Genomic DNA, 52,205 nt, shown 5'->3' with positions numbered 1-52,205 from the left:
GGCCAGCGCCGCCACCATCAGCATGCCGTCGGCCTTGTGCAGCGCGTTGCGCAGCCGCACCGTCAGCGCGCCGGACATCTCGCGGTACTGCTTGATCAGCGCCTGCTCGTGCTCCTGCTTCACCAGCCAGGGCAGATTCTTGGCCTCCGGATCCACGTCGATGGTCAGGCCGGCCTTCTCCGCACCTTTGAGGCGCTGGCGCCAGTCGCGGGCGAAGCCGGCGCGCAGCTCCTCGTCCGGCTTGGTGAGGTCGAGCCACACCGTGCGGTAGCCGGGGCCGGTGCGGCGGAAGCCGCAGCGCTCCAGCAGCGCCGCCGTGTCGGGCGAGGCGGCGAGTTCGGGCAGGAAGGACAGGCGGTTGAGCGCGTTGTCCGGACAGGCCTTGCGCAGCGTGCGCAGCACCGGCTCCAGCACCTCCGGCCCCGGCTCGCCGTCGAACCACAGCGGGCCGCGGTGCAGCTGGCGCTGGGCGAAGACCTTCAGGCTGCGGCGCTCCAACACCTGAACCATGCCGATAACGCGGCCGGCGTGTTCGATCAGGCCCAGGCGCGGGACGTAGCGGTGCGTCTTGGCCATGGCCTGGGCGTAGCCGAAGGATTGCGGCAGGGTGGCGCGCGGCAGGCGGGCGAAGGCCGCCGACCATTCGCCGATGGTGCCCTCGTTCCAGGCGATGCGGACAGGTTCGGCCACGGCGCGGTCAGGCCGGCGGCAGGGCCGCCGTCGCCTCTTCGACCTGGGCGAAGGTAGGTCGGTATTCGGGTTCCAGCACGTTGCGCGCGTATTCCACCGAGATGGCGGGGGCGTAGCCGGACAGGTGGGCCAGCAGGCCGGTCTTCATGCACTGATAGTACTTGGTTTCGGCGTGGTAGATGCTCTTCAGGCCGCTGGCGATCGGCCCCACGAAGCCGTAGGCCACGAGCACGCCGGTGAAGGTGCCCACCAGCGCGCCGCCGATCAGCTTGCCCAACACCTCCGGCGGTTCGGTGATGGCGCCCATGGTGTGGATCACGCCCAGCACCGCCGCCACGATGCCCAGCGCCGGCACGCCGTCGGCCACCGCCTGGATGGCGTCGGACACGCGCTGGTGCTCGTGGTGCATCGTCTCGATGTCCTCCTCCATCAGGTCGACCAGCTCGTGCGGGTTGTCCGCACCCAGCGACATCAGGCGGAGATAGGTGCAGAGGAAGGATATCGCGTGGTGGTCGCCGTAGAACTTGGGGAACTGCTGGAAGAGGGGCGAATCCTCGGGCTTCTCGATGTGCTGCTCCAGCGCCAGGAGGCCCTTGGTCTTCGCGATCTTGAAGACCTGGTACATCATGGTGAGCAGTTCGAGGAAGTCCTCCTTCTTGTACTTCGGACCTTTGAAGAGGTGGCCGATCTCCTTGCCGGTGTGGGAGACGACCGACTTCGGGTTGGCGATGAAGTAGGCGCCGGCTGCGGACCCCAGGATGATCATGTACTCGAAGGGCATCCACAGAACGCCCATGTGCCCGCCGCCCAGGACGTAGCCTCCGAAGACGCTGAAGATCACGACGGCGAAGCCGATGATGACGAACATGCTTCAGGTCCCCCAGCGCGTTCCCGACCGGCGGCGGCCCTGCGCCGCACACCCGCTGCCGCCCCGCGGATGATTCCACGGGCGGCGCCCCACAATGAGCGAATCAAGCGTTGATGCTTTGTAAATTCCGCAGGACATGGCGCCGATCGGTTGCAGATCGGTCACGAAGTCTACCGGCACGGCCGGAGTCTGTCACGAAAGGAGTAGGTTCCACCCTCGCCGAACAAAAAGGGCCGCCCCGTGGGGCGGCCCTTTCCGATTGCCGTACGTGCCGGCGGCGTCAGTCGGCGGCCCAGACTTCCGGGGCGGCTTCCAGACGGCGGGCGAGGTCCTGGCGCTCCTGCTCCAGCTCCTGCGGGAGGTGGGTGCCGAAGCGGTCGAACAGCTCCTGCTGGTCGCGGACCTCGGCGATGGCCTCCTCGCGGTCGATCGTCATGATCTTGAGGAACTTGTCGCGCGGGAAGTCCAGGCCGGCCCAGTTCAGGTCCTGGTAGTGCGGCATGAAGCCGAACGGGCTCTCGGCCGCCACCGGAGCGCGGTTGCGCACGCGGTCGACGATCCACTTCAGCACGCGCATGTTGTCGCCGAAGCCCGGCCACGCGAACTTGCCGTTCTCGTCCTTACGGAACCAGTTGACGCGGTAGATCTTCGGCAGGGCCTTCACCTTGCCCTCGAAGCTCAGCCAATGGTTCCAGTAGTCGCCCATGTTGTAGCCGCAGAACGGCAGCATGGCGAACGGGTCGCGACGGATGGCGGCCTGACCGACGGCGGCGGCGGTCGCCTCCGAGCCCATGGTCGCCGCCCAGTAGACGCCCTGCTTCCAGGTCTTGGCCTCGAACACCAGCGGGAAGGTCTTGGACAGGCGGCCGCCGAAGATGAAGGCCGAGATCGGCACGCCGGCCGGATCCTCCCACGCCGGGTCGATCGACGGGCACTGCGCCGCCGGCGCGGTGAAACGCGAGTTCGGATGCGCGGCCGGACGGCCGGACGCCGGGGTCCAGTCCTTGCCCTGCCAGTCGATCAGGTGCGCCGGGGCCTCCTCCGTCAGGCCTTCCCACCACACGTCGCCGTCGTCAGTAAGGGCCACGTTGGTGAAGATGACGTTGTGGTCCAGCGTCTTCAGCGCGTTCGGGTTCGACTTGATGCTGGTGCCCGGCGCCACGCCGAAGAAGCCGGCCTCCGGGTTGATGGCGCGCAGCGTGCCGTCCGGCTGCGGCTTGATCCAGGCGATGTCGTCACCGATGGTGCGGACTTTCCAGCCCTCGAACTCCTTCGGCGGGACCAGCATGGCGAAGTTGGTCTTGCCGCAGGCCGACGGGAAGGCGGCGCCGACGTAGGTGCGCTCGCCCTCCGGGCTCTCGACGCCGAGGATCAGCATGTGCTCGGCCAGCCAGCCCTGCTCGCGGCCCATGGCCGACGCGATGCGCAGCGCGAAGCACTTCTTGCCGAGCAGCGCGTTGCCGCCGTAGCCCGAGCCGTAGGAGACGATGGCGTGCTCCTCCGGGAAGTGGACGATGTACTTGTGCTCGGCGTTGCAGGGCCACGGCACGTCCTTCTGGCCCTCGGCCAGCGGCGCGCCGACGGAGTGCAGGCACGGCACGAAGTCGCTGTCGCCCAGCTCGTCCAGCACGGCCTGCCCCATGCGGGTCATGATGCGCATGTTGACGGCGACGTACGGGCTGTCGGAGATCTGCACGCCGATGTGCGAGATGGGCGAGCCCAGCGGGCCCATGCTGAACGGCACCACGTACATGGTGCGGCCGCGCATGCAGCCGTCGAACAGGGCGTCCAGCTTGGCCTTCATCTCCTCCGGGGCGACCCAGTTGTTGGTCGGGCCGGCCTCCTCCTTGGTGCGCGAGCAGATGAAGGTACGGTCCTCGACACGGGCGACGTCGCCCGGATCGGAGCGGCAGAGGAAGGAGTTCGCGCGCTTCTCGGGGTTCAGGCGGATGAAGGTGCCCGCCTCGACCATCTCGTTGCAGAGCCGGTCGTATTCCTCCTGCGAGCCGTCGCACCAGTGCACCCGCTCGGGCTTGCACTTCAGCACGATCTCCTCGACCCAGGCCAGGAGCTTCTTGTTCCGCGTGCGCGTCGTGACAGTGTTCATTGCCTTCAGCCTCTTCTCCGGCGCCCGCCCCACCCCCGGGGCGATACAGCCGGCACGTTCGTCATCCGATGACAGGCGGCCGGACGGGAGCCGCCTCATTCACACATCCGATTCCAGGGGCGCAACCCCCGCGAACCGAAGATCAGACCACCGGTCCACCCGCCGCGTCGCGGTGATGAAAGGTGTACGAGTCGTACGGCCGGGTCGCCCCAGCGGGGTCAGCCTTCCGACGCGTCAGTGCACGGCACGGGGGGCCGTAGCGGCTGACTTTCGGTCCGGTGTGGTCCACTTCAGTGCTCTCCTGGTTGCGCTTTGATTGTGCCGGCCTTGGGGCCGGCGGTTGGTTGCCTGGAGGTAGTCAGTCTATGCCGGAGGCGGGGCCGTGGCCCCGGTCTGCGCCAGACGCCGCGCCAGCGCGGCCCGTACGCCCTCCGCGTCATCGACGCGATGATCGAAATCAATACGGGCGACCGCGCCCCCGGACCGAAGGTCGCACCCCTCCGGATCCAGGCCGGTGATCGCCCAGCGCTTGCCCTCTGTCGCAGGGGCGAAAGCCCGCAGGGCCTCGCCGTGGTCGCGGTTCAGCGCCTCGACCAGATCGGGCTCGCCCCCGGCCAGGGCCGGCGGGGCACCGTTCAGGAGAAGGTCGGCGCCGTCCACCCAGACGCTGCGGGCGAAGCCGGTGGCGAGGCCGGTCACCACATGCGCGCGCTCCACCGCAATGGTGTAGACGGCGAAGTCGGCGAAGCCCTGGTACACCGCCGAGGCCGGGTGCCGGGCCAGGAAGCGGGCGCGGTGGCGCGGCTCCTCGCTCCGCACGGCGCGGCCCAGCAGCGAGACGCGCGGGCCGGACAGCGGGTTGTCGGAAGAGCACGGGGCGGAGAACAGCAGGCCGACGCGGTCCTGGGCCGCGATGTTGCGGGTGTGGTCGGCCAGCGTGGAGATGAAGAGGATCGGCGTGCCGTCGAGGTCGGCCGCGGTCAGCACCAGCGAGGGGTACGGCCAGCCGTCGGTGTCGTGCTGCGCACTCGCCAGGATGGCGCGGTCGGCCGCGCGCAGGATGCGGCGGCCCAGGTCGCCCGGCGCGATGTCGCCCGGTGCGGTGCCGTCCGCCTGGTCACCCGCCGGGCCGGTTCGTCCGGCGGAAGAACGATCCGCCGGAGCCCGGTTCGCGGGCCCGCTGGAAAGTGCGTTTGAACTCATGTTTTAAGAATGCGTCCGCCCATGCGGCGGAGATTTCCCCCGTCGCCGTTTTGGTGACATATTGGCGTGGAGAATGCCGCGAAGAAAGGGAAAACTGGCGGCGATCACGCTTGCACCGCCATTGGGGTAGAGAACGGCCTCCCGAAGCCGTGATTTTCGGGAATTTCGAGCGAGGAATACGACCGACATGGCTCACACGATCGCGCTCGTCGACGACGATCGGAACATCCTGACCTCGGTGTCCATGGCGCTGGAAGCCGAGGGGTTCGAGGTGCGCACCTACACGGACGGGTCGGAGGCGCTGCGCGCCCTCGGCCAGCGGCCGGTGGACCTCGCCGTGCTGGACATCAAGATGCCGCGCATGGACGGCATGGAACTGCTCCAGCGGCTGCGCCAGACCACGCAGATGCCGGTCATCTTCCTGACCAGCAAGGACGACGAGGTGGACGAGCTGATGGGCCTGCGCATGGGCGCGGACGACTACATCAAGAAGCCGTTCTCCCAACGCCTGCTGATCGAGCGCATCCGGGCCTTGCTGCGCCGCGAGTCGCTGGGGCGCGACAAGACCGCGGGCGAACCCGCCCAGGTGCTGACGCGCGGCGCCATGGTGCTGGACGGAGCGCGGCATTCCTGCACCTGGAAGGGCCAGCCCATCGACCTGACGGTGACCGAGTTCCTGCTGGTCAAGGCGCTGGCGCAGCGGCCCGGCCACGTGAAGAGCCGCGACCAACTGATGGACGCCGCCTATGGCGAGCACGTCTACGTCGACGACCGAACCATCGACAGCCACATCAAGCGCCTGCGCAAGAAGTTCAAGGCCGTCGATCCCGACTTCGCACAGATCGAAACACTCTATGGCGTCGGTTACCGATACAAAGACCAGTAAGGCTGGGACCAGTAAGGCTGGGACCAGTAAGGCTGGGACCAGCAAGACCGGGACCGGCAAGGCCGTGTCCGGCAACAAGGTGGCGGCGCACCGGCCGCTGCGGCGGCGCGCGGTGTCGCCGCTGACCTTGCGCATCCTGGCGGTCAACGTGCTGGCGCTGGCGTTGCTGGTGGGTGGGCTGTTGTACCTGGGCCGCTACCAGGACCGGCTGATCCTCGCCGAGATGGAGGCGCTGGAGAAGGAAGCGCGCATCTTCGCCTCCGCGCTGGGCGAGGGCGCGGTGCAGCTGGCCGACCCCGTGGACGCCGACGGCGAGGCCGATGGCGGCGGCGACACCTACGTTTTGTCGGCCGAACTGGCGCGGCAGATGGTGCGCCGTCTGGTGGAGGCGACGGACACGCGCACCCGCCTCTATGCCGCCGACGGCGCGCCTGTGTCGGACAGCCGCGTGCTCACCGGCTCGGCCGGCACCATCCAGATCGTCGAGCTGCCCACCCCCGACGAGCGCGGCGCCCCGATGCGCGCGGCCGTGCGCCTGTACAACTGGCTGACCGACACCCTGCCCGGCCGCGACGACCTGCCCCTCTACCGCGAGCAGCCGCCCGGCCGCGCCGCCCCCTACCCCGACGTGGAACGCGCCCTGTCCGGCGAGCCCGCCGGCACCGTCTGGCGCTCCGCCGAGACGGCGGAGGGGCGGCCGGGGCTGGTGCTGACCGTGGCGGTGCCGGTGCAGCGCTACAAGCAGGTGATGGGTGCCGTCATGCTGTCGCGCAGCGGGGCGGAGATCGACGCCGCCATCCGCTCCGTCCGCTTCGACATCCTGCGCGTCTTCGCGCTGGCGCTGGCGGTGACGGTGCTGCTCTCCTTCTATCTGGCGGGCACCATCGCGCGGCCGGTGCGCATGCTGGCCCGCGCGGCCGAGCGGGTGCGCACCGGCCACGGCCGGCACATGGAGATCCCAGACTTCACCGGCCGCGGCGACGAGATCGGCGACCTGTCCGGCGCGCTGCGCGCCATGACCGGGGCGCTGTGGACGCGCATGGACGCCATCGAGCGCTTCGCCGCCGACGTGGCGCACGAGATCAAGAACCCCCTGACCTCGCTGCGCAGCGCCGTGGAGACGGTGAGCCGGGTCAACGATCCCGACCGCCGCGACCGGCTGATGGCGATCATCGCCGACGACGTGCAGCGCCTGGACCGGCTGATCAGCGACATCTCCAACGCGTCCCGCCTGGACGCCGAGCTGAGCCGCGCCGAGCTGGAGCCGGTGGACGTCGGCGCCGTGCTGGCCATGCTGGCCGACATCCACGCCGCCACGCTGGACGACGAGGACGACGCGCAGGCGCCCAGGCTGGCCGTGGAGATGCCGGTGGGCCAGGACCTGACCGTGCCGGGGCTGGAAGGGCGGCTGACGCAGGTGTTCCAGAACCTGGTCGCCAACGCCCTGTCCTTCTCGCCGCCCGGCGGCACGGTGCGGCTGACGGCCCGGCGCGAGGGGCGCGCCGTGGTGGTGACGGTGGCCGACGACGGCCCCGGCATCCCCGAAGGCAAGGAGGAGGCGATCTTCGACCGCTTCTACACGGAGCGGCCGGCGGGCGAGAAGTTCGGCACCCACTCCGGCCTGGGGCTGAGCATCTCCAAGCAGATCGTCGAGGCGCACGGCGGCTCCATCACCGCCGCCAACCGCCCCGGCCCGGACGGCCAGCCGGCCGGCGCCCTGTTCACCGTGCGCCTGCCCCGCGCTGATTGACCACAGGGCGGATCATCTGCATCACAGTTGCATCCCGCCGGTTACATATAGACTATCCGGCGAAACGGCCGTTCGCGGCCGGTTGCAGCAACCGCCATGGTTCGAGACGCGCGGCGTTCCCGTGCCGACAGCCCCCTGGCCTGCAGGAGTGGAAAAGGAGCCATGGTCGCCGCCAGCAACGCCGCCGCCCACGCCGCTGTGGGCAATGCCAAGGTCGTGGACTTCACCCGCTACCGGCTGGCGCGGCTGATCCAGGATGCCGGCCGCCAGCAGGGCGAACTGGCCCGCATGATGCGCGCCGCCACCGCCGAGCGCGCCCAGTTGGCCGAGGCGCTGCAGGGCGCCCAGCGCCACCTTGCCCGCATCGCCGATTCCTACAAGGTGCTGCTGTGCCGTTTGCAGCAGGAAAAGGACTTCCGCGACGCCTGTCAGGCGGCGGCCGAACTGGACGACCTGGACGAGATGATCCGCCGCCGCGACGCGCTGGCCAAACAGCTGGAAAACATCCGGCGCGAGGGGCGGCCGCTTCTGATGGTCGAGGACGAGGCACAGGGGTGATGGCGCGGCCTTTGTCATGCCATTACGGCAGGACAGACCCGCCTTCCCATTGACAGAACTGTTTGCACGCCTCACCTTCGGCGCATCATGGTGACAATTCATGGCACCTGCGTGTTGGTGGCGGGCATCGGAGTCCTGCTGCGCGGACCGTCCGGCGGCGGCAAGTCCGACGTGGCCCTGCGGCTGATCGACGGCGGCGCGCGGCTTGTGGCGGACGACCAGGTGGAACTGCGCATGGACCAGGGCCGGCTGACGGCGACCGCGCCGGCCGCGCTCGCCGGCCTCATCGAGGTGCGCGGCGTGGGCATCCTGCCCGTGCCGGCGGCCGAATCCGCGCCCATCGGGCTGGTCGTCGATCTGGTGCCGCGCGACGGCGTGGAGCGCCTGCCCGAACCGGACACGGCCGTCCTGCTCGATACCGCCGTGCCGCGCGTGGCGCTGGCCGCCTTCGACGCCTCCACACCGGCCAAGCTGCGCCTCGCCGCCGCGGCCGCCGGGGCCGGCACCCTGGCCGCCGTGCCCGCGCGCATGGATCGCGTGACGGCGCCATGACCACGACGCCGCCCCCCGCCGCGCAGGCGCCCGCCCCCGCGCAGGAGCGCCGCCGCATCCTGATCGTCACCGGCATGTCCGGCGCCGGCATGTCCATCACGCTGAAGGCGCTGGAGGACCTGGGCTACGAATCGGTGGACAACCTGCGCCTGTCGCTGGTCGACGCGCTGGTCCAGCAGGGCGAGCCCGGGCACCGGCCGCTGGCCATCGTCATCGACAGCCGCACCCGCGATTTCAGCGCTGACGCCTTCCTGGACCACCTGCAGGCGCTGAAGGCGCGGCCGGACCTGGACGTGCGCCTGCTGTTCCTGGACTGCGGCGACGAGGTGCTGCAGCGCCGCTTCACCGAGACGCGGCGCCGCCACCCGCTGGCCACCGACCGCCCGGTGCCGGACGGCATCCAGCGCGAGCGCGTGCTGCTGGCGCCGTTGCGCGAGCGCGCCGACGTCACCATCGACACCACGCAGCTGTCCATCCACGACCTGCGGCGGCTGGCCGCCGGCCACTTCGCGCTGGAGGCGCAGCCGGCGCTGCAGGTCTTCGTCACCTCCTTCTCGTTCCGGGCGGGCGTGCCGCGCGAGGCGGACCTGGTGTTCGACGTGCGCTTCCTGACCAACCCGCACTGGGACCCGACGCTGCGCCCGCTGACCGGGCTGGACGCGCCGGTGGCCGAACGTGTCGCGGGCGACCCCGACTACGAACAATTTTTCCGGCATCTGACGGACTTGTTGCGTCCGCTGCTGCCGCGCTACAACCAAGAGGGCAAGAGCTACCTGACCATCGCGGTCGGCTGCACCGGCGGACGGCACCGTTCGGTGTTCGTCGCGGAGCGGCTGGCCGGGTGGCTGAGGGGCTTGGGGCTCAAGGTCGGCCTCAACCACCGCGACCTTGAACGGCAAGGCCCGCGGCCGGGCTGACGCAGGGGACCAGCATGAAGGACGTCCGATGATCGGTATGGTTCTGGTGACCCACGGGCGCTTGGCGGAGGAGTTCATCGCCGCCCTGGAGCACGTCGTGGGAGAGCAGCAGCAGGTGCGGGCCGTGTGCATCGGCCCCGACGACGACATGGAGCAGCGCCGGCAGGACATCCTCAACTCGGTCGCCGAGGTGGACGACGGGGCCGGCGTGGTGGTGCTGACCGACATGTTCGGCGGCACGCCGTCCAACCTCGCCATCTCCATCATGGACAAGGCCAAGGTGGAGGTGATCGCCGGCGTCAACCTGCCCATGCTGATCAAGCTGGCCAGCGTGCGCGGGCAGGAAACGCTGGGCCACGCCGTGGTCGCCGCGCGCGAGGCCGGGCAGAAGTACATCAACGTCGCCTCCTCGCTGCTGTCGGACGGTTAAGCCACCCATGAGCGACAACGCCCCCGAGGTCTGCCAGACGGTGACCATCTGCAACCAGCGCGGCCTGCACGCCCGCGCCGCCGCCAAGTTCGTCAAGCTGGTCGCCAAGTTCGACTGCGAGGTCGAGGTGCGCCGCGGCGAGAACGTGGTGTCGGGCGAATCGATCATGGGCCTGATGATGCTGGCCGCCGGCCCCGGCACCACGGTGGAGCTGTGCGGCTATGGCCGCGAGGCCGAGGCCGCCATCGGCGCGCTGGCCGACCTGATCAACCGCAAGTTCGATGAAGACGAGTGATGCCGCCGGCGGCGGCGGCGCGTCAGCGGGCATGCGCGCGCTGCGCGGCCTGGGCGTGTCGCCCGGCATCGCCGTCGGCCCCGCCCACATCGTGGAGAGCGGCGCCGTCCGCGTGCCGGAATACCCCATCGCGCCGGACGCGGTGGAGGCCGAGGTCGCCCGCTTCGCCGAAGCCGCCTCCAAGGCCCGCCGGCAGATCCGGAAGCTGAAGAGCAAGGCGCTGGTCCTGCCCGAGTCGGCCTCGGAGGAGATCGGCATCCTGCTGGACGCGCATCTGGCCATGCTGACCAACTCGCGCCTGACGCGGGGGGTGGAGCGCCGCGTGCGCGAGGAGCGCCTCAACGCCGAGGCCGCCGTGCAGGCGGAGATCAACACCATCGCCCAGACCTTCGCCGCCATGGACGACACCTATCTGGCGGCGCGCGTCGGCGACGTGCGCGAGGTGGGGCGGCGCCTGATCCGCAACCTGATGCGGCACGAGTACCAGGCCTTCGCCGTCCTGCCCCTCGGCACGGTCATTTTGGCGGAGGAGCTGACGCCGGCCGACACCGCGCTGCTGGACCCGCGCCGGGTGGCCGGCTTCGCCACCGTGCTGGGCGGGGCGGAGGGGCACACGGCGATCATGGCGCGCTCGCTCGGCCTGCCGGCGGTGCTGGGCGTGGCGGGGCTGCTGTCGGGGGTGAAGAACGGCACGCGGGTCATCGTCGACGGCGTGCAGGGCCGCGTCGTCATCGACCCCGACGCCGCGACGCTGGCCGAGTACGAGGCGATGCGCAGTGCCCGCGAACGCGAGCGCGAGAAGCTGAAGGGCCTGAAGCGCCTGCCGGCGGTGACGCGCGACGGCACGCCGGTGACGCTGCACGCCAACCTGGAACTGCCGCGCGACCTGGACAACGCGCTGGAGAACGGGGCGCAGGGCATCGGCCTGCTGCGCACCGAGTTCCTGTTCATGAACCGCGACGACCTGCCCGACGAGGACGAGCAGTACGACGTGCTGCGCGCCATCGTCGAGGGCATGGGCGGGCGCACGGTGACCGCGCGCACCATGGACGTGGGCGGCGAGAAGCTGGCCGGCTGGATGGCGGGCCGCTACGGCGAGCCGGCCAACCCGGCGCTGGGCCTGCGCGCCGTGCGCCTGGGCCTGCGCGAGCCGAAGCTCCTGGAGGCGCAACTCGCCGCCATGCTGCGCGCCGGGGCGCACGGGCCGCTGCGCATCCTGCTGCCGATGATCTGTTCGGTGGCCGAGGTGCAGAAGGTACGCGAGACGCTGGGCACCGTGGCGCGGCGCCTGCGCCGCCGGGGCGTGCCCATCGCCGACCCGCTGCCGCCGGTGGGCGTGATGGTGGAGGTTCCCGGCGCCGCCCTGTCGGCCGACGCGCTGGCCTACGCCGCCGATTTCTTCGCCATCGGCACCAACGACCTGACGCAGTACACGCTGGCCATCGACCGCGGCGACGAGCAGGTGGCCAGCCTGTACGACCCGCTGCACCCCGCCGTGCTGCGCCTGATCCAGTTCACGGTGGAGGCGGCGCTGCGCGCCCGCATCCCGGTGTCGGTGTGCGGCGAGATCGCCGGCGACCCGCGCTACAGCGCGCTGCTGCTGGGCCTGGGCGTGCGCGAGCTGTCCATGGCGCCGATGAGCATCCCGGTGGTCAAGCGCCGCATCCGCGGCCTGGACCTGATCGAGGCGGGGCGCCGGGCGCGGGTCATCATGGACCAGTCCGACAGCGGCCGGATCGCCGCCCTGCTGGACGACTTCAACGCCACCGCCTGAGCGGCGAATGTTACTCAATGCAACCGGATGCAACGCATTCGGGGCAGGTGTTGCATTCCCGACCCCCGTGCCGTTCCCGTTCATCCGCACCCGCCGCGCTCCGATCCGCATTTCAGGATTTTTATCCTAACGCGGAACGGCCGGGCGGGCAAGGTGGCGGCGGGGGGGGGCGGCGGGTGTGGCCGTGTCAGCGGTTGCTTCAGCGGCCGTGTCAGTGGCCTGGGGGGCGGCGGCGGACGGCGGCGTGCAGGCGGGGCGTGACGTCGTAGACCACCAGCGTCAGCAGCGCCACCAGCGCGCCGACCACGACGGCCTCGGCCAGCGCCACGGCGACCAGCAGCGGCTCGAACCCCGTCGAGGCCTGCACGCCCGACAGGGCGGAAAGAATAAAATTCGAGATGAAAACGGCGCTCAGCAGAATGATGGCCGTAATGCCCGGCATGACCGTCCCCCATCGTCTGGCCGTCCGCCGCGCTCCCCAGCACCTGTTCTGCGGATCGGCGTGTGATGGACGAATTCACTACCACCTTTTGGGGGTCATGCACACCCGTGGTGCGGCGCATCATTGTCGCAGAACGGGGTGTTTTCAGATGTACTTCGGGGATATTTAGGTGGGATTTTCGACAAGGGCCGTGCGGGTTTCGGCTGACGAAGGCGTTCGGATCAAAAACACGAAGATCAGAAGATTGAAAGATCAGAAGGAAGCGCCGGCCCTCCCCTCCCCTGCGAAGCGCGGGCTCCCGACTTGCGGGCACCCGTGGTGGCTGAGCGCCAGCGAAGCCGGGTGGAGGGCACCGCGACGCGACCACGTTGCACACCCGCACCGCTTGTCCGAGCATGGACGCCTATGCGACTCTGCGCGCGTCGTCAGGCCGGGGACACGCGCCGCATGTGGGAAATCATTGCCGAAGCCCTGAAAGCGGCCTTCGCTTTCGTCTCCGATGCAGGAAACCAGAAAACGCTGGGCTGGATCGGCGGTGCGATCGTCGCCACTGCCGGCTTCTTCGGCTGGAAGGCGCGTTCGACGAAGAAGGCCGAACCGGACGCGAAGGCCACCCTGCCCGCACCCAACGTGAGCGCATCCAACGGCTCGGTCGCCTTGGGCCATGGAGCCTCGGACAGCCAGTTCACCGTCAACTCCACCGTGACCAACGGTACAACACCCGAGGCGATCGCCGAGATATTCAAAGGCATCCAAAGCCTGCAAGGCGGCGTGCCGGCGCAGACCTTCGAGGACGGACGCAAGGCCGGCTTCACTGAAGCCGCGTTGCAATCCTTCTTCGCCATTGTGCGCGAGGAGAAGGTGCCGCAGGAGCAATTGCCGGCCAAGCTGACCGAGATTGCCACCCGCTACGTCGAACTGTGCGACCGGATGGCCGTTCTGCGCACCGAAAGCCCGGAAAACCGCGAGCGCGTCGCAGCCGCACGGGCGGCTATTGAGCGCGCCGATTATGGCAGTGCAGAAACCTTGCTCCAAGAGGTTGAACAGGCGGAATCAGACGCGGTCGTCCGCGCCGCCCGGTTGGCCGAGGAAGCGCAAGAGTCCGCCGACGCTCACCGCCGCGCCCACGCCGTGACCCGCGCCGAACGAGGCCGTCTCAGCCTATTGCGCTTGGACTATCTAGGCGCCGCCGACCACTTCCAAACCGCCTGCGCGCTGCTGCCGAAAGGCGACAAGCGGACGCGTGGATGTATGCTGTTGGAAGCGTCCAGAGCGTATTGGACGTATGGCGATCAAAAGGGCGATAACACTGCTTTGCAGGCCGCTATCAACGTTGTCCGCGATGCACTTTCATACCTGTTGCGCGAGCAATACCCGGAAGACTGGGCGACCGCTCAAGTCAGCTTCGGCAACGCACTTATGGCCTTGGGCGAGCGTGAGAGCGATACGGCACGTCTGGAGGAAGCGGTTAAAGCGTATCACGCCGCCCTGGTCGAACGCACCCGTGAGACCGCCCCGCTCGCCTGGGCTATGACCCAGAACAACCTCGGCAATGCTCTTTGGGCGCTGGGCAAACGAGAAAACGGCACGACACGCTTGGAAGAAGCGATCCAGGCCTATCGCGCTGCTCTACTCGAACACACTCGCGAGCGGGTTCCACTAGCGTGGGCCACTACCCAGAACAACCTCGGCAATGCGCTTTGGGCGCTGGGCAAACGAGAAAACGGCACGACGCGCTTGGAAGAGGCGATCCAGGCCTATCGCGCTGCTCTGCTCGAACACACCCGCAAACGGGCTCCACTAGCATGGGCCACTACCCAGAACAATCTCGGCAACGCATTGAAAGGAAAGGGCGAGCGCGAGAACAGCACAATACGCCTAGAGGAGGCAATTGAAGCCTACCGCGCCGCTCTTCTTGAGCGTACCCGCGAGCGCGTGCCGCTCGACTGGGCCACCACCCAGAACAACCTAGGCAATGCGCTTCAAAGATTAGGTGAGAGCAAGAACGGCACAACCTGCCTGGAGGAGGCAATTGAAGCTTACCGCGCCGCTCTTCTTGAGCGTACCCGCGAGCGCGTGCCGCTCGCTTGGGCCATGACCCAGAATAACCTTGGCACAGCGCTTGAAGAATTAGGTGAGCGCACAGAAAATAATACACACCTAGAAGAAGCAATGGCAGTATATGACAAAGCACTTGCAGTCTTCTCGGCAGCAGGGGCCTCACATTACATTGATGCTGCCACCTGTAATCGAGATCGCGTGCGCGCCACTTTGGAAAATCTACGCCAAGCCGCCCAATGAAGCAGGCGCCTTCCGCTGCGTTCCTCCTTCTGATCTTCCATCTTCTGATCTTCGAGCCTGTTTTAAAAGGGCTTGGCTGACAGGCGAGGCTTGCGCTTGCTTGTGAGCCGCTGGGCCATCGGGCGGATCATGGCGAGTTGGGCCATGGCGCGCGAGACCTCCGGCGGATCCTCATGGTCGCGGGCCGATCGGCGCCACCGCCCCTGCCCGCGGGATGGACCGACGCCTCCACACGCTGTGACCTTTCGGCGCACGGCTTTACGTCTATTGTATTAGATATATATCTTCCGCATTGCATACGGGGATGTGCGAAGGGGGGATGGGGTATGGCGTGGCTTTCCAACATCAGGATCACGACCAGGATCTGGTTGCTGATCGGTCTGGGAGCGCTGGGGATCGCAAGCATCGTGGCCGCCTATCTGGTGGGCGAGGCCGGCATGGCCGAGAAGGAGAAGACCTATGCCGCTTCCCGCCAGATCGAGAGTGACGCGGGGAATGCCGACAAGGGACTGCTGCGGATGCGGGCGGCGTCGCTGCAGTTCCTCGACAGCAGGGACATCACGCTGGTCCCGCAGTACGAGGCGTTCTGGAACGACACGCTCAAGGCGGTGACCGGCATCGAGGCGGTTCCCGGCTTCCCCGAGATCGCCGGCAAGGCCAGGGAAGCGCGTCAGGCCATCGATCAGCTGCGCAACGGCTTCGCCGATGCCGTGGAGAAGGTCAAGGTGCTGGGGCTGACCGAGAACGACGGCCTGCAGGGCACCCTGCGCACCGCGGTGCGCAGCGTCGAGGCGCGCGTCACCCAGGCCGGCGACCTGTCGCTGCTCAACGCCATGCTGTTCCTGCGGCGGCTGGAGAAGGACTACATGCTGCGCGACGACGCGCGCTATGTCGCCGACCACGCCGAGGCGGTGAAAACGGCCCGCGCGCGCCTGAAGGAGTCGGCGTTGACGCCGGACGTCCAGGCCGAGCTGTCGAACCTGATCGACGCCTACGCCGCCGGCTTCCAGGCCTACGTCGCCGGCCAAAAGGCGCTGAAGGCAACGCTGGAAGAGATCGGCCGCATCCGGCCCGTCGTCGACGCCGCCGTCGCCGCGCTGGGCGATGCCGCCCGCGCCCGTCAGGCCGCCGCGCGGGAGGAGCTGAACGCCGTTCGGGCCACGACGCGCACGGTCATCCTGGGAGCGGCCGGGGGGCTGCTGGCGCTGTTCCTGGCGGGAGCGGTCGTGCTGTCGCGCAGCATCACCGGGCCGGTGTCCCGCCTGAACACCGCCATGTCGCAACTGGCGGCCGGCAACCTGGACGTCGGCGTCCCCTCCACCGACAGCCGCGACGAGATCGGCGCCATGGCACGCGCCATGCTGGTGTTCCAGGAAGGCGCCGTCGAGCGCAAGCGGCTGGAAGCCGCCCAGGCGGAGGAGCGCGCCGCCAAGGAGCGCCGCGCCCTGGCGGTGGAGCGGCTGGTGGAGGAGTTCGAACGGGCGGCATCGGGCCGGCTGCGCACCGTCGCCGCCGCCGCGACCGAGCTGGAAAGCACGGCCCGCAGCATGAGCGACGTCGCCGGAAACGCGATGGAGCAGGCATCCAGCTCCGCCGACGCCTCGCAGCAGACCTCGGCCAACGTGCAGACGGTGGCGGCCGCCACCGAGGAGATGACCAGCTCCATCGCCGAGATCGCCCGGCAGGTCGACGAGAGCGCCGAGGTGACCCGCAGCGCCGTCGACGAGGCGCAGAACACCAACGCCATCGTCACCAGCCTGAACGAATCGGCCCAGCGCATCGGCGACGTGGTGAAGCTGATCCAGGACATCGCCAGCCAGACCAACCTGCTGGCGCTGAACGCCACCATCGAGGCGGCCCGCGCCGGCGAGGCCGGCAAGGGCTTCGCCGTCGTGGCGCAGGAGGTGAAGAACCTCGCCAACCAGACCGCCAAGGCCACCGAGGACATCACCGCCCAGATCAGCGGCATGCAGGCCGAAACCGCCGGCGTGGTGGGCGCCATCCGCGGCATCACCGACACCATCGGCCGGGTGAACCACATCGCCTCGGCCATCGCCGCGGCGGTGGAGGAGCAGAACGCCACCACCGGCGAGATCTCGCGCAACGTGCAGCAGGCGGCGTCCGCCACCCAGTCGGTGTCGTCGAGCATCCAGACCGTCACCCAGGCGGCCGAGCAGACGGGGGCCGCCAGCAGCCAGGTGCTGAGCGCCGCGCAGGAGCTGTCGGTGCAGGCGGAGGGACTGCAGAGCGAGGTGCAGCGCTTCCTCAGCGGCATCCGCGCGGCGTAAACCCCTCCTTTTTGAGTTCGCCGCATGAAGGCGCCCGATGGCCTCCATTGGGCGCCTTCGTCGTTCGGGGCGCCGGGTTCGCCCGCCGCCAACCCCACACACATAAAGATATCTTTATGCTTGCATGTCGGTCGCCCCGCTGGTACACCCGGCCGCATCGGGGCGCCGGCCTATGGCAGACGTGCGCCCGCACCGACCCTATTCCCGCGAGGAGCCTTCCATGCCCGCCAGCTTCACCGACTACAAGGTCAAGGACATCAGCCTCGCGCAGTGGGGCCGCAAGGAGATCACCATCGCCGAGACCGAGATGCCCGGCCTGATGGCCTTGCGTCAGGAATACGGCGACTCCAAGCCGCTGAAGGGTGCGCGCATCGTCGGCTGCCTGCACATGACCATCCAGACCGCCGTGCTGATCGAGACGCTGACCGCGCTGGGCGCCACCGTGCGCTGGTCGTCGTGCAACATCTTCTCGACGCAGGACCACGCGGCCAGCGCCATCGCCGCCGCCGGCATCCCCGTGTTCGCCTGGAAGGGCGAGACGGAGGAGGAGTTCTGGTGGTGCATCGAGCAGACGCTGCGCGGCCCGGACGGCTGGACCCCGAACATGATCCTGGACGACGGCGGCGACGTCACCCAGATCATGCACGACAAGTATCCGGAGATGCTGAACGACGTGCGCGGCCTGTCGGAGGAGACGACCACCGGCGTGCACCGCCTGTATGAGATGATGAAGGCCGGCACGCTGAAGGTGCCCGCCATCAACGTCAACGACAGCGTCACCAAGTCGAAGTTCGACAACCTGTACGGCTGCCGCGAGTCGCTGGTCGACGGCATCAAGCGCGCCACCGACGTGATGGTGGCCGGCAAGGTCGCCGTGGTCGCCGGCTATGGCGACGTGGGCAAGGGCTCGGCCGCCTCGCTGCGCAGCCAGGGTGCGCGCGTGATGGTGACGGAGATCGACCCGATCAACGCCCTCCAGGCCGCCATGGAAGGCTATCAGGTCACCACCATGGACGAGGCCGCCCCGCTGGGCGACATCTTCGTCACCGCCACCGGCAACGTCGACGTCATCACGCTGGACCACATGCGGGCCATGAAGGACCGCGCCATCGTGTGCAACATCGGCCACTTCGACAGCGAGATCCAGATCGACAGCCTGAAGAACCTGGTGTGGGACGAGGTGAAGCCGCAGGTGGACGAGGTCGTCTTCCCGGACGGCAAGCGCCTGATCGTGCTGGCTAAGGGCCGCCTGGTGAACCTGGGCTGCGCCACCGGCCACCCGAGCTTCGTGATGTCCGCCAGCTTCACCAACCAGGTGCTGGCGCAGATCGAGCTGTGGAACAACGCCGAGAAGTACGAGCGCAAGGTCTACGTCCTGCCCAAGCACCTGGACGAGAAGGTCGCCCGCCTGCACCTGGACAAGATCGGCGCCAAGCTGACCCAGCTGTCCGACAAGCAGGCTGCCTACATCGGCGTCGACGTCAACGGCCCGTACAAGCCGGAGCACTACCGCTACTAAGCGGCGCCCTGGTGGTGTGAAGAAAGGCCCCTTTCCGCGAGGAGAGGGGCCTTTTTGTTTGATGGTTTGGAGACACGGATGAACACGGATTGCGCACGGATGAACACGGATGTTCATTTCATTCGTGTTCATCCGTGGCCCGCCGCGCGGGCATCCGTGTTCCTCCGTGTCTCCCAATTCCCTCTCCGTTGACCGGCGCAGATTGCGGGAGCAGCATTCCGCCATGCAGTTGCCGGCCATCCGTGACTTCGCCACCGAGGGGATCGACGCCCGGCGCTATGCGGCGCTGGGGGCGGACTGGGCGCTGGCCGTGGCGGACGTGGTGGGGAGCACGCGGCTGGCCGCCGAGGGACGGCACCGGGAGGTGAACTTCATCGCCGGGGCCGTGGTGGCGGTGCTGTCCAGTGTGCTGGGGACGGCGCAGGCGCCGGCCGCCTGCCAGTTCGGCGGCGACGGGGCGCTGGCCGCCGTGCCGCCGGGAAAGCGGGAGGACGCGGCGCGGGCGCTGGCGGCGCTGGCGCACTGGGCGTCGGTCGAACTGGACGTGCCGCTGCGCGTCGGCATGGTGCCGGTGAAGGCGCTGCTGGACCGGGGGCTGGAGGTGCGCGCCGCCGTGCACGACTTCGGCGGCGGCAACGTCTTCGGGCAGTTCCTGGGGGCCGGCGTCACCGCCGCCGACGCCTGGGTGAAGGCGGACGCGCGCTGGCGGATCGAACCGGCCGAGGGGCCGCTGCCGGGGCTGGAGGGGCTGTCGTGCCGCTGGCAGCCGGTGCCGGCCGGGCGCGGCACGGTGCTGTGCGTCATCGCCGACCCGGTGCCGGCGGGGGCGGCCGGCGACGCCGTGCTGGCCCGGCTGCACGCCGCCATCGAGCGCGTGGTGCCGACGGAGGCCGCGGCCCCGCTGGGCGGTGGCGAGCGGCTGGCGCCGCGCTGGCCGCCGTCGCTGCGCGCGTTGTGGCTGGAGACGCGCACCGAGTCGAAGCGCCGGCGGCTGGGCCGGGTGGCGCGGGCGCTGGCCGGGGCGGCAATCATCCGGGTGGTGCACGCGCTGGGCCGGCCGCTGGGCGCGCTGGACGTGGCGCGCTACCGCGCCGCACTGGCCGAGCGGTCCGACTACCGCAAGGAGGCCGGGGGGCCGCGCCTCGTGCTCGACGTGACGGAGGCCGAGGCGCGGGCGATCGAGGCGGTGCTGGCGCGCTTCGCCGAGGCGGGGGAGATCCGCTATGGCACCGCGCGGGCGGCGGCCACAACCATCACCTGCCTCGTCGGCGACTTCGCCGCCGACCGCCACGTGCACTTCGTGGACGGCGCCGACCTGGGCTTCTGGCGCGCCTCGGTCATGCTGAAGGGGATGAAGGGCTAACCGGCGGCGACCAGTTCGATGGAAAGACGCGCCATGGCGGGCGGCACCCGGCGCAGCGCCCGGTGGCGCAGGCGGTCGGCCATCGTGTTCACCTGCGAGGCCCGGCGCAGCAGCCGCAACGCGGCGCGGTCGTCGGCCAGCCGCTCCGCCGCGCGCACCATGCGCTCGGCGATGCCGTCGAGGCATTCCGGAACCAGACCGCGCGTGATCATCGCCACCCTCCTCCGTCGTCCGGTACGGGGTGGAATGTATGGTGTCGATCTTACCGTTTTGCGCGCAGGCTGGTCACAGTTTGATGACCGGTCGTAGGTGAGCGAAGCAACGAAAAAGGGGACCCGCCGGTGGCGGATCCCCTTGTCTCGGTCTTGACTGAGTCTCGGTCCTGGCTGAGCGGTGTCGCTCAGAACTCCTTCCAGTCGTCCTCGTCGGCCTGGGCGCGCTGGAGCGTGCCGGCGGCGGTACGGGGGGCCGGGGCGGCGGCGGGCGCCGCCTTGCGGGCGGCGGGCTTGGGGGCCGCGACCGCGGCGTGGGCGGCCGGGCGGCGCACGGCCGGGGCGGCAGCGGCGCGCACCGGGGTGCGGGCCGGGGCGTAGTGGGCCTGGGCGACCGTGCCCTGGTTCAGCTGGAAGAAGCCGATCAGGCCCTTCAGGTCGGCGGCCTGGCCGGCCATCGCCTGGGCGGCGGCGGTGGTTTCCTCCACCAGCGCCGCGTTCTTCTGCGTCATCTCGTCCATCTGCGCGACGGTGGCGTTGATCTCGTCCAGCGCCGAGGCCTGCTCGCTCGATGCCGCCGCCATCTCGGCGATCAGGCCGGCCACCTCGCGCACGCCGGAGACGATGCCCTCCAGCGCGGCGCCGGCCTTGCCGACCAGCTCCACGCCTTCCTTCACCTGCCCGTCGCTGTCCAGGATCAGGCTCTTGATCTCCTTGGAGGCCTGGGCGGAGCGCTGGGCGAGCTGGCGCACCTCCTGGGCCACCACGGCGAAGCCGCGGCCGGCATCGCCGGCACGGGCGGCCTCGACGGCGGCGTTGAGGGCCAGCAGGTTGGTCTGGAAGGCGATCTCGTCGATGACGCCGATGATGTCGGTGATCTTGCGGCTGGCGTCCTCGATCCGCTTCATCGCGTCGATGGCGGAACCGGCGACGCCGCCGCCCTGCTCGGCCGCCCGGCGGGCGTCGTCGGCCATGCGGTTGGCGCGCTGGGCGCTGTCGGCGTTGGAGCGGACGGTGGCGCCCAGTTCTTCCATGCTGGCCGCCGTCTCCTCCAGGCTGCTGGCCTGCTGTTCCGTGCGGTCGGCGAGGTCGGAGGAGCCGGTGGAGACTTCGCCGGCGGCGGACGCGATGGTGTCGGCGGCCTCGGCGATCTGGCCGACGATCTCGGCCAGCTTGGCCGAGGTGGCGTTGACGTCGCTCTTCAGCCGCTCGAAGGCGCCCTGGTAGTCCTTGTCGATGCGGGTGTTCAGGTCGCCCTTGGCGAGGGCGCCGAGCACGCCGCCCAGGTCGGCGATGACCCCGGCCACGGTGTCGGTCAGGCGGTTGATGCCCTCCGACATGGTCTTGTAGAAGCCGTCCTTGCCGGACAGGTCGATGCGGCGGCTGAGGTCGCCCTTCGACACGCTGTCGATCAGCGCGGCGATCTCCTGGCCGATGGCGGCCTCGCGGGCGCGCTGCGCCTCGTCCTCGCGGCGCTCGGCCTCCAGGCGCTCGCGCTCGGCCTCGTCCATGCGCTGCTTGGCAATGGCGTTGTCCTTGAAGACCTGCACGGCCTTGGCCATGGCGCCGATCTCGTCCTGGTTGGACAGCGCCGGGATGGCGACGGTCAGGTCGCCGGCCGCCAGCTTGGTCATGGTGGCGGTCATGTCGTTGACCGGGCGGGTGATGCTGCGCGCCACGATCCACGCCAGCAGCAGACCGATCAGCACGGCGGCGACGCCGACGATGATGTTGGTGGTGGCGGTGCGGCTGAGCGCCGAGGTGATCTCCTCCGACGAGGACTCCATGGAGTCCAGCGCCGACTTGCGGGTCGCCTCGGCCAGCCGCGCGAACTCGGCGGCGTCCTGGCCCATGGTGGCGACCAGCTTCACGTTGTCCATGACCGCGGTGACGGTGTCGTCGAAGGCCGGCAGGTACTTGCGCACGGACTCCAGCGCGGTCTCGGCGGCGCGCTTCGTCGCGGCGTCGGGCATCTGCGCCTGCAGTGCCTGGACCGAGGCGATCAGCTGCTGGGCGCGGTCGCGGAACAGGTCGGCGTACTTGAGGTCGGTGTCCATCAGGAAGCGGGCGGCGAACAGGCGCGCGGTCAGCACGCCCTCCACGGCCTGGGTGGCGGAGAGCGCGTTGCGGTCGTCGCCGCGCTCCTTCAGCGCCTGGACGAGGTCGGACAGGCCCTTGCGCGCCGCCTCGCCCTGCGGGGTCAGCACGTCGGCCACCATGTGGTCGCGCGTGTCGCGCGCCTTGACCATCTTCTCGAAGTTGCGGGCGTAGCCGTCGAGGAAGCTGCCCATCCGCTCCAGGTTGGCGCGCCGCGTGGGATCGCCGGTGCCCTGCGCCGCCACCTTCAGCGCCGGTCCCAGCGTCGCCAGCAGCTCCTGCACCCGCTTCTGCGCCGCGTCGTCGCCGGAGTTGGAGAAGGCGAGCGCGTTGCGCCGCATGTCGGCGACGGTGCCGGCGATGTCGGACACCTGCTGCGTGTTGCGCGCGATGCCGGCGTAGTCGCCGAACCCGTGCTCGGCCGTGCCCATGGCGCGCACACCCAGGACGGCAAGCACGACGAGGAGCAGGAGCACCGAAAGGAAGCCGGCGGCGATGCGCGTGGCAACCTTGAAGCGTCCGGCGAAGCTGGCGGTCTGCATGGTCTTTGATCCCAACTGGGTGTGGCGGCAGGGCGACGGGAACGGCGGCGCCGCGGTCATGGCGTACGGGACGGTATAGATAAAATGTTTCGCAACCCTTTACAAAGGCCCTATCCCGCAATCTAGGTCGTTATAAAGGCTGAATATTTTTCGGCCTGAGGATCGGCCCGGCACCTCAACGGATCGGGGCCGTGACCACGTCGGCGGCGGTGCTGGCGGCCTTGGCGGTGACGCTGACGGCGGTGCTGGCGACGCTGGCCGCCCCGCTGACGACGCCGCAGCCGGACAGGGCCAGCGCGAGGAGGAGAAGGGGCAGGACGCGGCGCATCGCGGGACTCCAGGGTGTTACGGGGCGTGTCACGCCCCTGAGGATGGCGCCAGTCTGCGCCGTTCCGCCTCACCGTTTCGTTAACCGTGCGGGCTTTCCGAAGCGGCCGGCACCCCCTAGGTTAGGCGGACAGCCCAATCCGCAGAAAAGCCGACCGCCCCCATGCGCTCCCTTGGTTTTCCGTCCGCCGACCCCGCCGCTTCCGACAAGGCCCGCCCATCCGCCGGGGCCACGCTGCGCATGCTGGTCCCCTACCTGTGGCCGCGGGGCGAGACGGAGATGCGGGTGCGCGTGGTCGTCGCCATGCTGCTGCTGGTGGGCGCCAAGGCCGCCAACGTCTATGTGCCGATCTTCTACAAGCAGGCGGTGGACGCGCTGACGCCAGCGGCCGGTGGTGCGGCAGCGGGCGGCGCGGCGGCCGGCGGCGTATCCCCGATGTTGAGCATCCCGATCGGGCTGATCCTCGCCTACGGCATGGCGCGCGTGCTGTCGCTGGCCTTCGCCGAGGCGCGCGACGCGGTGTTCGCCAAGGTGGCGCAGCGCGCCATCCGCACCGTGGCGCTGAACATCTTCCGCCACCTGCACGCGCTGTCCCTGCGGTTTCACCTGGAGCGGCAGACGGGCGGGCTGACGCGGTCGCTGGAGCGCGGCACGCGGGCCATCGACTCGCTGCTGCGCTTCGCGCTGTTCAGCATCGCGCCGACGCTGGTGGAGATCGCGCTGGTCGTCGTCATCCTGTGGAGCATGTTCGACGGCTGGTTCGCGCTGGCCACCGCCGTCACGGTGGTGGGCTACATCGCCTACACCTTCCTGGTGTCGGAATGGCGGACCAAGTACCGCCGCCAGATGAACGAGGAGGACAGCCGCGCCAACACCAAGGCCATCGACAGCCTGCTGAACTACGAGACCGTCAAGTACTTCGGCAACGAGGAGCACGAGGCGCGCCGCTACGACAAGGCGCTGCAGTCCTATGAGAGTGCGGCGGTGAAGAGCCAGCAGAGCCTGTCGATGCTGAACGTCGGGCAGTCGGCCATCATCTCGGTCGGGCTGGCGGTGGTGATGGCGATGGCGGCGCGCGGCATCGTCAACGGCAGCATGACCATCGGCGATTTCGTGCTGGTCAACACCTATCTGCTGCAGCTCTACCAGCCGCTGAACTTCTTCGGCTTCGTGTACCGCGAGATGAAGCAGGCGATCATCGACATGGAGCGGATGTTCGAGCTGCTGGCCGTCGGCCGCGAGATCGCCGATTCGCCGGACGCGAGGCCGCTGGCCGTGACCGGCGGCGCCGTGGCGTTCGAGGACGTGGCCTTCGGATACGACCCGCGCCGGACGATCCTGAAGGGGGTGAGCTTCGAGGTGCCGGCGGGCAAGACGGTGGCCATCGTCGGCCCGTCGGGGGCCGGCAAGTCGACGATCAGCCGGCTGCTGTTCCGATTCTACGACGTGTCGGGCGGGCGGGTAACCATCGACGGGCAGGACATCCGCGGCGTGACGCAATCCAGCCTGCGGGCGGCCATCGGCATCGTCCCGCAGGACACGGTGCTGTTCAACGACACGGTGTTCTACAACATCGCCTATGGCCGCCCCGGCGCCAGCCCGGCGGAGGTGGAGCAGGCGGCGCGGCTGGCGCACATCCACGACTTCGTCATGGCGCTGCCCGACGGCTACCAGACCATGGTGGGCGAGCGCGGGCTGAAGCTGTCCGGCGGCGAGAAGCAGCGCGTGGCCATCGCCCGCACCATCCTGAAGAACCCCGCCATCCTGATGTTCGACGAGGCGACCAGTGCGCTCGACACCCACACGGAGCGGGAGATCCAGGCCAACCTGCGCGAGGTCAGCCGCGGGCGCACCACGCTGGTGATCGCGCACCGTCTGTCCACCGTGGTGGAGGCCGACGAGATCCTGGTGCTGGAGCAGGGCCGCATCATCGAACGCGGCCGGCATGCCGAGCTGCTGGCGCGCGGCGGCGCCTACGCAGCACTCTGGGCGCGCCAGCAGGACACCAGCCAGGGGCCGGAGCCGGTGCCGGGCGTGCTGGCGCCGACGTGAGGAAGACGCCTGTCCCCTCCCGGCTTCGCTGACGCTCAGCCACCCTCCCCCTCTTCGAGGTGGAGGGTTGTGTGCCGAAGCGGCGGCAGTCCCCTCCACCGCAAAGCGGGGGAGGGTTAGGGAGGGGGCAAGACCCTGCATTTTCAGGAGTTTGCATGGGGCCCACCCGCCACGCCCTGCGCGCCGCGACGCAGGCGATCCACGACCGGCTGGACCGGGCGCCGGTGCTGCGCCCGCTGGCCGGGCCTGGGCTGACCGTGGAGGACTACCGCGCGGCCCTTATTGCGCTGCACGGCGCTCACGCGCCGGTGGAGGAACGGCTGGGCGGCGGCGCGGGGCGGCTGGACCTGCTGCGCGCCGACCTGGACGACCTGGGCGTGGACGCCGCCGCGCTGCCGGTCATGGACGGGCTGCCGGACCTGGGCGGGACGGCGGAGCGGCTGGCGGCGCGCTATGTGCTGGACGGGTCGGCGCACGGCGGGCGGGCGATGCTGCCCAACGTCAGCCGCGCGCTGGGCTTCGACGCGGCGCGCGGGGCGCGCTTCCTGGCCTCGGCCGGGATCGACGCGGCGGCGGGCTGGCGCGACCTGCTGGCCCGGCTGGAGGCGGAGGTCGCCACCCCGGCGGCGCGCGAGCGGGCCTGCGCCACGGCGGTGGGGCTGTTCGCCGCGATCGAGATCTGGTTGGCGAGGATTGGCTGGGACGTTGCCGCCGGGCGTGAGGGCGGCTAGTTTCCCGGTCATGACCACCACGCCAAACGATCCGGCCGCCCTGGCCGAGGCCGTGCGCCGCGGCGAGCGCCGGGCGCTCGCGCGCGCCATCACGCTCATCGAATCGACCCGCGCCGACCACCGCGCCCAGGCGGAGGCGCTGCTGGCCGCCCTGCTGCCGCACACCGGCAACTCGGTGCGCGTCGGCATCACCGGCGTGCCGGGGGTGGGCAAGTCCACCTTCATCGAGGCGTTCGGGCTGCACGTCATCGGCCGGGGCCACAAGGTGGCGGTGCTGGCCATCGACCCCACGTCCCAGCGCACCGGCGGCTCCATCCTGGGCGACAAGACGCGCATGGTGGATCTGTCGCGCGAGGAGGAGGCGTTCATCCGCCCCTCCCCCGCCGGGGCCACGCTGGGCGGCGTGGCGCGCCGCACGCGCGAGGCGATGCTGGTGTGCGAGGCGGCCGGCTTCGACGTCATCGTCGTGGAGACGGTGGGCGTGGGCCAGTCGGAGACGGCGGTGGCCGACATGGTGGACCTGTTCCTGCTGCTGCTGCTGCCGGCCGGCGGCGACGAGCTGCAGGGCATCAAGAAGGGCATCATGGAGTTGGCCGACGTCATCGTCGTGAACAAGGCGGACGGCGACCTCGCCAACACCGCGCGGCACACGGTGGCCGACTACCGCCACGCGGTGACGCTGCTGCGCCATGGTGCCGACTGGCGGGTGCCGGTGCTGAGCTGCTCCGCCTTCGAGAAGCGCGGCATCGACGCGGTGTGGGACACCATCGGCGCGCACCGCACCGCCATGGAGAAGAACGGCACCCGCAGCGCCCGGCGCGCCGAGCAGGCGCGCGCCTGGCTGTGGAGCGAGATCCGCGAGACGCTGATCGACGCCTTCCGCGCCAACCCGCAGGTGCGCGCCGAACTGCCCGACCTGGAGGCCCGCGTCACCAGCGGCGGCCTGATCCCCACGGCGGCCGCGCGCACGCTGCTGGGGCATTTCCTGGGGCGCGAGGTGGCGGCGAGGGATTGAGGGACGGGGCGCACCGCGCCCTATACCGCGCTCTATACCGCACTGCGGCGAATTTGTTGCACCGCAGCATTCCTTTGTGTAAATTATAGGCGGCGAAACCGGGTTTCGCCGGGGTGGCCGTGTGCCTTCGGGCCCGCCGCCGGTCCTGCGCAGCGCCTCCGGGCCTTGCGCCCGCCGCCGCAGGGCGCCTCCGTTCAAACTCGCGTTTCGGGGAGAAACCGCAATGAGTGACAGCTTCCAGGGCTTCTATGAGACGGCCGCCGCCCGGTCCGCCCGCGTCGGCAACGTCGTGCAGGAAGGCTACCGCCGCTGGGTCGACGGCCTGACCACCGGCTTCAACCAGACCGCCAAGGCCGCCGAGGACCTGCGCAAGGTGCGCAGCCCGGCCGACCTGGTGGCGCTGCAGCGCCAGCTGTTCGACACCACCGCCGCCCGCGTGGCCGAGGACGTGAAGGCGTTCATCGAGCTGTCGCAGAAGCTGGTCGCCGAAGTGACCGCCCCGGTCGCCGCCGCGCCGAAGGCCGCCCCGAAGGCGGAGGCGCCGAAGGCCGCCGCCCCCAAGGCCCCGGCCCCCAAGACCGAGGTGAAGGCCGAGCCGGCCCCGGCCGTGAAGGCGGAAGCGCCGAAGGCGGCGCCCGTCGCGACTCCGGCGCCGAAGAAGGCCGCTGCCCCGAAGCCGGCCGCCAAGGCTACCGCTCCGAAGGCCACCGCCCCCAAGGCGGAGGCGAAGCCGGCCGTGAAGGTTGAGGCGCCGAAGGCGGCCCCGAAGGCCGCCCCGAAGACTGAGGTGAAGGTCGAGGCGCCGAAGGCGGAAGCGCCCAAGGTCGAAGCCCCCAAGGTCGAAGCCAAGGTCGAGGCCCCGAAGGCCCCCGCCGCCCCGGCGCCGAAGGCCGAGGCTCCCAAGGTCGAGGTGAAGGCCGAGGCCCCGAAGGCTCCGGCCGCCATTGCTCCGGCGGCTCCGGCCCCGGTCGCCGCTGCTCCGGCAGCCACTCCGGCGCCCGCCGCCAAGCCCGCGACCGCCGGGTAAGCATCGGCCGATGATCAGGCGCGCGTCCGGATTCTCCTTCCTTGACGGGCGCGCGCTTGTTCGACTATAACGCGGCCTCCTTTCGGGCGGACTGCTGCCCGAGACCGGCATTCATTTGTTAAAAAGGAACAGACCGATGGCTCGTCGGTGCTCCGTGACCGGCAAGGGCACGCAGTTTGGCAACAACGTCTCGCACGCCAACAACAAGACCCGCCGCCGCTTCCAGCCCAACCTGCAGGAAACCTCCCTGCTGAGCGATGCGCTCGGCCAGATGGTGCGCCTGCGCCTCTCGACCAACGCGATCCGCTCGATCGAGCACAAGGGCGGCCTCGACGCCTTCCTGCTCGACGCCAAGGACGCGGTGCTGAGCCTGGACGCGCGCCGCCTGAAGCGCCGCATCGCCAAGGCCCAGGACAAGCAGGCCGCGGCGTAAGCTGCTTGCCGGTCTCCGAAGGAAATGAGCCTGCCGCGCAGCCGCGCGGCGGGCCTTTTCTATTTGGGGCGTCTACTCCAGCTCCGCCGGATCCTCCGCGTCCACCACGCGCCGGGCGATCTCGTAGGCGAAGCCGGCGCGGCCGAGCGCGGCGAGGTCCTTGTCGCGGAACGCGGCGCGCGACTCGGGCGCGCGGTACGGCCCCAGGCGGCGGCGCCTCGCCAGCGCCAGCGCGGCGGCAAGGTCGAGGTCGCCGCCCTCCACATCCTCGCGCACGCGGTCCAGGGCACCGTCCACGGCGTCGCGCGCGACGCCCTTGGCGGCCAGCTTCTCGCGGATGGCGCGGGTGGAGGCGCCGCGGCGGTGCAGGCTCTCCGCCTTCATGCGGGCGTAGCCGGCATCATCCAGCAGGCCGCTGCGCTGGTAGCGGGCCAGCAGGTCGTCCACCCACCGCGCCGCCTCCTCGCGGTCGGTGCCGTGCTCCTGCACCGAGCGGTCGACGCGGCGCATCAGCACGCGCCGCAGGTTGGCGGACGAACTGGCGAAGCGCTCCAGGTAGTGGAGTGCCGCGTTCTCCAGGTACTGCGGCGTGACGCGCTTGGGCGGACGGCGGGCCGTCATGGCAGGCTTTCCCTTGGCAACGGTTGCCCCAACGGGCGGTGAGGCCTAATGTCGCCCATCCCCCGCAGATCCTCGAAACGATGACCCATCCCCTTCCTCCCATGCCGCGCGCCGTCGGATCCGTCAACTGGATCGGGCTGTGGACGCTCTACGCCCGCGAGGTGCGGCGCTTCGTCAAGGTGCACCAGCAGACCGTGTGGGCGCCGGTGGTCACCACGCTGCTGTTCTACGCCGTCTTCGCGCTGGCGCTGGGGGGTGCCGTGCGCATGGTGGGCGACGTGCCGTACATGGAGTTCCTGGCGCCCGGCCTGATCATGATGGCGATGACGCAGAACGCCTTCGCCAACACCTCGTCCTCGGTGGTGATCGCCAAGGTGCAGGGCAACATCGTCGACATCCTGATGCCGCCCATGGCGCCGGTCGAGCTGGCGCTGGGCTTCGTCGGCGGCGGGGTGACGCGGGGCCTGTGCGTGGGCTTCGTGACCGGGCTGGCGATCTGGGCCTTCACGCCGCTGCACATGCCGCACCCGGGCTTCGTCATCTTCCACGCGCTGATGGCGTCGATGCTGCTGTCGCTGCTGGGTTTGGCGGGCGGCATCTGGTCGGAGAAGTTCGACCACATCGCCGCGGTGACCAACTTCGTGGTGACGCCGCTGGCCTTCCTGTCCGGCACCTTCTATTCGGTGGCCAGCCTGCCGCCGGTGTTCTGGTGGATCGCCCACTTCGACCCGTTCTTCTACATGATCGACGGCTTCCGCTATGGCTTCACCGGCCAGTCCGACGGCACGCTGGCGCTGGGCGTCGTGGTGATGCTGGCGACCAACGGGTTCCTGTGGTGGCTGGTCCTGCGCATGCTGCGCACGGGGTACAAGCTGAAGGCGTAAAGCCGCCTGTAACGCTGGCATGCGCCCCCGGCCTCGCCCAAGCCGTTGACATCGGCCGCCTATCTCTTGATATTGGCCGCTTTCCGTCGGGCCAGGGGGTCCGCCGGACCCACTCCTATTGGAGGGAGCGTCCCGTGATTCCGGTCGTCATGCCCGTGTACAACCGCGCCGACGTCGTGTTCGAGCGTGGTGAAGGCCCGTATCTGTTCGATACGGCCGGGCGACGATACCTGGACTTCGCCGCCGGCGTGGCGGTGGTGGCGCTGGGCCATTCCCACCCGCACCTCGTGAACGCGCTGGTCGAGCAGGGCCGGAAGCTCTGGCACACCTCCAACCTGTACCGGGTCGCGGGGCAGGAGTCGCTGGCGCAGCGCCTCGTCGACGCCACCTTCGCCGACACGGTGTTCTTCACCAACTCCGGCGTCGAGGCGTGGGAGTGCTCGGTCAAGGTCTGCCGCAAGTACCAGTACGAGACCGGCAACCCGCAGCGCTGGCGCATCATCACCTTCCAGCAGAACTTCCACGGCCGCACCACCTCGGCCATCGCCGCCTCGAAGGCGGAGAAGATGGTGAAGGGCTTCGGGCCGGTGACCGACGGCTTCGACATGGTCGCCTTCGGCAACCTGAACGAGGTGCGGGCCGCCATCACCGACGAGACGGCCGCCATCTGCGTGGAGCCGATCCAGGGCGAGGGCGGCATCCGCGTGGGCGACACCGACTTCCTGAAGGGCCTGCGCGCGGTGTGCGACGAGTTCGGCCTGCTGCTCTTCATGGACGAGATCCAGACCGGCATGGGCCGCACCGGCAAGCTGTTCGCCCACGAATGGGCCGGCGTGACGCCGGACGTCATGGCGGTGGCCAAGGGCATCGGCGGCGGCTTCCCGCTGGGTGCGTGCCTTGCCACCGAAAAGGCGGCCGTCGGCATGACGCCGGGCACGCACGGCAGCACCTATGGCGGCAACCCGCTGGCCACCGCCATCGGCAACGCCGTGCTGGACGTCATGCTGGCGCCGGGCTTCCTGCAGGGTGTCGAGAAGGTCGGCCGCACGCTGCACCGCCGCTTGGCCGGGCTGGTGGACGCCCACCCGCAGGTCTACGGCGGCGTGCGCGGGCACGGGCTGATGCTGGGCCTGGAGTGCGTGCCGGCCAACACGGCCGTGGTCGACCGGCTGCGCGCCAACGGCATGCTGGCGGTCGCCGCGGGCGACAACGTGGTGCGGCTGCTGCCGCCCCTGATCATCGATGAGGCGCAGGTGGACGAGGCCGTCGCGATCCTGGGCAAGACGGCACAGGAGCTGGTGGGATGACGACGCCTCGGCACTTCCTCGACCTCGACCGGCTGGACAGGGCCACGCTGCGCGGCATCCTGGACCGCGCGGTGGCGATCAAGCGCGACATCCCCGGCCACCGCGCGCTGGCGGCCGGGCGCACGCTGGCCATGATCTTCGAGAAGCCGTCGACCCGCACCCGCGTGTCGTTCGAGGTGGGCATGACCCAGCTGGGCGGCCACGCGCTGGTGCTGAAGCACGACGACATGCAGCTGGGCCGCGGCGAGACCATCGCCGACACGGCGCGCGTGCTGTCGCGCTACGTCGACGCCATCATGGTGCGCACCGGTCCGGAGGAGCGGCTGCTGGAACTCGCCCGGCATGCGGCTGTTCCGGTGATCAACGGTCTCACCAACGAATCGCACCCCTGCCAGATCATGGCCGACATCCTGACCTTCGAGGAGCACCGCGGGCCGATCGCCGGCCGCGTCGTGGCCTGGAGCGGCGACGGCAACAACGTCGCCGCCAGCTGGGTGCACGCCGCCGTGCGCTTCGACTTCGAGCTGCGCGTGGCCTGCCCGGACAGCCTGAGCCTGCCGCCCGCCCTGCTGGAGTGGGCGGCGCGCGAGGGGCACGGCAACGTGGTGGTGGTGAAGACGGCCGACGAGGCGGCGCGCAACGCCGACTGCGTCGTCACCGACGCCTGGGTGTCGATGAACAACACCGACGAGGAGAAGGCCTTCCGCCACGCCGCCCTGGCGCCGTTCCAGGTGGACGAGCGGCTGATGGGTCTGGCCAAGGCCGACGCGCTGTTCATGCACTGCCTGCCCGCCCACCGCGGCGAGGAGATGACGGACGGCGTCATCGACGGCCCGCAGTCGGTCGTCTGGGACGAGGCGGAGAACCGCATGCACGCGCAGAAGGCCGTTCTGGCATGGTGCCTGGAGGCATGAGCGACACCCCCACTCCCGCCCCGGTGAGCGGCGCCCCCTCGGGTTCGGACGATCTGGTCCAGCCGTTCCAGATCGAGGCGTCGCGGCTGCGCGGGCGCATGGTGCGCCTGGGGCCGGCGCTGGACGAGATCCTGACGCGCCACGCCTACCCCGAGCCGGTGGCGAAGTTCCTGGCCGAGACCATGGCGCTGGCCGTGCTGCTGGCCAGCATGCTGAAGTACGAGGGCATCTTCACGCTGCAGACCAAGGGCGACGGGCCGATCCGCCTGATGGTAGCGGACGTCACCTCGGTCGGCGACGTGCGCGCCTATGCCCAGTTCGACGAGGCGGCGCTGACCGCCGCCGGCGACGACGTGACGATCGCCCCGGCCCCCGCCCTGCTGGGCCGCGGGCACATCGCCTTCACCGTCGACCAGGGGCCGAACACCGACCGCTACCAGGGCATTGTCGAGCTGTACGGCAAGACGCTGGCCGACTGCGTGCAGCACTACTTCCGCCAATCGGAGCAGATCGACACCGGCCTGCGCGTGACCGTCGGCCGCGATGCCGGCGGGCATTGGCGGGCCGGCGGGCTGATGGTGCAGCGCATGCCGCCGGAACAGGGCACGGCCGCGCTGCTGTCCAGCGACACGGAAGACGACTGGCGCCGGGCCATGGTGCTGATGGCCAGCACCACCGACGACGAGCTGCTGAGCCCGGACCTGAAGGCCAACGACCTGCTGTTCCGCCTGTTCCACGAGGACGGCGTGCGGGTGTGGGCGCCGCACCACCTGCGCTTCGGCTGCCGCTGCTCGCGCCAGCGCGTGCACGACATGCTGGGCAACCTGCCGCGCGAGGAGATCCAGCACCTGAAGGTCGAGGAGACCGGCAAGGTCGAGGTGGTCTGCCAGTTCTGCTCCACCGCCTACCACTTCGACGACGACGACCTGGACAAGGTCTACGGGTCCGGCGACGCGTAAGGAACGCCCGCCCGCCGCCCGCTGTTTGCTGCCTGTATCGAACGGGCGGAAGGAGCGGGCCATGCGGCAGGCACGGGACAGCGGGATTTCCACGAACGGGCTGATGGCGTTCGCCGGCGGCGTGCTGGTGGCGCTGGTCGCCAGCCGGCTCATGCCGCCGCTGGTGGCGCAGGCGGCCGGCACGCTCCGCGCGCAGGCCGGGCGCGACCCGTTCGACGCGCTGGCGCACGACCATCGCGTCATCCTGTCCCTGCTGGACCAGATGGAGGACAGCCCGGACAACGCCACGATGCGGCGCACGCAGCTGCTGCTGCGCCTGAAGCGACGTCTGGCCGCGCACGCCCTGGCCGAGGAGGACGTGGTCTACCCCCTGCTGCACGACCGCGCGCACGAGGAGGAGGACACCCGCCGCCTCTACGCCGAGCACGCCGACATGAAGATGCACCTCTTCGCGCTGGAGCAGATGCCGAAGGACGACCCGCGCTGGCGCGCCCGCGTCGGCGAGCTGCGCGCGCTGATCGCCGGGCACGTGCACCAGGAGGAGGACGTCGACTTCCCCCGCCTGCGCGAACGGCTGGACGACCGCGCCACGGTGCGCCTGTCGGGCAGCGTGCAGCGGGAAAAGGCGCTGGTGCTGTAGGCGCCCGGCCGTGCCGTGACCATCTACCGTGAACGGCACCGGCTGCCCATCTGTTCTCCCTGGGACAGGGTCCGAGGGAGTTCAGCCATGCGCGCCATCCTGCTGCTGTTCGTCGTCACGCTCGCCACCGCCGGCTGTGTGCCGGACCGCTACTACGATCCATACGATCGCTCGTCCGGATCGTATGGTCGCTCTTACGAGCCCTATGATCGGAATCGCGGTCCGTACGGCCGGGCTCCCGAACCCTACGGCGGGAGGCGAGGCGCCCAGCCCCCGCCACAGGTCCCGGACGCCCCCGGCGGGAAATGACTCCGCGACGGCGGAGTCCGTGAGGAGCGGCGCGCTCGGCTGTTGTCCCTTCGGGTAACCACCCAAGGGGAGGTTCAGCATGCGCAAGATCGCTCTTTCCGTGCTGTCGGCCGCGGCGTTGGTGTCCATGGCCGGCTGCGCGCAGATGAACGAATGGTTCGGCGGATCGTCGGATCAGGCCTCGCGGCCGCTCGACGAACGCAACCTGTCGACGCTGGCCCGGCTGGAGCCGCGCGAGCTGATGGGCAAGGACGTCGTCGCGTTCGACGGGCAGAAGGTCGGCACCGTCGACGACGTGCTGATGAACCGCAACAACCGGCCGGAGATGCTGGTGGTCGGCACCGGCGGCTTCCTGGGCATCGGCGAGAAGAACGTGGCGGTCGACGTCGACCGCGTCCGCTTCTCGCGCGATCGCGACGCCATCGTGGCGACCAACTGGACGAAGGACCAGTTCGCCGCCCTGCCGGAATACCGCTATGACGGCAGCATGGTGTCGCTGAGCCGCTCGCGGTCGGGCCAGTAAGGATGGCGCCAGCAAGGATGGCGGTGGCTTCTTGGTATGGCGCGGGGGCGGCGGTATAGTGCCGCCGCCCTTGACCCCGGCCGACCGGAGCGACCATGCCGACCCGCCGTTCCTTCCTGCTGACCGCCGCCGCCGCCGCGGCGCTCACGCTCGCCGCCTGCCAGAGCACGCCGCCGCGCGTGTCCACCCAGCCGATCGGCTTCACGCAGTTCGGCCCCATCGTGCTGAACGCCGCCGCCATCGACGTGGTGGACAGCCATCGGCCGGGCGGCGGCAAGCACGTGGAGCAAAGCTCCCCCACGCCGCCGGCCGAGGCGGTGCGCCGCTGGGCGGCCGAGCGGCTGCAGGCCGGCGGCCGCCAGGGCGCCGTGCGCGTCACCATCAGGGACGCCAGCATCATCGAGACGCAGTTGCCGAAGACCGGCGGCGTGCAGGGCTATTTCACCAACGACCAGGCGCAGCGTTACGACGGCCGCATCGACGTGGAGATCACCGGCGAGGCGCCGATCGCCGGCGGCGGCAGTTTCCGCGGCGTGACGAAGGCGACGGTCACCGGATCGGCGACGGTGGCGGAGAACGTCTCGCTGGCCGACCGCGAGGCCACCTTGCAGGACCTGACCCGCCGCATGGCCGACCAGCTCAACGCCCGCCTCGACGCCGGCATCCGCAAGGATCTGGCGCCGATGGTCGTGCGGTAAGGTCTTCAACCCTCGTACGCCCGCCGCAGGCCGGCGATGTCGATGCGGGTCATGCCGTGTATGGCCACCATGACCCGCCTCACCCGCGCGGGATCGGGGTCGGCCAGCATCTCCATCACCACGCCGGGGACGACCTGCCAGGACACGCCGTAGCGGTCCTTCAGCCAACCGCACTGCCCCGGCGTGCCGCCGTCGCAGAGCGTGTCCCACAGCGCGTCCAGTTCGGCCTGGTCGGCGACGTCGACCGCGAAGGATATGGCCTCGTTGAAGGTGAAGTGCGGGCCGCCGTTCAGGGCGGCGAAGGGCCGGCCGTCGAGTTCGAAGGCGATGGTCATCACGCTTCCCTCCGGTCCCGGCCCGGCGTCGCCGTAGCGCAGGATGTCGCCGATCCGGGAGTTGGGGAAGATGGAGACGTAGAAGCGCGCCGCCTCCTCGGCCTGAGTGTCGAACCAGAGGAACGGGGTGATCTTCGGCATGGCGTCGTCCTTCGCGGGGAACAGGGGATACCGTCCCAAGGACGATGACGGCCCCGCCCCGCCGACATCGCCGCGAAAGAACTTTTCCCGGCCGATGGTTCCTCCGCGCGAAAGGGGTAGTCAGTAATATTATTTCCAGCCTTGTGAAATTTCCGGCAAAACCGGTGAGGTCCGAACCTTGGACATGACCGTACCGGGGTTGCTCATGATCGATGACGCCCGCACCCTGCCCGACGGGGCCGAACTCACCACCGACCTCTGCGTCGTCGGCGGCGGCGCCGCCGGAATCACCCTGGCCCGCGCCCTGGCCGGAACCGCGCACCGGGTGCTGGTGCTGGAGAGCGGCGGCCTGAAGCCCGACGGCGCCACCCAGGCGCTGTACGCCGGGGAAAGCGTCGGCCAACCCTATGAACAGCTGGCGACGGCGCGCAGCCGCTACTTCGGCGGCAGCAGCAACTGCTGGGGCGGGCTGTGCCGGCCGTTCGAGGACATCGACCTCGCCGCCCGCCCGTGGGTTCCGCACAGCGGCTGGCCCTTCGGCCGCGAGGAGCTTGCCCCCTACTACGAGCGCGCCCACGCGATCCTCGACCTCGGCCCCTGCGACTACGACACCGGGCGCTGGCAGGAGCGGCTGGGGGACGGGATACGCTTCCTTCCCGTCGACGGCGCCGCGGCGGAGAACCGCGTGGCGAAGCTGAGCGCCCGGCCGAAGCTGGGCGAGGCGCACCGCGCGGCGCTGGCCGCGGCCGGCAACGTCGTCGTCCTGCTGAACGCCAACGTGACCGAACTGGAAACCAACGGCACCGCGAGCGCGGTGGAGCGCGTGCATTGCGCCGTGCTGGACGGGCAGCGCTTCACCGTAAAGGCGCGCATGGTCGTGCTGTGCGCCGGCGGCATCGAGAATCCGCGCCTGCTGCTGCTCTCCAACCGGGTGCAGGCGGCGGGGCTGGGCAACGGCCACGATCTGGTCGGGCGGTTCTTCACCGACCATCCGCGCGTCAAGTCGTCCGTCGTGCGGCTGGCCGACCAGGGGCGGCACCGCGGCCTGTACGACATGACGCTGCTGCTGTCGCGCCGGCGGCTGAACGCCCCGCACCTGCCGGTCTGCGCCTCGGTGGCGCCGACGGCCGAGGTGCAGCGGGACATGGGGCTGCTCAACTCGCGCACCTACCTCGTCGCCCGCTACCACGGCGAGGCGACCGACGCCTTCCGGGCGCTGACCGAGCTGCGGCTCCTGCTGGCGAACCGGCGCAAGTACGGCATCAGCGGGCCGCCGGCCGGCCCCGTGCTGCGGGCGGCGCTGCCGCGCATCGTCCTGCAGGCGCCGCGGCTGGCCGGGGCGATGCTGGACAACGTCCTCAACCCGTCGTGGGTGCGGCGCAGCTTCACCCTGGAAACGGTGCTGGAGCCGGTGCCGAACCCCGACAGCCGGGTGACGCTGACGACGCGGCGCGACGCGCTGGGCCTGAACCTGCCGCGGGTGGACTGGCGCCTGACGGCGCAGGACCGCGACAATTTCATGAGGACGCACGCTCTGATCCGGGGCACCCTGGCCAGCAAGGGCGTGATCCGGGAGCCGCGCCCGGGCGAGGGGCAGGACGAGGCGGGGGCGAACGTGGCCGACCTGTGGCCGGGCGCCGTCGGCTGGTGCTGGCACCACATGGGCACGACGCGCATGCACGACGACCCGCGCCAGGGCGTCGTGGACCGCAACGGCAAGGTGCACGGCGTGGCCAACCTGTACGTGGCCGGCAGTTCGGTCTTCCCCACCATGGGCAGCGACCACCCGACGATCAACATCGTCGCCCTGACGCTCCGCCTGTCCGAACACCTGACCGCCCTGCTCGGCAGCCTGCCGGCGCTGGTGGCGTGATACGGACGGCTACGCCCGTTCGGCCCCTCAGCCGGCCATCGACACGACGACGCTGCCGCGCTTGCGGCCGGTCCCGGCGCGGGCGTGCGCCTCGGGCAGCCGATCGAAGGGATGGATCCCGTCGATCACCGGCTTCAGCACCCCGGCCTCCGCCAGCCGGGCCAGTTCCGCGACATCCTCCCGCCGCTCCGCGGCCGGGCCGCCGACCGACCGCTTCGTGCCGACGGGGCGGGCGAACAGGGCCGGCAGATCCGCCGACACCGCGAGGTAACGCCCGCCCTCGTTCAGCCGGGGATGGCAGGCGGCGAAGGTGCTGGCGCCGACCGTGTCGGCGATGACGTCGTAGGTTTCGTCCTCGCGCGTGAAGTCCCGGCGGGCGTAGTCGATCACCGCGACGGCGCCGAGCGCGCGGGCAAGGTCGGCGTTGCCGGCGCTGGTGACGGCGGTCACCGTGGCGCCCATGTGGGTCGCCAGTTGCACCATGGCGCTGCCGACGGCACCCGAGGCGCCGATGACAAGCACCCTCTCCCCGGCCTTGAGGGCGGCCTTGCGCAGGAAGTGCAGCGCCGTCATGCCGCCGAAGCACAAGGACGCCGCCTCCTCGAAGCCGAGGTTGGCCGGCTTCGGCGCGACCGGCCCGTCCGTCGCCATGACCCGGTATTCCGCGTGGCAGCGCATACCGCCGCCGGGAAAGCCGATCACCGCGTCGCCGGGCTTCCAGGCGGTGACGCCCCGGCCCACGGCCTCGACGGTGCCGGCCAGATCGGTGCCCAGGATCGGCTGCCGGGGGCGGGTGAAGCCGAAGACGGCCCGCGCGATCAGCCCGAAGCCGCGCGGCATGGACAGGGCGCGGACCCGCACGTCGCCGGACGCGACGGTGGTGGCGCGGATGCGGATGAGAATCTCGCCGGCCTTCGGCACCGGCGTCGGCCGGTCTTCGAGGGCGAGCACGTCGGGGCCGCCGTAGGCGCGGCAGATCCAGGCTTTCATGGTCGGGTGTCCTGGCGCGGGGGATGGACCGGCCCGCGCCGGTCCAACGACCATGAATCACAGAATCCCGCGTCGGGATAGGGGCTTTGCGCCCCCGGCCGGAAGGCGGGGGCCCGCAGGCCCCCGCATCGTCCGTCACGCTCAATGCACCGTGCCGCCTTCCGCCGGGCGGGCGGTGCGGACATGGGCGGCGACCGGCTGGCCGTTGATGGTCAGGCTGCCGGCTTCGGCCGACACCGCCACCTCCTGCCCGTCGGCGACCTTGCCTTCCAGGATCATCGTCGCCAGCGGGTTCTGCAGCTCGCGCTGGATCACCCGCTTCAGGGGACGGGCACCGTACACCGGGTCGTAGCCGGCCTCCGCCAGCCAGTCGGTGGCGGCCGGGTCGACCGACAGCGCGATGTCGCGGTCGGCCAGCATCTTGGTGAGCCGGCCCAGCTGGATCTTGACGATACCGCCCATGTGGCCGCGCGACAGGCGGTGGAACAGCAGGATCTCGTCCAGGCGGTTCAGGAACTCCGGGCGGAAGTTGGCGCGGACCACTTCCATCACCTCGGTGCGGACGGCATCGATGTCCTGCCCCTCGGGCATCGCGGCGATGACGTCGGAGCCGAGGTTCGAGGTCATGATGATCAGCGTGTTGCGGAAGTCCACCGTGCGGCCCTGGCCGTCGGTCAGGCGGCCGTCGTCCAGCACCTGGAGCAGCACGTTGAAGACGTCCGGGTGCGCCTTCTCCACCTCGTCGAACAGGACGACTTGGTAAGGACGGCGCCGCACCGCCTCGGTCAGCGCGCCGCCCTCCTCGTAGCCGACGTAGCCCGGAGGGGCGCCGATCATGCGGGCGACGGAGTGCTTCTCCATGTACTCCGACATGTCGAGGCGGACCATGGCGGTCTCGTCGTCGAACAGGAATTCGGCCAGCGCCTTGGTCAGCTCCGTCTTGCCGACGCCGGTAGGGCCGAGGAAGAGGAAGGAGCCGATGGGGCGGTTGGGGTCCTGCAACCCGGCGCGGGCGCGGCGGATGGCGTTGGAGACGGCGACGATCGCCTCCTCCTGCCCGACCACGCGGGTGCGCAGCCGCTCCTCCATGTGCAGCAGCTTCTCGCGCTCGCCGGCCAGCATCTTGTCGACCGGGATGCCGGTCCAGCGGGACACGACGGCGGCGATGTCGCCGTCGCGCACCTCCTCGTTCAGCATGCGGCTAGCCGACGCCTGCTCGGCCTCCTTCAGCTTCTTCTCCAGCTCCGGGATGACGCCGTAGGTCAGCTCGCCGGCGCGGTTCCAGTTCTGGGCGCGCTGCGCCTGCTCCAGTTCGGTGCGGGCGTGGTCCAGGTCTTCCTTGATTTTCTGGGCGCTGGACAGCTTGTCCTTCTCGGCCTGCCAGCGGGCGGTGAGTTCGGCCGATTCCTGCTCCAGCTCCGCCAGCTCGCCTTCCAGGTCGGCGAGGCGGCTGCGCGAGCCCTCGTCGGTTTCGCGCTTCAGCGCCTCGCGCTCGATCTTCAGCTGGATGATGCGGCGGTCGAGTTCGTCGATCTCCTCCGGCTTCGAATCCACCGCCATGCGCAGGCGGCTGGCCGCCTCGTCGATCAGGTCGATGGCCTTGTCGGGCAGGAAGCGGTCGGTGATGTAGCGGTTGGACAGCGTGGCCGCGGCGACGATGGCGCCGTCGGTGATGCGCACGCCGTGGTGCACCTCGTACCGCTCCTTCAGGCCGCGCAGGATGGAGATGGTGTCCTCCACCGTCGGCTCCGACACGAAGACGGGCTGGAAGCGGCGGGCGAGCGCCGCGTCCTTCTCCACGTGCTTGCGGTACTCGTCCAGCGTGGTGGCGCCGACGCAGTGCAGCTCGCCGCGCGCCAGGGCGGGCTTCAGCATGTTGGAGGCGTCCATGGCGCCTTCCGCCTTGCCGGCCCCGACCAGCGTGTGCATCTCGTCGATGAAGACGACGATCTCGCCGGCCGCCGCCTGGATTTCCTGCAACACGGCCTTCAGGCGCTCCTCGAACTCGCCGCGGAACTTGGCGCCGGCCACCATGGCGGCGAGGTCGAGCGCCAGCAGCTTCTTGTTCTTCAGCCCCTCCGGCACGTCGCCCTTGACGATGCGCTGGGCCAGCCCTTCCACGATGGCGGTCTTGCCCACGCCGGGCTCGCCGATCAGCACGGGGTTGTTCTTGGTGCGCCGGGCGAGGACCTGGATGGTGCGGCGGATCTCCTCGTCACGGCCGATGACGGGGTCAAGCTTGCCGTCGCGCGCGGCGGCCGTCAGGTCGCGGGCGTACTTCTTGAGCGCGTCGTAGCCCTGCTCGGCCGAAGCCGAGTCGGCAGTGCGGCCCTTGCGGATCTCGTTGATGGCGGTGTTGAGCGCCTGCGGGTTGACGTTGGCGGATTTCAGCGCGCGGGCGGACGGCGTGCCCTCGGCCATGGCGAGCGCCAGGAGGAGGCGTTCGGCGGTGACGTAGCTGTCGCCGGCCTTCTCGGAGATCTTCTCGGCCTGTTCGAAGACGCGCGCCAGTTCGGGCGACAGGTACACCTGGCCGGCGCCGGCCCCTTCGACCTTCGGCAGCTTGTCCAGTTCGGCCTCGACGGAGGCGAGTGCGGCGGCCGGGTCGCCGCCGGCGGCGCGGATCAGGTTGGCGGCGAGGCCTTCCTTGTCGTCCAGCAGCGTCTTCAGAAGGTGTTCGGGGGTGAGGCGCTGATGCCCGCGGCGCAGCGCCGCCGTCTGCGCCGCCTGCACGAAGCCACGGCTGCGCTCGGTGTACTTCTCGAAGTCCATAGGTGTCTCCCACGTGCGGCCGACCGCCCGCCAGGCAGCCCGATCGGCCATTGACCCACTGTCGTGTGCGATCCAGGAGGATGCTGTGGTAGATGTGGTGAAGCTTGCGCCGCGTGCAAGACCACCCCGTTTACAGGGTTATTGGGGTGGGCGGATGATGCGTGGGCCGAGCGGAAGCAGGGGTGTGCGATGGCGCGGACGCGGATGACGGCGCTGTTGGAACGGCGCGCCGAGGAACGGCGCCGGCTTGCCGTGGCGCGTGCCCGCGCGGCACTGGACTGGCTGGCGCGGCAGGGGGTGGAGGCGGCGGTGGTCGGTTCCCTCGCCCGAGGCACGTTCCGCGGCCACTCCGACGTGGACATCCTCGTCATGGCCTGCCCGCAGCACCTGAAGTATGCGATCGAGGGCGGCGTCGAAGACCGGATGGAAGGACTGCCGTTCGATGTGCTGTACCTCGACGAACTGCGCGAGCCGGATCGCGCCAAGGTTTTAGCTGATGCCACCAGCGCCGCTGACCTTATATGATCCTTGCGAAACTTGCCCCCACCCGGCATCGCTTGCGCTCGCCACCCTCCCCCGCAAGCAGGGGAGGGTTTTGACGGCGCGCCAAGCTCCCTCCCCTGCTTGCGGGGGAGGGCCGGGGTGGGGGCAAGGCCGGGCAAGCGCTACCCCCTTCGGACCGTCCCGTCCCGTTGTCCCTCGACCGATTGCGCCGCTTCCGGCATGGTGCCGGCGGGCCTATGGTTCGGGAACAGCCCCCGTCCCGGACACAGCCCCACCCGCATGACCGACATCACGCTGCCCACGGGCACCATGCCGCACCCGCTGAACCCGCTCCGGCTCGCCTGGCACGCCCGCAACGCGTGGCACCGGATTTCGCGGCCGCTGACCATCGGGGTGCGGGCGATCATCCTGGACGGGGATCGGGTGCTGCTGATCCGGCACAGCTACGTGCCCGGCTGGCACCTGCCGGGCGGCGGCGTCGACAAGCGCGAGACGCTGGTCGAGGCGGTGCGGCGCGAGGTGCGCGAGGAGGTCGGGCTGGCGCTGGAGACGGCGCGGCCGTTCGGCGTGTTCGCCCGCTTCCGCCATGGCGCCAGCGACCACGTGGCCGTCTTCGTGGCCGAGCGCTGGAGCGGCGAGCCGCGCATCGACCGGTTCGAGATCACCCAGGCCGCCTTCTTCCCGCTGGACCGCCTGCCCGAGGACACCACCCCGGCGACGCGGCGCCGGCTGGCCGAGTTCCTGGGGAACAAGCCCCTGGATGAGCACTGGTGACGGGCGCTGGTGACGGCATCGGCGAAATATGCGCCGTTGATGGTTGACAGATTTGCTGCGGCACGTCTCAGATACGCCGTATGCCGATCACGCTTGCCAAGATATTCCGCTATCCCGTCAAGGGGTTGACCGCCCAGGAGCTGCCCGCCGCCGAACTGACGGCCGGACAGGCGCTGCCCGGCGACCGCCGCTACGCCCTGCTGCACGGCGCCGCGACGCTGGAGGCCGGGCATCACGAGGAAGGCTGGCGGCCGAAGAGCGACTTCCTCCAACTCGCCCGCCACGAGAAGCTGGCGGCGCTGGAGACGGAGTTCGACGAGGACACCCAGACGCTGGTCATCTACCGCGGCGGCCGGCCGGTGTCGCGCGGGCGGCTGGACCAGCCCATGGGCCGCATGCTGGTGGAGCAGTTCTTCGCCGCCTACATGGCGGGATCCGCCCCCGGCGCGCCGAAGCTGGCGGAGGCCAAGGGCTTCGCCTACACCGACACGGACACGCCGTTCGTTTCGCTGCTGAACCTGGCCAGCGTGCACGACATCGAACGCGTGGCCAAGCAGCCGGTGGACCCCACGCGCTTCCGCGGCAACCTGTGGCTGGACGGGCTCGATCCCTGGGAGGAGCGGAACTGGGGCGGGCGGACGCTGACAGTCGGGGGAACTGGGGGCGGCGCCACGCTGGAGGTGGTGCGGCCGATCGGCCGATGCGCGGCCACCGAGGTGAACCCCGGCACCGGGGCGCGCGACCTCAACGTCCTGCGCACGCTGCGGGACGGGTTCGGACACACGCACTGCGGCGTCTATGCCCGCGTGGTGGGCGGCGGCCGGATCGCCGCGGGCGATCCGGTCACGCTCACCGAATAAGTCTTTAACTGAATCAGGCGTTGAGCGGGGCGCGCTCGTCGGCGCCGCTGCCCTCGTCCTCGCCCTGGTCCGACTCCTCGCCCTGTTCCTGGTAGGCGTGCGGCTGCGGCCCCTGGCCGTTGCCGCCGCCGCGGTTGTCGCCGCGCTGGCGGTTCTCCGCTTCCTGGATCTGGGTGATGATGCGGAAATAGTGCTCGGCGTGCTGCAGGTAGTTTTCCGCCATGATGCGGTCGCCCGACGACGAGGCGTCGCGCGCCAGCGTCAGGTACTTCTCATGGACCTGCCACGCGTTGCCGCGGATGCGGACGTCCGGGCCGTTGCTGTCGAAGGTCTGGTGACGGAGCGGAACGTTCTGGCGCCGACCGCCGCCTCCACCACCGCCGCCACCGCCACCACCACCGCCCCCGCCGCCACCGTTTCCACCGCGGCCGCGCGAACGCCTGTTGTTGGGTCCTTGTCTCATTCGGCTCTTATGGCCCCGTGTTCGAGAAAGCGAGTCCCCCGTCAACGCTCCGGCGGCCCTTCCGGCCACCGGGCCCGCCGCGGTCGGTCAGGCCACGGATCGGTCTCGGGGAATCAATGCGACGCATGGGCCCCATCGGCATCCCGCCGCGCGGTCCTTGACACCCGCCGGCCCACGGCGCGTCGCTGTCCCGCACCCTAATCGGGAAGCGGGCGCAATCCAACCTTTTTTTGTGGGCACCACCGGATTTCACCGGCGGTTTTACCGATCGTTACGCGCCCGGACGCACCGTTCCACGCCGCCCAGGTCGCGGAACACGCCGGTGACGGCGATGTGCGCCGCCGCCAGCAGCGCGGCCACGTCGCCCGCCTGTCCCGCCCCCACCTCCAGCACGGCGCTGCCGCCGGGGGTGAGCAGACCGGGCAGCTGCGCGGCGATGGCGCGGTAGGCGTCCAGCCCGTCCGCACCGCCGTCCAGCGCCCGCAGCGGGTCGTGCACGCGCACTTCCGGTTCCAGGGCGGCGATGTCGGCGCTGGGGATGTAGGGCGGGTTGGAGACGACGAGGTCGAACCGTTCGGCCAGCCCCGCCGCCCAGTCGCCGGTCTGGAAGCGGGCGCGGTCGGCCAGCCCGTTGCGCGCGGCGTTTTCGGCGGCGGCGGTTACGGCCTGCGGGCTGACGTCGACGCCGAGGCCGGTGGCGTTCGGCAACTCGGCCAGCAGCGCCAGCAGGATGCACCCGGTGCCGGTGCCGAGGTCGAGCAGACGAAGCGGGGCGGCGCGGTCGGGGACGGCGTCCAGCGCCGCCTCGACCACCGTTTCGGTGTCGGGGCGGGGGTCGAGCGTGTCCGCGTTGAGGCCGAGGTCGAGCGTCCAGAACCCCCGGCTGCCGATGATGCGCGACACGGGTTCGCGTGCGGCGCGGCGTTCGACCAGCGCGGCGAAGCGGGCGGCCTGGTCGGGGGGGACGGGGTCGTGGGCGCAGGTAAGGATCTGGTCGCGGGTAAGGCCCAGCGCATGTTCGAGGAGCAGGCGCGCGTCAAGTTCCGGGGTGTCGACACCGGCGGCGCGCAGGCGCGCCTCGGCGGCGCGGCGGAGGGATTGGAGGGTGTCCGTCATGGCTTGCCCCCTCCCTCCCCATGTTGTGCGGGAGAGGGGGCCTGACAGATGCGACGCTTCGTCCCCTCCACCGCAACGCGGGGGAGGGTTAGGGAGGGGGCAGGAGGTCTGCGATGCCGCGAATTTTGGACAAGACCAGGGATCAAGCCCGCGACATGCGCCGGATTCCGACGGATGCGGAGCGCCGGCTGTGGTCGATCGTTCGGCGCCGGCAGCTTGGTGGATGGTACTTTCGCAGGCAGCATCCCATTCCTCCTTACATCGCCGACTTCGCCTGCATCGAGGCGATGCTCGTCGTGGAAGCGGACGGCGGGCAACACAACGAATCCCCGCACGACGCGGTGCGCGATCGTCATCTGCAAAGCCTCGGCTGGCGGGTGCTGCGCTTCTGGAACAACGACATCCTGGCGAATCCCGAAGGTGTGGCGAGCGTTATTCTGGATGCGTTGGGGGGCATGCCTGCGGTTGAGCGCGAGCGCTGATCACTGATGCCCCCTCCCTAACCCTCCCCCGCTTCGCGGTGGAGGGGACTGCCGCCGCTATACCCTCCACCTCGAAGAGGGGGAGGGTGGCCGAGCGAAGCGGAGGCCGGGAGGGGGCCCGCATCACTGCAGCTCGCTCAACCGCGCCGCCTCGTCCTCGGCGATCAGGGCGTCGATGACCTCGTCCAGGGCCTCGCCCATCATCACCTTGTCGATCTTGTAGAGCGTCAGGTTGATGCGGTGGTCGGTCACGCGGCCCTGGGGGAAGTTGTAGGTGCGGATGCGCTCCGACCGGTCGCCGGAGCCGACCTGGTTCTTGCGGTCGGCGGCACGGGCGGCGTCCTTGGCGGCGCGCTCCATCTCGTACAGGCGCGCGCGCAGCACCTTCAGCGCCTTGGCCTTGTTCTTGTGCTGGCTCTTCTCGTCCTGCTGGCTGACCACGAGGCCGGTCGGCAGGTGGGTGATGCGCACCGCGCTGTCGGTCGTGTTCACGCTCTGCCCGCCGGGGCCGGAGGAGCGGAAGACGTCGATGCGCAGGTCCTTCTCGTCGATGTGCACGTCCACCTCCTCGGCCTCCGGCAGAACGGCCACGGTGGCGGCGGAGGTGTGGATGCGCCCCTGGGTCTCCGTCTGCGGCACGCGCTGCACGCGGTGCACGCCGGATTCGAACTTCAGGCGGGCGAAGACGTTGCGGCCGGTGATGTTGGCGATCGCCTCCTTGCAGCCGCCCAGCGCCGACTCGCTGACCTCCATGGTCTCGAAGCGCCAGCCGTGCAGGGCGGAATAGCGGCGGTACATCTCGAACAGCTCGGCGGCGAACAGCGCCGCCTCGTCGCCGCCGGTGCCGGCGCGCACCTCCAGGATGGCGTTCTTCTCGTCCGCCTCGTCCTTGGGCAGCAGGGAGAGCTGCACCTTGCGCTCCAGTTCCGGGACGCGGCGGGTCAGCTCATGGAACTCTTCCTCCGCCAGCGCCTTCATGTCGGCGTCGCCGTCGGGGTCGGCGATCATGGATGCCAGATCCGCCGCCTCCGCCTTCGCCTTCTTCAGCTCGGAGATCGCGGCGGCGATCGGCTCCAGGTCGGAATATTCCTTGGACAGCTTGGCGAAGGAGCCGGAATCGGCCGTCCCGGCCGCCAGCGCGTCGCGCAGCTCGTCATGGCGGGCCAGAACCTTGTCGAACTTCTCGTCCAGCGTCACGTTCGCTCTTCCTCGCTTTTGGTCTCCGCCGCCTCGTTCAGGCGGAAGAGGCGGTACAGCAGCCGTTCGGCCGCCGCGTGCTCGGGCAGCGTGCCGCCGTCGGCCTCCGCCGCCATGGCGCGCAGCACCTCCGACGGACGGTGCAGCAGCCGGTTGATCAGCAGCCGCGTCGCCGCCCCGGCGTCCAGCGCGCCGTGCTCGGCCAGCAGGCGCCGGCGTTCCTGCTCGAAATGGGCGCGCAGCGCCGCCACGGCGGGCACCGCGGCGCGCTCGGCCCGTTCGCGGACGAAGCCGGCCACCGCCGCGTCGACGATCGCCCAGGCCGCCTGCAACGCGCCCTGCCGGCCGACACGGCCCTGCAGCGCCACGCGCTCCAGATCGGCCAGATCGTAGACGTAGACATCGTCGAGCTTGCCGACGGCCGGGTCCACGTCGGCGGGGATCGCCGCGTCCACCACGAACACTGGGCGGTAACGCCGACGCTTCAGCGCCGCCGCGACCGGCCCGGCGGAGAGGATATAGCGCCCCTGCCCCGCCGCGGTCACCACGATATCGGCGGTGTCGAGCGCGGAATCGAGGTTGGCCCAGGGGGTGAAGTGCCCCTGCATGCGCCGTGCGGCGGATTCCGCCCGGCGGTCCACGGGGGCGGCGACGGTCAGCCGGCCCAGGCCCGCCTCGCGCAGCCCGTCCAGCACCAGCGCCCCCATGTCGCCCAGGCCCAGCAGCAGGGCGCAGCAGCGCTTCAGGTCGCCGTGCACGTCGCGGGCGACCTGGACCGCGGCGGCGGCCAGCGAGGTGGCGCCCTCGGCGATCGGCGTCTCGCTGCGCACCCGCTTGGCGGCGGCGTAGGCGGCCTGGAAGAGCGCCTCCAGCTCCGGCCCGGTCAGGGCGGCGGTGGCGGCGGCGCGGTGCGCGGCCTTGAGCTGGCCCAGGATGTGCGGCTCGCCGACGATCTGGCTGTCGAGGGAGCAGGCGACGGCGAACAGGTGGCGCACCGCCGCCTCGCCGGTCAGGGTGAAGAGCTGGTCGCCGAACTCCTCGGCGCGGATGCCCGCGCGCTCGGCCAGCAGGCGGGCAACGTCGAGGGCGGCCTCCAGCGGCCGGGGGTGGGCCGCCGCCACCTCGATCCGGTCGCAGGTGGACAGCCACACCGCCTGTTCGAAGCCCAGCAGCTTCAGGCGCTCCAGCACCCCCGGCACCTCGGCCTCCTCGGTCTGCAGCCGGTCGCGCAGGCTGCCCGAGCAGGTCCGGTGGCTGGCGCCGATGACGAGGTAGGAGGTGGTCACGCTGAGAGCCTTCCCGGCCTTCACTCACCGCGGCGTGTCGGGGCGGAGAGCGGGATTTTTAGACACGGATGAACACGGATTATGCACGGATGGACACGAATGGAAAATCAAATCCCTACTATCTGTGTCCATCTGTGTTCATCTGTGGCAAACCACGCGCCCGCACCGGACGCGCGCATGTCCTGAACGGAATTTCGCCACAGATGCACACGGATAAACACAGATGAAAGAGGATGGGGCTTCATCCGTGTTCATCCGGTCCCATCCGTGTTCATCCGTGTTCATCCGTGTCTCGAATCTATTCGGCAGCCTCCGCGGCCTTGGCGGCTTCGATCTCGGCGGCCTTCTTTTCGACGAGGCCGACGAGGTGGGCGACGATGTCCTGGTCCTTCAGGCGGTGGTCGGTCACGCCCGAGAGATAGACCTGATGCGTGTTGTTGCCGCCGCCGGTCAGGCCGATGTCGGTCTCACGCGCCTCGCCGGGGCCGTTCACCACGCAGCCGATCACCGACAGCGTCAGCGGCGTGGTGATGTGCGCCAGCTTCTGCTCCAGCACCTCCACCGTCTTGATGACGTCGAAGTTCTGGCGGGCGCAGCTGGGGCAGGAGATCACCGTGACGCCGCGCCGGCGCAGGCCCAGCGACTTCAGGATGTCGTAGCCGACCAGCACTTCCTCCGTCGGGTCGGCCGACAGGGAGACGCGCAGCGTGTCGCCGATGCCCGACCACAGCAGCATGCCCAGGCCGATGGAGGACTTCACCGTGCCGGCGCGCAGGCCGCCCGCCTCGGTGATGCCGATGTGCAGGGGATAGTCGCAGGCCTCCGCCAGACCCTGGTAGGCGGCCACGGCCAGGAAGGCGTCGGACGCCTTCACGGAGATCTTGAACTCGAAGAAGTCGTTGTCTTCCAGGATCTTGGCGTGGTTCAGCGCGCTCTCGACCATAGCCTCCGGGCAGGGCTCGCCGTACTTCTCCAAGAGGTCGTGCTCCAGCGAGCCGGCGTTGACGCCGATGCGCATGGAGCAGCCGTGGTCCTTGGCGGCCTTCACCACCTCGCGCACCCGCTCGGCCGAGCCGATGTTGCCGGGATTGATGCGCAGGCAGGCGGCCCCGCTCTGCGCCGCCTCGATGGCGCGCTTGTAGTGGAAATGGATGTCGGCGACGATCGGCACGTCGACCTGCCGCACGATCTCCTTCAGCGCCAGCGCCGAGTCTTGGTCGGGACAGGAGACGCGCACGATGTCGGCGCCGACGCGCTCGGCCGCCTTGATCTGCTCGACCGTGGCCTTCACGTCCGCGGTCGGCGTGTTGGTCATCGTCTGCACGGAGATCGGCGCGTCGCCGCCGACCAGCACGTTGCCGACGCGGATCTGACGGGACTTGCGACGCAGAATCTGGCGGTAGGCGCGCACGCTGCTCATGGACATGGCCTCGGCAATGGACGGCGCCGTTATAGCGCAACGGCGCCCAGGCCAGAAGTGCGCACGGGCGCCGCCGATTCAAGGCAGATGTGCGGGGCAGATGTGCGGGCGCGCCCTCAGCGCCCGGCGGCGGCGCGGGGGGCGGAGCCGTCCAGCGGCACGTCGCGCAGCACTTGGCCGATGGAGCCGAGCGGCTTGCCCTCGACGCCGTCGACGATCATCACCAGGCCGCCGGCGTTGCCGGTGCGCAGGCGCAGGCCGGGCTTGTCCGGGGCGCGGAAGACGTCGCCGGCCTTCAGAACGCGCTCCAGCACCTTCTCGCCGTTCGGTTCGCGGACCTGCACCCAGCTGTCCTGCACGGCGCGGATCTGCACGCGGGCGGCCGCGTTCTGGCTGCCGTAGACCTTGCCCTCGGTCACCGGCTTGTCGGTGGTCGCCGCGGCGGGCTGCGGGGCCGTCGCCTGCTGCAGGACCACGGAATCGGGCTTCAGGAGCGTCGGCTCCTGCGTCGACATGTCGGCCTCTTCGTCCTCGGCCTGAGGTGCCGTCACCATCTGCTGGGGTACCGCGGGCTGCGGCGGCGCCGGCTGCGGGGCCGGGGCGGCGGCGGACTGGGTGGCGGATTGGGCCAGGAGCTGGGCGGGCGGACGCGGCGGGATCGGCGCGGTGGGGATCGGCGCGGTGGGGGCCGGGGCCGCGACGGCGGGCGGGGCGGCCGGCGGAGTGGCGGGCGGAGTGGGCGCGGCGGTGCTGGAGGCGCCACCGGCGGCCGGAACCGGGGCGGGAGCCTGCGCGATCACCGTCGGGGCGACGGCGGCCGGGGCCGGAGTCAGGACCGGGGCGGCCGTGGTGGCGGCCGTGGTGGCGGTCGTGGGGGCGGCGTCCGGCACGGCGGCCACGCCGTCGGCGGGCGGGGCCGGCGGGGTGGCGGGGGTGTTCCACGGCAGGTTGTCGAGCAACGACACGAAGCGGTCGGGCAGCGCCGGCACCAGATCGACCACCGAACGGTCGGTCGCCGAGAGATAGTACCAGCCGCCGTACACCAGACCGCCCAGCAGCACCGTGGCGAACAGCAGTCCGCCGCCGGGCACGCGCCCCTCGGACACGGGCGTGGGGAAGTAAAGCTCCTGCTTGCCGACGCGGCCGGCGACCTCGTCCTTGTAGCGGCGCAGGATGTCGTCCTGGTCCAGGCCCAGGAACTCGGCGTAGGAGCGTAGGAAACCGGTGGCGTAGGCGGTGCCCGGCAACTCGGCGTAGCGGCCCTGCTCGATCGCCTCCAGGTAAGGATAGCGGATGCGCAGCGTCGCGGCGACGTCGCGCAGCTCGACCCCCAGGCGCAGGCGCGCGTCGCGCAGCACCGTGGCGACGGATTCCGGCGCGGGCGCGCCGTTCCAGGCCTCGGCCGCCGCGTTCGCGTTGCCGCCGGAGAAAAACTTCTTGCGTTCGCCCATGGGTTCAGCCGTGTCGTGCCTGCGGGAAGCGTATCCAGCCGAAGGTTGTACACGCCTCCCGGCTAGGCCCTTAGTAACAAAACGGCGCCCTTCGAAGCAATCCCCGCATCGGCGGGCAGGACCGCGCCCTAGATCAGAACCCCATGATCCTTGGCGAAGGCGCGCAGCTTGGTGCGCAGGCTGTGGTCGGGGCAGTGGTAGAGCCCGGCCATGTACTGGCGCAGCGCCGCCACGTCGAGCGAGCGCAGCATGCTCTTCACCGGGCCCACCGACGGCGGCGCCATGGATAGCGTGCGGAAGCCGATGCCGATCAGTGCCATGGCGTCGAGCGGCCGGCCGGCCATCTCGCCACAGATGGAGAGCGGCACCTCCGCCTCGTTGCACGCCTCGACCAGCCGGCGGAGCATGGAGAGGACGGCCGGCGACAGCGGGTCGTAGCGGTTGGCGGTGCGCGGGTTGCCGCGGTCGCTGGCGAACAGGTACTGCGTCAGGTCGTTGGAGCCGACCGACACGAAGTCCACCCGCGGCAGCAGCGCCGGCAGCTGGAACAGCAGCGACGGCACCTCGATCATGGCCCCCACGCGCAGCCGCGAGGGCGGCTCGAACCCGTGCGCCAGGGCGTGCGACACCTCCAGCCCCAGGATGTGGCGGGCGGCCTCCAGCTCGGCCACCTCGGCCACCATCGGGAACATCACCGACAGCGTGCGCCCGCCGGCCGCGCGCAGCAGGGCGCGCAGCTGCTGGCGCAGCAGCATGGGGTGGTCCAGGCCGATGCGGATGGCGCGCCAGCCCAGCGCCGGGTTCTCCTCCTCGCCGCCGGCGAGGTAGGGCAGCACCTTGTCGCCGCCGACGTCGAGGGTGCGGAAGATCACCGGCTTGTCGCCCGCCTCGTCCAGGATGCGGCGGTAGAGCGCCGTCTGCGTGTCCACGTCCGGGTAGGTGGAGCGGACCATGAACGGGATCTCGGTGCGGTAGAGGCCGATGCCCTCCGCCCCGCTGGCGTGCAGGTGCGGCAGGTCGATGACGAGGCCGCAGTTGAGCTGGATGGAGATCGGCGCCCCGTCGCGCGTCAGCGAGGGCAGCGCGCGGACCTCCGCGTACATCTGCTCGCGCTGGGTGCGCATCTCCATGCTCTTGACGTAGGCCATCTGGATGTCTTCGGCGGGGCGCACGAAGACCTGGCCGTTGTCGCCGTCGACGATGAGCGGATCGAGCGGTTCGATGCGGTTGAGCGCGTCGGTGCACTGCACGACCGGGATGTCGAGGGCGCGCGCCACGATGCAGACGTGGCTGGACGGCGTGCCCT

48 protein-coding genes and 1 pseudogene (1 of these 49 only partly in view) are annotated in these 52,205 nt (G+C 70.3%); 29 read left to right on the top strand and 20 right to left on the bottom strand.

What is annotated here, in order from left to right:
• From VED21_RS24760 to VED21_RS24745, 4 genes are all read right to left on the bottom strand, one after another.
• The coding region (locus VED21_RS24760) for a GNAT family N-acetyltransferase (RefSeq protein ID WP_324887041.1) at positions 1-690 on the bottom strand (690 nt) is incomplete at its 3' end.
• Positions 691-697: 7 nt separating this feature from the next.
• Positions 698-1,558, bottom strand: coding sequence for a flagellar motor stator protein MotA (motA, locus tag VED21_RS24755; RefSeq protein WP_324887039.1), 861 nt, complete (start codon positions 1,556-1,558; stop codon positions 698-700).
• Positions 1,559-1,838: 280 nt separating this feature from the next.
• Positions 1,839-3,665, bottom strand: coding sequence for a phosphoenolpyruvate carboxykinase (GTP) (locus VED21_RS24750; RefSeq protein WP_324887037.1), 1,827 nt, complete (start codon positions 3,663-3,665; stop codon positions 1,839-1,841).
• Positions 3,666-4,028: 363 nt separating this feature from the next.
• On the bottom strand, positions 4,029-4,868 hold the full coding sequence (locus VED21_RS24745; protein ID WP_324887035.1) for a HugZ family protein: 840 nt from the start codon (positions 4,866-4,868) through the stop codon (positions 4,029-4,031).
• Positions 4,869-5,055: 187 nt separating this feature from the next.
• Here VED21_RS24745 and VED21_RS24740 point away from each other — a divergent pair, with 187 nt between their 5' ends.
• The 8 genes from VED21_RS24740 (at position 5,056) to ptsP (VED21_RS24705) (ending at position 12,030) form a co-directional block, all read left to right on the top strand.
• Positions 5,056-5,754 carry a response regulator transcription factor gene (locus tag VED21_RS24740; protein ID WP_324887033.1) on the top strand — a complete coding sequence of 233 codons (699 nt, stop codon included), beginning with the start codon at positions 5,056-5,058 and terminating at the stop codon, positions 5,752-5,754.
• Positions 5,723-7,504 (top strand): stimulus-sensing domain-containing protein, encoded by a 1,782-nt coding sequence (locus VED21_RS24735; RefSeq protein ID WP_414638298.1) that lies wholly within the window; start codon positions 5,723-5,725, stop codon positions 7,502-7,504. The genes VED21_RS24740 and VED21_RS24735 overlap by 32 nt, the downstream gene beginning before the upstream one ends.
• Positions 7,505-7,666: 162 nt before the next feature.
• Positions 7,667-8,062 (top strand): hypothetical protein, encoded by a 396-nt coding sequence (locus VED21_RS24730; RefSeq protein ID WP_324887029.1) that lies wholly within the window; start codon positions 7,667-7,669, stop codon positions 8,060-8,062.
• A gap of 87 nt (positions 8,063-8,149) precedes the next feature.
• On the top strand, positions 8,150-8,614 hold the full coding sequence (locus tag VED21_RS24725) for an HPr kinase/phosphatase C-terminal domain-containing protein (RefSeq protein WP_324887028.1): 465 nt from the start codon (positions 8,150-8,152) through the stop codon (positions 8,612-8,614).
• The gene (rapZ, locus tag VED21_RS24720; protein ID WP_324887026.1) at positions 8,611-9,531 is read left to right on the top strand and encodes an RNase adapter RapZ; all 921 of its coding nucleotides are present in this window, start codon (positions 8,611-8,613) and stop codon (positions 9,529-9,531) included. The genes VED21_RS24725 and rapZ overlap by 4 nt, the downstream gene beginning before the upstream one ends.
• Before the next feature lie 28 nt (positions 9,532-9,559).
• On the top strand, positions 9,560-9,961 hold the full coding sequence (locus tag VED21_RS24715; protein WP_324887024.1) for a PTS sugar transporter subunit IIA: 402 nt from the start codon (positions 9,560-9,562) through the stop codon (positions 9,959-9,961).
• A 7-nt stretch (positions 9,962-9,968) separates the two neighbouring features.
• Positions 9,969-10,256, top strand: a complete 288-nt coding sequence (locus tag VED21_RS24710; protein ID WP_324887022.1) for an HPr family phosphocarrier protein — start codon at positions 9,969-9,971, stop codon at positions 10,254-10,256.
• Positions 10,243-12,030 (top strand): phosphoenolpyruvate--protein phosphotransferase, encoded by a 1,788-nt coding sequence (gene ptsP / locus VED21_RS24705; protein WP_324887020.1) that lies wholly within the window; start codon positions 10,243-10,245, stop codon positions 12,028-12,030. Before VED21_RS24710 ends, ptsP (VED21_RS24705) begins: the two co-directional genes overlap by 14 nt.
• A 211-nt stretch (positions 12,031-12,241) precedes the next feature.
• Here ptsP (VED21_RS24705) and VED21_RS24700 read toward each other — a convergent pair whose 3' ends face one another.
• A complete protein-coding gene (locus VED21_RS24700) occupies positions 12,242-12,472 on the bottom strand; it encodes a hypothetical protein (RefSeq protein WP_324887018.1) in 231 nt (76 codons plus the stop codon).
• Positions 12,473-12,919: 447 nt separating this feature from the next.
• Here VED21_RS24700 and VED21_RS24695 point away from each other — a divergent pair, with 447 nt between their 5' ends.
• The 4 genes from VED21_RS24695 (at position 12,920) to VED21_RS24680 (ending at position 19,943) form a co-directional block, all read left to right on the top strand.
• On the top strand, positions 12,920-14,773 hold the full coding sequence (locus VED21_RS24695; protein WP_324887016.1) for a tetratricopeptide repeat protein: 1,854 nt from the start codon (positions 12,920-12,922) through the stop codon (positions 14,771-14,773).
• Between the two features lie 326 nt (positions 14,774-15,099).
• Complete coding sequence (locus VED21_RS24690) at positions 15,100-17,061, top strand: HAMP domain-containing methyl-accepting chemotaxis protein (protein ID WP_324887014.1); 1,962 nt, start codon at positions 15,100-15,102, stop codon at positions 17,059-17,061.
• 220 nt (positions 17,062-17,281) lie between these two features.
• Positions 17,282-18,580: an adenosylhomocysteinase gene (ahcY, locus tag VED21_RS24685; protein WP_324887012.1), complete on the top strand. Its 1,299-nt coding sequence runs from the start codon at positions 17,282-17,284 to the stop codon at positions 18,578-18,580.
• Between the two features lie 223 nt (positions 18,581-18,803).
• Entirely contained in the window at positions 18,804-19,943 is a 1,140-nt protein-coding gene (locus tag VED21_RS24680; protein ID WP_324887010.1) for a DUF3095 family protein, read from the top strand.
• Here VED21_RS24680 and VED21_RS24675 read toward each other — a convergent pair.
• The 3 genes from VED21_RS24675 to VED21_RS24665 form a co-directional block, all read right to left on the bottom strand.
• Positions 19,940-20,155 (bottom strand): hypothetical protein, encoded by a 216-nt coding sequence (locus tag VED21_RS24675; RefSeq protein ID WP_324887008.1) that lies wholly within the window; start codon positions 20,153-20,155, stop codon positions 19,940-19,942. The genes VED21_RS24680 and VED21_RS24675 overlap by 4 nt on opposite strands.
• A 188-nt stretch (positions 20,156-20,343) precedes the next feature.
• Positions 20,344-22,794: a methyl-accepting chemotaxis protein gene (locus tag VED21_RS24670; RefSeq protein ID WP_324887006.1), complete on the bottom strand. Its 2,451-nt coding sequence runs from the start codon at positions 22,792-22,794 to the stop codon at positions 20,344-20,346.
• A 175-nt stretch (positions 22,795-22,969) separates the two neighbouring features.
• Positions 22,970-23,122, bottom strand: coding sequence for a hypothetical protein (locus VED21_RS24665; RefSeq protein ID WP_324887004.1), 153 nt, complete (start codon positions 23,120-23,122; stop codon positions 22,970-22,972).
• A gap of 162 nt (positions 23,123-23,284) precedes the next feature.
• Between VED21_RS24665 and VED21_RS24660 the strand changes: the two genes are divergently transcribed.
• The 5 genes from VED21_RS24660 to rpmB all read left to right on the top strand — a co-directional run bounded on the left by VED21_RS24660 (position 23,285) and on the right by rpmB (position 28,380).
• On the top strand, positions 23,285-25,174 hold the full coding sequence (locus VED21_RS24660) for an ABCB family ABC transporter ATP-binding protein/permease (RefSeq protein WP_414638297.1): 1,890 nt from the start codon (positions 23,285-23,287) through the stop codon (positions 25,172-25,174).
• Positions 25,175-25,329: 155 nt separating this feature from the next.
• Positions 25,330-25,905, top strand: coding sequence for a biliverdin-producing heme oxygenase (locus VED21_RS24655; protein WP_324887002.1), 576 nt, complete (start codon positions 25,330-25,332; stop codon positions 25,903-25,905).
• Positions 25,906-25,915: 10 nt separating this feature from the next.
• Entirely contained in the window at positions 25,916-26,920 is a 1,005-nt protein-coding gene (gene meaB / locus VED21_RS24650; RefSeq protein WP_324886999.1) for a methylmalonyl Co-A mutase-associated GTPase MeaB, read from the top strand.
• 223 nt (positions 26,921-27,143) lie between these two features.
• On the top strand, positions 27,144-27,947 hold the full coding sequence (locus tag VED21_RS24645; protein ID WP_324886997.1) for a phasin family protein: 804 nt from the start codon (positions 27,144-27,146) through the stop codon (positions 27,945-27,947).
• A gap of 136 nt (positions 27,948-28,083) precedes the next feature.
• Positions 28,084-28,380 (top strand): 50S ribosomal protein L28, encoded by a 297-nt coding sequence (gene rpmB / locus VED21_RS24640; protein WP_324886995.1) that lies wholly within the window; start codon positions 28,084-28,086, stop codon positions 28,378-28,380.
• Positions 28,381-28,452: 72 nt separating this feature from the next.
• Here the strand turns inward: rpmB and VED21_RS24635 are convergent, their stop codons facing one another.
• Positions 28,453-29,001 carry a regulatory protein RecX gene (locus VED21_RS24635; protein ID WP_324886993.1) on the bottom strand — a complete coding sequence of 183 codons (549 nt, stop codon included), beginning with the start codon at positions 28,999-29,001 and terminating at the stop codon, positions 28,453-28,455.
• Positions 29,002-29,081: 80 nt separating this feature from the next.
• Between VED21_RS24635 and VED21_RS24630 the strand changes: the two genes are divergently transcribed.
• From VED21_RS24630 to VED21_RS24600, 7 genes are all read left to right on the top strand, one after another.
• On the top strand, positions 29,082-29,885 hold the full coding sequence (locus VED21_RS24630; RefSeq protein WP_324886991.1) for an ABC transporter permease: 804 nt from the start codon (positions 29,082-29,084) through the stop codon (positions 29,883-29,885).
• A gap of 134 nt (positions 29,886-30,019) precedes the next feature.
• Positions 30,020-31,192: an aspartate aminotransferase family protein gene (locus tag VED21_RS24625; RefSeq protein WP_324886989.1), complete on the top strand. Its 1,173-nt coding sequence runs from the start codon at positions 30,020-30,022 to the stop codon at positions 31,190-31,192.
• Positions 31,189-32,106: an ornithine carbamoyltransferase gene (gene argF / locus VED21_RS24620; RefSeq protein ID WP_324886987.1), complete on the top strand. Its 918-nt coding sequence runs from the start codon at positions 31,189-31,191 to the stop codon at positions 32,104-32,106. Before VED21_RS24625 ends, argF begins: the two co-directional genes overlap by 4 nt.
• Positions 32,103-33,065, top strand: coding sequence for an Hsp33 family molecular chaperone (locus VED21_RS24615; RefSeq protein WP_324886985.1), 963 nt, complete (start codon positions 32,103-32,105; stop codon positions 33,063-33,065). Before argF ends, VED21_RS24615 begins: the two co-directional genes overlap by 4 nt.
• Before the next feature lie 61 nt (positions 33,066-33,126).
• Positions 33,127-33,705 (top strand): hemerythrin domain-containing protein, encoded by a 579-nt coding sequence (locus VED21_RS24610; RefSeq protein WP_324886983.1) that lies wholly within the window; start codon positions 33,127-33,129, stop codon positions 33,703-33,705.
• A 388-nt stretch (positions 33,706-34,093) separates the two neighbouring features.
• The gene (locus tag VED21_RS24605) at positions 34,094-34,537 is read left to right on the top strand and encodes a PRC-barrel domain-containing protein (protein ID WP_324886981.1); all 444 of its coding nucleotides are present in this window, start codon (positions 34,094-34,096) and stop codon (positions 34,535-34,537) included.
• Between the two features lie 95 nt (positions 34,538-34,632).
• Entirely contained in the window at positions 34,633-35,235 is a 603-nt protein-coding gene (locus VED21_RS24600; protein WP_324886979.1) for a hypothetical protein, read from the top strand.
• A gap of 5 nt (positions 35,236-35,240) precedes the next feature.
• Here VED21_RS24600 and VED21_RS24595 read toward each other — a convergent pair whose 3' ends face one another.
• Positions 35,241-35,711: a VOC family protein gene (locus tag VED21_RS24595; protein ID WP_324886977.1), complete on the bottom strand. Its 471-nt coding sequence runs from the start codon at positions 35,709-35,711 to the stop codon at positions 35,241-35,243.
• 205 nt (positions 35,712-35,916) lie between these two features.
• Here VED21_RS24595 and VED21_RS24590 point away from each other — a divergent pair, with 205 nt between their 5' ends.
• Positions 35,917-37,584, top strand: a complete 1,668-nt coding sequence (locus tag VED21_RS24590; RefSeq protein ID WP_324886975.1) for a GMC family oxidoreductase — start codon at positions 35,917-35,919, stop codon at positions 37,582-37,584.
• 27 nt (positions 37,585-37,611) lie between these two features.
• On the opposite strand, the gene VED21_RS24585 is transcribed toward VED21_RS24590, so the two are convergent.
• Both VED21_RS24585 and clpB read right to left on the bottom strand, forming a co-directional pair.
• A complete protein-coding gene (locus VED21_RS24585) occupies positions 37,612-38,574 on the bottom strand; it encodes an NAD(P)-dependent alcohol dehydrogenase (protein ID WP_324886973.1) in 963 nt (320 codons plus the stop codon).
• Positions 38,575-38,715: 141 nt separating this feature from the next.
• Complete coding sequence (gene clpB, locus VED21_RS24580; protein ID WP_324886971.1) at positions 38,716-41,346, bottom strand: ATP-dependent chaperone ClpB; 2,631 nt, start codon at positions 41,344-41,346, stop codon at positions 38,716-38,718.
• Between the two features lie 204 nt (positions 41,347-41,550).
• Between clpB and VED21_RS24575 the strand changes: the two genes are divergently transcribed.
• The 3 genes from VED21_RS24575 to VED21_RS24565 all read left to right on the top strand — a co-directional run bounded on the left by VED21_RS24575 (position 41,551) and on the right by VED21_RS24565 (position 43,484).
• Positions 41,551-41,871: a nucleotidyltransferase domain-containing protein gene (locus tag VED21_RS24575; protein ID WP_324886969.1), complete on the top strand. Its 321-nt coding sequence runs from the start codon at positions 41,551-41,553 to the stop codon at positions 41,869-41,871.
• 258 nt (positions 41,872-42,129) lie between these two features.
• Complete coding sequence (locus tag VED21_RS24570) at positions 42,130-42,624, top strand: NUDIX domain-containing protein (RefSeq protein ID WP_324886967.1); 495 nt, start codon at positions 42,130-42,132, stop codon at positions 42,622-42,624.
• A gap of 80 nt (positions 42,625-42,704) precedes the next feature.
• Complete coding sequence (locus VED21_RS24565; protein WP_324886965.1) at positions 42,705-43,484, top strand: MOSC domain-containing protein; 780 nt, start codon at positions 42,705-42,707, stop codon at positions 43,482-43,484.
• A gap of 13 nt (positions 43,485-43,497) precedes the next feature.
• On the opposite strand, the gene VED21_RS24560 is transcribed toward VED21_RS24565, so the two are convergent.
• Both VED21_RS24560 and prmC read right to left on the bottom strand, forming a co-directional pair.
• Complete coding sequence (locus VED21_RS24560; protein WP_324886963.1) at positions 43,498-43,947, bottom strand: DUF4167 domain-containing protein; 450 nt, start codon at positions 43,945-43,947, stop codon at positions 43,498-43,500.
• A gap of 261 nt (positions 43,948-44,208) precedes the next feature.
• A complete protein-coding gene (gene prmC / locus VED21_RS24555) occupies positions 44,209-45,063 on the bottom strand; it encodes a peptide chain release factor N(5)-glutamine methyltransferase (RefSeq protein WP_324886961.1) in 855 nt (284 codons plus the stop codon).
• 113 nt (positions 45,064-45,176) lie between these two features.
• Here prmC and VED21_RS24550 point away from each other — a divergent pair, with 113 nt between their 5' ends.
• Positions 45,177-45,545, top strand: coding sequence for an endonuclease domain-containing protein (locus tag VED21_RS24550; RefSeq protein WP_324886959.1), 369 nt, complete (start codon positions 45,177-45,179; stop codon positions 45,543-45,545).
• A gap of 123 nt (positions 45,546-45,668) precedes the next feature.
• Here the strand turns inward: VED21_RS24550 and prfA are convergent, their stop codons facing one another.
• The 6 genes and pseudogenes from prfA to ptsP (VED21_RS24525) form a co-directional block, all read right to left on the bottom strand.
• Positions 45,669-46,742, bottom strand: a complete 1,074-nt coding sequence (prfA, locus tag VED21_RS24545; protein ID WP_324886957.1) for a peptide chain release factor 1 — start codon at positions 46,740-46,742, stop codon at positions 45,669-45,671.
• Positions 46,739-48,028: a glutamyl-tRNA reductase gene (hemA, locus tag VED21_RS24540; RefSeq protein WP_324886955.1), complete on the bottom strand. Its 1,290-nt coding sequence runs from the start codon at positions 48,026-48,028 to the stop codon at positions 46,739-46,741. The genes prfA and hemA overlap by 4 nt, the downstream gene beginning before the upstream one ends.
• Before the next feature lie 298 nt (positions 48,029-48,326).
• Positions 48,327-49,448, bottom strand: a complete 1,122-nt coding sequence (gene ispG / locus VED21_RS24535) for a flavodoxin-dependent (E)-4-hydroxy-3-methylbut-2-enyl-diphosphate synthase (RefSeq protein WP_324887050.1) — start codon at positions 49,446-49,448, stop codon at positions 48,327-48,329.
• Positions 49,449-49,564: 116 nt separating this feature from the next.
• The gene (locus tag VED21_RS39030; RefSeq protein ID WP_414638299.1) at positions 49,565-50,413 is read right to left on the bottom strand and encodes a DUF4115 domain-containing protein; all 849 of its coding nucleotides are present in this window, start codon (positions 50,411-50,413) and stop codon (positions 49,565-49,567) included.
• Positions 50,414-50,635: 222 nt separating this feature from the next.
• Positions 50,636-50,899, bottom strand: a pseudogene (locus VED21_RS39025) (helix-turn-helix domain-containing protein); the annotation flags it as partial.
• Between the two features lie 128 nt (positions 50,900-51,027).
• Positions 51,028-52,205: the 3' portion of a phosphoenolpyruvate--protein phosphotransferase gene (gene ptsP, locus VED21_RS24525; protein WP_324886951.1), read on the bottom strand. 1,114 nt of this gene lie beyond the right edge of the window; the window shows 1,178 of its 2,292 coding nt (coding positions 1,115-2,292); its start codon lies beyond the right edge, outside the window; it ends in the stop codon at positions 51,028-51,030.

The sequence above is a fragment of the Azospirillum sp. genome, assembly GCF_035627195.1.
Taxonomy (GTDB): Bacteria; Pseudomonadota; Alphaproteobacteria; order Azospirillales; family Azospirillaceae; genus Azospirillum.
The sequence above is the reverse complement of the archived record's forward strand: the minus strand, read 5'-3'. Positions and strand labels throughout refer to the sequence as shown.

Coding starts and splice junctions, on each gene's coding strand:
- motA (WP_324887039.1), bottom strand. CDS start 1,558: ATGTTCGTCATCATCGGCTTCGCCGTCGTGATCTTCAGCGTCTTCGGA.
- VED21_RS24750 (WP_324887037.1), bottom strand. CDS start 3,665: ATGAACACTGTCACGACGCGCACGCGGAACAAGAAGCTCCTGGCCTGG.
- VED21_RS24745 (WP_324887035.1), bottom strand. CDS start 4,868: ATGAGTTCAAACGCACTTTCCAGCGGGCCCGCGAACCGGGCTCCGGCG.
- VED21_RS24740 (WP_324887033.1), top strand. CDS start 5,056: ATGGCTCACACGATCGCGCTCGTCGACGACGATCGGAACATCCTGACC.
- VED21_RS24735 (WP_414638298.1), top strand. CDS start 5,723: ATGGCGTCGGTTACCGATACAAAGACCAGTAAGGCTGGGACCAGTAAG.
- VED21_RS24730 (WP_324887029.1), top strand. CDS start 7,667: ATGGTCGCCGCCAGCAACGCCGCCGCCCACGCCGCTGTGGGCAATGCC.
- VED21_RS24725 (WP_324887028.1), top strand. CDS start 8,150: ATGGTGACAATTCATGGCACCTGCGTGTTGGTGGCGGGCATCGGAGTC.
- rapZ (WP_324887026.1), top strand. CDS start 8,611: ATGACCACGACGCCGCCCCCCGCCGCGCAGGCGCCCGCCCCCGCGCAG.
- VED21_RS24715 (WP_324887024.1), top strand. CDS start 9,560: ATGATCGGTATGGTTCTGGTGACCCACGGGCGCTTGGCGGAGGAGTTC.
- VED21_RS24710 (WP_324887022.1), top strand. CDS start 9,969: ATGAGCGACAACGCCCCCGAGGTCTGCCAGACGGTGACCATCTGCAAC.
- ptsP (WP_324887020.1), top strand. CDS start 10,243: ATGAAGACGAGTGATGCCGCCGGCGGCGGCGGCGCGTCAGCGGGCATG.
- VED21_RS24700 (WP_324887018.1), bottom strand. CDS start 12,472: ATGCCGGGCATTACGGCCATCATTCTGCTGAGCGCCGTTTTCATCTCG.
- VED21_RS24695 (WP_324887016.1), top strand. CDS start 12,920: ATGTGGGAAATCATTGCCGAAGCCCTGAAAGCGGCCTTCGCTTTCGTC.
- VED21_RS24690 (WP_324887014.1), top strand. CDS start 15,100: ATGGCGTGGCTTTCCAACATCAGGATCACGACCAGGATCTGGTTGCTG.
- ahcY (WP_324887012.1), top strand. CDS start 17,282: ATGCCCGCCAGCTTCACCGACTACAAGGTCAAGGACATCAGCCTCGCG.
- VED21_RS24680 (WP_324887010.1), top strand. CDS start 18,804: ATGCAGTTGCCGGCCATCCGTGACTTCGCCACCGAGGGGATCGACGCC.
- VED21_RS24675 (WP_324887008.1), bottom strand. CDS start 20,155: ATGATCACGCGCGGTCTGGTTCCGGAATGCCTCGACGGCATCGCCGAG.
- VED21_RS24670 (WP_324887006.1), bottom strand. CDS start 22,794: ATGCAGACCGCCAGCTTCGCCGGACGCTTCAAGGTTGCCACGCGCATC.
- VED21_RS24665 (WP_324887004.1), bottom strand. CDS start 23,122: ATGCGCCGCGTCCTGCCCCTTCTCCTCCTCGCGCTGGCCCTGTCCGGC.
- VED21_RS24660 (WP_414638297.1), top strand. CDS start 23,285: ATGCGCTCCCTTGGTTTTCCGTCCGCCGACCCCGCCGCTTCCGACAAG.
- VED21_RS24655 (WP_324887002.1), top strand. CDS start 25,330: ATGGGGCCCACCCGCCACGCCCTGCGCGCCGCGACGCAGGCGATCCAC.
- meaB (WP_324886999.1), top strand. CDS start 25,916: ATGACCACCACGCCAAACGATCCGGCCGCCCTGGCCGAGGCCGTGCGC.
- VED21_RS24645 (WP_324886997.1), top strand. CDS start 27,144: ATGAGTGACAGCTTCCAGGGCTTCTATGAGACGGCCGCCGCCCGGTCC.
- rpmB (WP_324886995.1), top strand. CDS start 28,084: ATGGCTCGTCGGTGCTCCGTGACCGGCAAGGGCACGCAGTTTGGCAAC.
- VED21_RS24635 (WP_324886993.1), bottom strand. CDS start 29,001: ATGACGGCCCGCCGTCCGCCCAAGCGCGTCACGCCGCAGTACCTGGAG.
- VED21_RS24630 (WP_324886991.1), top strand. CDS start 29,082: ATGACCCATCCCCTTCCTCCCATGCCGCGCGCCGTCGGATCCGTCAAC.
- argF (WP_324886987.1), top strand. CDS start 31,189: ATGACGACGCCTCGGCACTTCCTCGACCTCGACCGGCTGGACAGGGCC.
- VED21_RS24615 (WP_324886985.1), top strand. CDS start 32,103: ATGAGCGACACCCCCACTCCCGCCCCGGTGAGCGGCGCCCCCTCGGGT.
- VED21_RS24610 (WP_324886983.1), top strand. CDS start 33,127: ATGCGGCAGGCACGGGACAGCGGGATTTCCACGAACGGGCTGATGGCG.
- VED21_RS24605 (WP_324886981.1), top strand. CDS start 34,094: ATGCGCAAGATCGCTCTTTCCGTGCTGTCGGCCGCGGCGTTGGTGTCC.
- VED21_RS24600 (WP_324886979.1), top strand. CDS start 34,633: ATGCCGACCCGCCGTTCCTTCCTGCTGACCGCCGCCGCCGCCGCGGCG.
- VED21_RS24595 (WP_324886977.1), bottom strand. CDS start 35,711: ATGCCGAAGATCACCCCGTTCCTCTGGTTCGACACTCAGGCCGAGGAG.
- VED21_RS24590 (WP_324886975.1), top strand. CDS start 35,917: ATGATCGATGACGCCCGCACCCTGCCCGACGGGGCCGAACTCACCACC.
- VED21_RS24585 (WP_324886973.1), bottom strand. CDS start 38,574: ATGAAAGCCTGGATCTGCCGCGCCTACGGCGGCCCCGACGTGCTCGCC.
- clpB (WP_324886971.1), bottom strand. CDS start 41,346: ATGGACTTCGAGAAGTACACCGAGCGCAGCCGTGGCTTCGTGCAGGCG.
- VED21_RS24575 (WP_324886969.1), top strand. CDS start 41,551: ATGACGGCGCTGTTGGAACGGCGCGCCGAGGAACGGCGCCGGCTTGCC.
- VED21_RS24570 (WP_324886967.1), top strand. CDS start 42,130: ATGACCGACATCACGCTGCCCACGGGCACCATGCCGCACCCGCTGAAC.
- VED21_RS24565 (WP_324886965.1), top strand. CDS start 42,705: ATGCCGATCACGCTTGCCAAGATATTCCGCTATCCCGTCAAGGGGTTG.
- VED21_RS24560 (WP_324886963.1), bottom strand. CDS start 43,947: ATGAGACAAGGACCCAACAACAGGCGTTCGCGCGGCCGCGGTGGAAAC.
- prmC (WP_324886961.1), bottom strand. CDS start 45,063: ATGACGGACACCCTCCAATCCCTCCGCCGCGCCGCCGAGGCGCGCCTG.
- VED21_RS24550 (WP_324886959.1), top strand. CDS start 45,177: ATGCCGCGAATTTTGGACAAGACCAGGGATCAAGCCCGCGACATGCGC.
- ispG (WP_324887050.1), bottom strand. CDS start 49,448: ATGAGCAGCGTGCGCGCCTACCGCCAGATTCTGCGTCGCAAGTCCCGT.